Source organism: Methanosarcina sp. MSH10X1 (assembly GCF_004099695.1).
Taxonomy (GTDB): Archaea; Halobacteriota; Methanosarcinia; order Methanosarcinales; family Methanosarcinaceae; genus Methanosarcina.
Genome location: NZ_SCHL01000010.1, coordinates 57,672 through 115,342, shown reverse-complemented (window position 1 = coordinate 115,342; position 57,671 = coordinate 57,672). Strand labels below are relative to the sequence as shown.

The 57,671-nt window shown below is 42.0% G+C and carries 56 protein-coding genes (2 of these 56 cut by a window edge); 34 read left to right on the top strand and 22 right to left on the bottom strand.

Features of this window, described 5'->3' with window-relative positions; translation table 11 throughout:
- Window positions 1–195 carry the beginning of a DUF1699 family protein gene (locus EQO05_RS09840; protein ID WP_128506051.1) on the bottom strand. It extends 213 nt beyond the left edge of the window, so only the first 195 of its 408 coding nucleotides appear in the window; it begins with the start codon at window positions 193–195; its stop codon lies beyond the left edge, outside the window.
- A gap of 884 nt (window positions 196–1,079) precedes the next feature.
- On the opposite strand from EQO05_RS09840, the gene EQO05_RS09835 reads away from it, so the two are divergent.
- Entirely contained in the window at window positions 1,080–2,900 is a 1,821-nt protein-coding gene (locus EQO05_RS09835) for a hypothetical protein (RefSeq protein ID WP_128506049.1), read from the top strand.
- Window positions 2,901–2,935: 35 nt separating this feature from the next.
- Here EQO05_RS09835 and EQO05_RS09830 read toward each other — a convergent pair whose 3' ends face one another.
- On the bottom strand, window positions 2,936–4,513 hold the full coding sequence (locus tag EQO05_RS09830) for a lipopolysaccharide biosynthesis protein (RefSeq protein ID WP_128506047.1): 1,578 nt from the start codon (window positions 4,511–4,513) through the stop codon (window positions 2,936–2,938).
- A gap of 334 nt (window positions 4,514–4,847) precedes the next feature.
- Window positions 4,848–5,072, bottom strand: a complete 225-nt coding sequence (locus EQO05_RS09825; RefSeq protein ID WP_128506045.1) for a hypothetical protein — start codon at window positions 5,070–5,072, stop codon at window positions 4,848–4,850.
- Between the two features lie 555 nt (window positions 5,073–5,627).
- Here EQO05_RS09825 and EQO05_RS09820 point away from each other — a divergent pair.
- The 4 genes from EQO05_RS09820 (at window position 5,628) to EQO05_RS09805 (ending at window position 11,315) form a co-directional block, all read left to right on the top strand.
- Window positions 5,628–6,416 carry a DUF1638 domain-containing protein gene (locus tag EQO05_RS09820; RefSeq protein ID WP_128506043.1) on the top strand — a complete coding sequence of 263 codons (789 nt, stop codon included), beginning with the start codon at window positions 5,628–5,630 and terminating at the stop codon, window positions 6,414–6,416.
- Window positions 6,417–6,669: 253 nt separating this feature from the next.
- Complete coding sequence (locus EQO05_RS09815; RefSeq protein ID WP_128506042.1) at window positions 6,670–8,460, top strand: glycosyltransferase; 1,791 nt, start codon at window positions 6,670–6,672, stop codon at window positions 8,458–8,460.
- 261 nt (window positions 8,461–8,721) lie between these two features.
- On the top strand, window positions 8,722–9,747 hold the full coding sequence (locus EQO05_RS09810) for a DUF4921 family protein (protein ID WP_128506040.1): 1,026 nt from the start codon (window positions 8,722–8,724) through the stop codon (window positions 9,745–9,747).
- Between the two features lie 368 nt (window positions 9,748–10,115).
- A complete protein-coding gene (locus EQO05_RS09805; protein WP_128506038.1) occupies window positions 10,116–11,315 on the top strand; it encodes a glycosyltransferase family 4 protein in 1,200 nt (399 codons plus the stop codon).
- 400 nt (window positions 11,316–11,715) lie between these two features.
- Here the strand turns inward: EQO05_RS09805 and EQO05_RS09800 are convergent, their stop codons facing one another.
- From EQO05_RS09800 to EQO05_RS09790, 3 genes are all read right to left on the bottom strand, one after another.
- A complete protein-coding gene (locus EQO05_RS09800; RefSeq protein WP_128506036.1) occupies window positions 11,716–12,351 on the bottom strand; it encodes a DUF2150 family protein in 636 nt (211 codons plus the stop codon).
- 73 nt (window positions 12,352–12,424) lie between these two features.
- Entirely contained in the window at window positions 12,425–12,874 is a 450-nt protein-coding gene (locus tag EQO05_RS09795; protein WP_128506034.1) for a UPF0179 family protein, read from the bottom strand.
- Window positions 12,875–13,208: 334 nt separating this feature from the next.
- Entirely contained in the window at window positions 13,209–14,273 is a 1,065-nt protein-coding gene (locus tag EQO05_RS09790; RefSeq protein WP_205793767.1) for an NAD(P)-dependent glycerol-1-phosphate dehydrogenase, read from the bottom strand.
- 603 nt (window positions 14,274–14,876) lie between these two features.
- Between EQO05_RS09790 and EQO05_RS09785 the strand changes: the two genes are divergently transcribed.
- The 14 genes from EQO05_RS09785 to EQO05_RS09725 all read left to right on the top strand — a co-directional run bounded on the left by EQO05_RS09785 (window position 14,877) and on the right by EQO05_RS09725 (window position 28,060).
- Window positions 14,877–15,734 carry a DUF63 family protein gene (locus EQO05_RS09785; protein WP_128506032.1) on the top strand — a complete coding sequence of 286 codons (858 nt, stop codon included), beginning with the start codon at window positions 14,877–14,879 and terminating at the stop codon, window positions 15,732–15,734.
- Window positions 15,735–15,736: 2 nt separating this feature from the next.
- Window positions 15,737–16,567 (top strand): stage II sporulation protein M, encoded by an 831-nt coding sequence (locus EQO05_RS09780; RefSeq protein ID WP_240664547.1) that lies wholly within the window; start codon window positions 15,737–15,739, stop codon window positions 16,565–16,567.
- Between the two features lie 338 nt (window positions 16,568–16,905).
- On the top strand, window positions 16,906–18,069 hold the full coding sequence (locus EQO05_RS09775) for a formate--phosphoribosylaminoimidazolecarboxamide ligase family protein (RefSeq protein WP_128506030.1): 1,164 nt from the start codon (window positions 16,906–16,908) through the stop codon (window positions 18,067–18,069).
- A 345-nt stretch (window positions 18,070–18,414) separates the two neighbouring features.
- Window positions 18,415–19,641, top strand: a complete 1,227-nt coding sequence (locus EQO05_RS09770; protein WP_128506069.1) for a translation initiation factor IF-2 subunit gamma — start codon at window positions 18,415–18,417, stop codon at window positions 19,639–19,641.
- On the top strand, window positions 19,638–20,006 hold the full coding sequence (locus EQO05_RS09765) for a PIN domain-containing protein (RefSeq protein WP_128506028.1): 369 nt from the start codon (window positions 19,638–19,640) through the stop codon (window positions 20,004–20,006). Before EQO05_RS09770 ends, EQO05_RS09765 begins: the two co-directional genes overlap by 4 nt.
- Window positions 20,007–20,065: 59 nt before the next feature.
- Window positions 20,066–20,650 (top strand): DNA-directed RNA polymerase, encoded by a 585-nt coding sequence (locus EQO05_RS09760; RefSeq protein ID WP_128506027.1) that lies wholly within the window; start codon window positions 20,066–20,068, stop codon window positions 20,648–20,650.
- 17 nt (window positions 20,651–20,667) lie between these two features.
- Complete coding sequence (gene spt4, locus EQO05_RS09755) at window positions 20,668–20,853, top strand: transcription elongation factor subunit Spt4 (protein ID WP_128506025.1); 186 nt, start codon at window positions 20,668–20,670, stop codon at window positions 20,851–20,853.
- A 1-nt stretch (window position 20,854) separates the two neighbouring features.
- Window positions 20,855–21,442 (top strand): GTP-dependent dephospho-CoA kinase family protein, encoded by a 588-nt coding sequence (locus EQO05_RS09750; protein WP_128506023.1) that lies wholly within the window; start codon window positions 20,855–20,857, stop codon window positions 21,440–21,442.
- The gene (locus tag EQO05_RS09745) at window positions 21,423–21,728 is read left to right on the top strand and encodes a 30S ribosomal protein S24e (protein WP_128506021.1); all 306 of its coding nucleotides are present in this window, start codon (window positions 21,423–21,425) and stop codon (window positions 21,726–21,728) included. The genes EQO05_RS09750 and EQO05_RS09745 overlap by 20 nt, the downstream gene beginning before the upstream one ends.
- Before the next feature lie 15 nt (window positions 21,729–21,743).
- The gene (locus EQO05_RS09740) at window positions 21,744–21,893 is read left to right on the top strand and encodes a 30S ribosomal protein S27ae (RefSeq protein ID WP_128506019.1); all 150 of its coding nucleotides are present in this window, start codon (window positions 21,744–21,746) and stop codon (window positions 21,891–21,893) included.
- Between the two features lie 373 nt (window positions 21,894–22,266).
- On the top strand, window positions 22,267–22,431 hold the full coding sequence (locus EQO05_RS15565) for a hypothetical protein (RefSeq protein WP_164888526.1): 165 nt from the start codon (window positions 22,267–22,269) through the stop codon (window positions 22,429–22,431).
- Window positions 22,432–22,692: 261 nt separating this feature from the next.
- On the top strand, window positions 22,693–25,731 hold the full coding sequence (locus EQO05_RS09735; RefSeq protein WP_128506017.1) for a tetratricopeptide repeat protein: 3,039 nt from the start codon (window positions 22,693–22,695) through the stop codon (window positions 25,729–25,731).
- A gap of 123 nt (window positions 25,732–25,854) precedes the next feature.
- Window positions 25,855–27,492: a bifunctional N(6)-L-threonylcarbamoyladenine synthase/serine/threonine protein kinase gene (locus EQO05_RS09730; protein WP_128506015.1), complete on the top strand. Its 1,638-nt coding sequence runs from the start codon at window positions 25,855–25,857 to the stop codon at window positions 27,490–27,492.
- The gene (locus EQO05_RS09725; protein WP_128506013.1) at window positions 27,485–28,060 is read left to right on the top strand and encodes an XTP/dITP diphosphatase; all 576 of its coding nucleotides are present in this window, start codon (window positions 27,485–27,487) and stop codon (window positions 28,058–28,060) included. Before EQO05_RS09730 ends, EQO05_RS09725 begins: the two co-directional genes overlap by 8 nt.
- A gap of 143 nt (window positions 28,061–28,203) precedes the next feature.
- Here EQO05_RS09725 and EQO05_RS09720 read toward each other — a convergent pair whose 3' ends face one another.
- The gene (locus EQO05_RS09720) at window positions 28,204–28,677 is read right to left on the bottom strand and encodes a hypothetical protein (protein WP_240664544.1); all 474 of its coding nucleotides are present in this window, start codon (window positions 28,675–28,677) and stop codon (window positions 28,204–28,206) included.
- A 261-nt stretch (window positions 28,678–28,938) separates the two neighbouring features.
- On the opposite strand from EQO05_RS09720, the gene EQO05_RS09715 reads away from it, so the two are divergent.
- Window positions 28,939–29,538, top strand: coding sequence for a hypothetical protein (locus EQO05_RS09715; RefSeq protein WP_128506011.1), 600 nt, complete (start codon window positions 28,939–28,941; stop codon window positions 29,536–29,538).
- A 37-nt stretch (window positions 29,539–29,575) separates the two neighbouring features.
- Here EQO05_RS09715 and EQO05_RS09710 read toward each other — a convergent pair whose 3' ends face one another.
- The gene (locus tag EQO05_RS09710) at window positions 29,576–30,361 is read right to left on the bottom strand and encodes a cyclase family protein (protein ID WP_240664542.1); all 786 of its coding nucleotides are present in this window, start codon (window positions 30,359–30,361) and stop codon (window positions 29,576–29,578) included.
- 9 nt (window positions 30,362–30,370) lie between these two features.
- Window positions 30,371–30,559 (bottom strand): DUF362 domain-containing protein, encoded by a 189-nt coding sequence (locus tag EQO05_RS09705; protein WP_240664540.1) that lies wholly within the window; start codon window positions 30,557–30,559, stop codon window positions 30,371–30,373.
- A gap of 131 nt (window positions 30,560–30,690) precedes the next feature.
- Between EQO05_RS09705 and EQO05_RS09700 the strand changes: the two genes are divergently transcribed.
- Window positions 30,691–31,752 carry a radical SAM protein gene (locus EQO05_RS09700; RefSeq protein WP_128506009.1) on the top strand — a complete coding sequence of 354 codons (1,062 nt, stop codon included), beginning with the start codon at window positions 30,691–30,693 and terminating at the stop codon, window positions 31,750–31,752.
- Between the two features lie 227 nt (window positions 31,753–31,979).
- Window positions 31,980–32,564, top strand: a complete 585-nt coding sequence (locus EQO05_RS09695; protein WP_128506008.1) for a metal-dependent hydrolase — start codon at window positions 31,980–31,982, stop codon at window positions 32,562–32,564.
- Between the two features lie 80 nt (window positions 32,565–32,644).
- Here the strand turns inward: EQO05_RS09695 and EQO05_RS09690 are convergent, their stop codons facing one another.
- From EQO05_RS09690 to EQO05_RS09660, 7 genes are all read right to left on the bottom strand, one after another.
- On the bottom strand, window positions 32,645–33,193 hold the full coding sequence (locus EQO05_RS09690) for an acyltransferase (protein ID WP_128506006.1): 549 nt from the start codon (window positions 33,191–33,193) through the stop codon (window positions 32,645–32,647).
- Window positions 33,194–33,348: 155 nt separating this feature from the next.
- Window positions 33,349–34,482 carry a DUF362 domain-containing protein gene (locus EQO05_RS09685; RefSeq protein ID WP_128506004.1) on the bottom strand — a complete coding sequence of 378 codons (1,134 nt, stop codon included), beginning with the start codon at window positions 34,480–34,482 and terminating at the stop codon, window positions 33,349–33,351.
- Window positions 34,483–34,648: 166 nt separating this feature from the next.
- Window positions 34,649–35,641 (bottom strand): NAD(+) synthase, encoded by a 993-nt coding sequence (gene nadE, locus EQO05_RS09680; protein WP_128506002.1) that lies wholly within the window; start codon window positions 35,639–35,641, stop codon window positions 34,649–34,651.
- A 34-nt stretch (window positions 35,642–35,675) separates the two neighbouring features.
- Window positions 35,676–36,713, bottom strand: a complete 1,038-nt coding sequence (locus EQO05_RS09675) for a hypothetical protein (protein WP_128506000.1) — start codon at window positions 36,711–36,713, stop codon at window positions 35,676–35,678.
- Window positions 36,694–38,172, bottom strand: coding sequence for a class I adenylate-forming enzyme family protein (locus tag EQO05_RS09670; protein WP_128505998.1), 1,479 nt, complete (start codon window positions 38,170–38,172; stop codon window positions 36,694–36,696). The genes EQO05_RS09675 and EQO05_RS09670 overlap by 20 nt, the downstream gene beginning before the upstream one ends.
- 6 nt (window positions 38,173–38,178) lie before the next feature.
- The gene (locus tag EQO05_RS09665) at window positions 38,179–38,424 is read right to left on the bottom strand and encodes an acyl carrier protein (RefSeq protein WP_128505996.1); all 246 of its coding nucleotides are present in this window, start codon (window positions 38,422–38,424) and stop codon (window positions 38,179–38,181) included.
- Window positions 38,425–38,764: 340 nt separating this feature from the next.
- Entirely contained in the window at window positions 38,765–39,430 is a 666-nt protein-coding gene (locus EQO05_RS09660; protein ID WP_240664538.1) for a hypothetical protein, read from the bottom strand.
- Between the two features lie 598 nt (window positions 39,431–40,028).
- Between EQO05_RS09660 and EQO05_RS09655 the strand changes: the two genes are divergently transcribed.
- Entirely contained in the window at window positions 40,029–40,298 is a 270-nt protein-coding gene (locus EQO05_RS09655) for a DUF2551 domain-containing protein (RefSeq protein WP_048109002.1), read from the top strand.
- Between the two features lie 315 nt (window positions 40,299–40,613).
- On the opposite strand, the gene EQO05_RS15560 is transcribed toward EQO05_RS09655, so the two are convergent.
- Complete coding sequence (locus EQO05_RS15560) at window positions 40,614–41,510, bottom strand: hypothetical protein (protein WP_164888525.1); 897 nt, start codon at window positions 41,508–41,510, stop codon at window positions 40,614–40,616.
- A 564-nt stretch (window positions 41,511–42,074) separates the two neighbouring features.
- Here EQO05_RS15560 and uppS point away from each other — a divergent pair.
- The 5 genes from uppS (at window position 42,075) to EQO05_RS09625 (ending at window position 46,990) form a co-directional block, all read left to right on the top strand.
- The gene (gene uppS / locus EQO05_RS09645; RefSeq protein ID WP_205793765.1) at window positions 42,075–42,971 is read left to right on the top strand and encodes a polyprenyl diphosphate synthase; all 897 of its coding nucleotides are present in this window, start codon (window positions 42,075–42,077) and stop codon (window positions 42,969–42,971) included.
- 383 nt (window positions 42,972–43,354) lie between these two features.
- A complete protein-coding gene (locus EQO05_RS09640) occupies window positions 43,355–43,633 on the top strand; it encodes a hypothetical protein (protein ID WP_128505992.1) in 279 nt (92 codons plus the stop codon).
- Window positions 43,634–43,654: 21 nt separating this feature from the next.
- Window positions 43,655–45,748 carry a thioredoxin domain-containing protein gene (locus EQO05_RS09635; protein ID WP_128505990.1) on the top strand — a complete coding sequence of 698 codons (2,094 nt, stop codon included), beginning with the start codon at window positions 43,655–43,657 and terminating at the stop codon, window positions 45,746–45,748.
- Window positions 45,749–45,810: 62 nt separating this feature from the next.
- Window positions 45,811–46,041, top strand: a complete 231-nt coding sequence (locus tag EQO05_RS09630; protein ID WP_128505988.1) for a cytochrome b5 domain-containing protein — start codon at window positions 45,811–45,813, stop codon at window positions 46,039–46,041.
- Between the two features lie 400 nt (window positions 46,042–46,441).
- Window positions 46,442–46,990: an adenylate kinase family protein gene (locus tag EQO05_RS09625; RefSeq protein ID WP_128505986.1), complete on the top strand. Its 549-nt coding sequence runs from the start codon at window positions 46,442–46,444 to the stop codon at window positions 46,988–46,990.
- 173 nt (window positions 46,991–47,163) lie between these two features.
- Here EQO05_RS09625 and EQO05_RS09620 read toward each other — a convergent pair whose 3' ends face one another.
- On the bottom strand, window positions 47,164–47,619 hold the full coding sequence (locus EQO05_RS09620) for an Ig-like domain-containing protein (protein ID WP_205793763.1): 456 nt from the start codon (window positions 47,617–47,619) through the stop codon (window positions 47,164–47,166).
- A gap of 509 nt (window positions 47,620–48,128) precedes the next feature.
- On the opposite strand from EQO05_RS09620, the gene EQO05_RS15555 reads away from it, so the two are divergent.
- Entirely contained in the window at window positions 48,129–48,299 is a 171-nt protein-coding gene (locus EQO05_RS15555; protein ID WP_164888524.1) for a hypothetical protein, read from the top strand.
- 59 nt (window positions 48,300–48,358) lie between these two features.
- On the opposite strand, the gene EQO05_RS09615 is transcribed toward EQO05_RS15555, so the two are convergent.
- From EQO05_RS09615 to EQO05_RS09600, 4 genes are all read right to left on the bottom strand, one after another.
- Window positions 48,359–48,880: a nicotinamide-nucleotide adenylyltransferase gene (locus tag EQO05_RS09615; protein WP_128505984.1), complete on the bottom strand. Its 522-nt coding sequence runs from the start codon at window positions 48,878–48,880 to the stop codon at window positions 48,359–48,361.
- 54 nt (window positions 48,881–48,934) lie between these two features.
- Entirely contained in the window at window positions 48,935–49,975 is a 1,041-nt protein-coding gene (gene fpoF / locus EQO05_RS09610) for a F420H2 dehydrogenase subunit FpoF (protein WP_128505982.1), read from the bottom strand.
- Between the two features lie 105 nt (window positions 49,976–50,080).
- On the bottom strand, window positions 50,081–51,067 hold the full coding sequence (gene mer, locus EQO05_RS09605; RefSeq protein WP_128505980.1) for a 5,10-methylenetetrahydromethanopterin reductase: 987 nt from the start codon (window positions 51,065–51,067) through the stop codon (window positions 50,081–50,083).
- A 647-nt stretch (window positions 51,068–51,714) separates the two neighbouring features.
- Entirely contained in the window at window positions 51,715–52,623 is a 909-nt protein-coding gene (locus EQO05_RS09600) for a TolB family protein (protein WP_164888523.1), read from the bottom strand.
- Between the two features lie 1,669 nt (window positions 52,624–54,292).
- Between EQO05_RS09600 and EQO05_RS09595 the strand changes: the two genes are divergently transcribed.
- The 5 genes from EQO05_RS09595 to afpA form a co-directional block, all read left to right on the top strand.
- On the top strand, window positions 54,293–55,198 hold the full coding sequence (locus tag EQO05_RS09595; RefSeq protein ID WP_128505976.1) for a right-handed parallel beta-helix repeat-containing protein: 906 nt from the start codon (window positions 54,293–54,295) through the stop codon (window positions 55,196–55,198).
- Between the two features lie 870 nt (window positions 55,199–56,068).
- Complete coding sequence (locus tag EQO05_RS09590; RefSeq protein ID WP_128505974.1) at window positions 56,069–56,299, top strand: DUF2180 family protein; 231 nt, start codon at window positions 56,069–56,071, stop codon at window positions 56,297–56,299.
- 9 nt (window positions 56,300–56,308) lie between these two features.
- Entirely contained in the window at window positions 56,309–56,530 is a 222-nt protein-coding gene (locus tag EQO05_RS09585) for a DUF2180 family protein (RefSeq protein WP_128505972.1), read from the top strand.
- 349 nt (window positions 56,531–56,879) lie between these two features.
- Window positions 56,880–57,539: a flavodoxin family protein gene (locus EQO05_RS09580; RefSeq protein ID WP_128505971.1), complete on the top strand. Its 660-nt coding sequence runs from the start codon at window positions 56,880–56,882 to the stop codon at window positions 57,537–57,539.
- A 128-nt stretch (window positions 57,540–57,667) separates the two neighbouring features.
- Window positions 57,668–57,671 carry the 5' portion of an archaeoflavoprotein AfpA gene (afpA, locus tag EQO05_RS09575; protein ID WP_128505969.1) on the top strand. The gene runs 632 nt beyond the window's last position, so only the first 4 of its 636 coding nucleotides appear in the window; the start codon lies at window positions 57,668–57,670; its stop codon lies beyond the right edge, outside the window.

Below are 57,671 nucleotides of genomic sequence, written 5' to 3'. Positions count from 1 at the left end.
CTCAAGAAACATTTCTATAGACTTTGAAATTGTGCCCATGTAAGACTTAGGTAATTGAATCACTTCAATCTTTGGACAGGTCTCAACCAGTCCAAAAATATCCTTGTTTGAAGGCCTGAATGCCAGATGGACAATACGTTCATTAGGATTTAACGCAAAGATCTCTTTTCTTGAACTAATAACTCGAATTCTCATATTCTTCCCCACCATGATCTTCCTTTAATTTTTTGTTGACATAATCTAAGTACACTGATTATAAATAATTATTTCATTGTTCTAACATAATTTAGATAGTATTTTGACATGTGGTTAATTTCATGCCTTTTAGCTAGATTTTAAAAAGCTAAAAACGGAATAAAAATCAATTTTAGCGGTTTATTTTTCTATATTTTTCTTCATTTGTGCCACCTTCATAATATGATTTTTTGCATATTCAGGCTAATTATTTTTATCTGCAGTCACTTTAAGTTCGTGAGAGTTAATTATGATTAACCGCAGGAACTGTAGCTTCCCGCTTGCCTCTGGGTTCTCAAATTTAAAGATTGTAGAAATGCAACTCTGTGAATAATTGGATTAATATTCAGAGGTTTTTATGGCTGAGCACGCACATCGTAAATAAATTTATATATCCCTCTGTCCAATGTAAAGTAGTGCTTTTGAAGTAACAGATAAGACATTCTAGTATCAACTGCTAAATTAAGACAAAAAACAGACAACCCGGTAACATTCTATACGACATTTTAAAGCTAAGTTTGTAGAAAACGTTTAAATAAACTTTAGAGGCCCAGAATAAATAAGAAAAGATATACCAGGTAATTCAAACTAATGGAAAAACTCTCTAGTTCAGATGATTGTGAAGCCGTTTTTACAGAATTTCAGTGCTTTGCAAAAGATGTGCTAATAAAAAATAGATGTTTATTTTAATCTTGCATAGCTTTGATGCCAGTTGCTTTGACTAGTGATATTGTTGTAGATTCTGATAACACTTCTAAAAACTCCAAAATTCTTGCAGCAATGCGAGGGCCAGAAGATTATATCCAGTATTAGTAACCGGCTCTTAATAGAACCGGAGGTACTACATGCCGAAAGAGTCTAATGTGAATAAATATAGCAAAATTAATTTGGAACTGGGTAACATCATTAGATTTTTTGAGTCCAAATTACAGAGTCGAATGTGTTCTATATATAAATTTCAGCTATTATCTACAGCAATATCTTTTATACTTATCTCGTACTCTCTTTTGATAATTGCAAGAAAGCCAGCTATGGGCTATGAAATTTGCATATATTCCTCTACGCCTTTAATTTTCTGGATATCTCTACTATTTGGTTTAATAAATGGAATGTTTCTCTTGTGGTCTTCTATTCCCACTAGAAGCAGCAAGCAGTTTAATTTAGGGTTTTTTCAGATTATCTTTTGTAATATATTATTAGTTTTGCTTCCTAAATTAAAAAACTACATGCTAATCATGGGTAGAGGGGATAATGCAGACTATATAGGGTATGCAATGGATGTAAGCATTTATGATAATATCCCTAATTATAATTTTTATCCATATACCTCAGTACTTATTTCTCAGATCAGCCAAGTTTTAGACATTTCTGCTTTAGAGGTATCAAAATACGTTCCAACTTTGTTTGTTATAATTTATATGCTATCTATTTATTGCTGGGCGAAATCATTTAAACAAAATCAGAATTTTATTGTATACTCAGTTATAGCTTCAATACCTCTATTTTTTGCTTGGTTTTTTCCAACAATATATTATATGCTCATCTCAACTTTAATTTTACCGCTTTTATTTTACGCCCTTAATAAAAACAATGATTACCGCTATAGAATTCTTGTTGTTTTAATCTGTTTAGTACTGCCATTTACTCATCCCATTGTATCTTTAATTTTTCTATTATATCTCTTATGTATGTATATTGAAGAAACGTTGTCAGAGAGCAAATCTCATAAAGTATCTTTACGTTTAATTATGATTTTTTTGATAACCTCGTCTATCTGGTATCTAGCTCAGTATGCTTTAACAAAAAACGCTATTGAAATTATTGAACAAATAGAGAATTCTCTCCTCATGAGAAGTTCAGGTGCTACAACGTTGACTTTAGCAACGGGATATGCCAATAAGCTGGGTTTTTTAACGGCAATAAGGTCATTGTTAATTATGACCTTTGATGAATTTACGTACTATATCTTCTCTTTACTTTCAATCTTATTTATATTTAAAAATTCAGAAAAAAGCTTGAAATCTGTTTCTTTGTGTTTTGTTTTTGGTAGCATCTTTTATATTTTTCTTTTTATTTCCTCTCAGGCTCATACTCCATATAGATTTATTAACTTAAATGTTAACATGATATTTACACCATTGTTGCTAGGATATCTTATGGTTTCTTTGCGTAAACAGTACAGAATAGTTCTAAATCTTCTCATAATCCTATCTGTAATCACTACAGTTGCCTCACTGTACCAATCTCCTATTATCACATATCCAAGCGATCAATTTACTAGTTATGACATTTATGGAGGAAAATGGTTAGTGGATTCTAAAAACGAGAATATACCTACAATTGGGTTACTTAGTCCTTTGAACAGGTACTCTTCTCTTATCTATGGTTCAAAATATTCTTCAATTCATATGTCCTCAGTTAGACCCTGGATCAGTTTTCCAACAAATTTAAGTTCATCTGAGACAGAGATCTTTCCATCTAATTTTACCCAGTATTTTTTGATAACAGAATATGAGAGACAGGCGTATTCTACAGTGTGGAAAGATGTTGGACAAGTTAATGAAAGTGATCTGGCTTATGTTAACTCATGTATGAACGTGTATCACATATATGATAATAAAGAATTTTCAGCTTATCTTGCAAAATCCTGTAAAGAAAAAGGATAATTGGAAATTATTAATAGAAACTGTATTGAGAATCTTTATTTTGTACTGTTTTTAATCTCCAGCTTAAATTTATATCTTATAGCAGAAGGAATCATAGACAGTATTATCTGACGTTCGGCATTTTCTTTAGTAAAAATCCACACACCACATATATATGCTATTGTTATAACGATACCAGATATTATTAAGGTTCCAAGTCCGGAAACAGGCACAAGAAAGCTAATAAGCCTGCAAAGTCCTGTTACTATAAACACTGCTAAAGCTCCGGGAATCATGGAACTCATAAAAGTGGTTTTTGGGATCCCAAGTACCTTAGTCGCATACCAGGGGATAAAAAAGGCATTTTTAAGCGTCAGTACAATTGCTCCTGCAACTGCAACCCCATAATATCCCCAGCCAGTGATAAACGGAAGTATTATTTCCAACAGAAAATTGCCTACTCCCATCCAAAATGTGACAATTCCTGGAGTTCGCACCTTATTGTATGCAACATTGATGTCGAAGAGAAGCATTACTGGAAGGTTAATCACAAGATGAGACAGCATTATTAACATTAATGGTGAGAGTTTTACAAACTCGGGGCCTATCCAGAGTAAAAGAAGTTGTGGAGCAAAACCGCAGATAAAGCCAACTGGAAGAGCCAGTGCAAAGCCTGTAAGTTTTATGGCACTTTTTGAAAGGTTTATAAGTTCTTCGATCCTGCCCTTTATATAGTAAGTTAAAATCACTGGTGTAAGGATACTTATAAGCACACCTGCAATAGTGCGTAGCACTGAACTCCACATGAAAGCTATCGAGTATTCTCCACCCGCAAGAGTGCCAAATAATTTGTTTACAACTATAAGGTCTATCTGGAGAAAGAGGAGGGAGCCAATCTGAGTAATAATAACCCAGCCCCCCATCCCCATAATCTCGTTAGCCTTTATTCTGCAGAAGTCCTTTATATTTATTGTAAGTTGAGGGCTTATTTTATGTGAGAAAAACAAAGTAAGAACAAAGGCAACTATGGCAGCGATCAGGTAAGCTAATCCTATGTAAGCAAGGTTTGGGGAATCCAGCTTAAAAAATAATATGATCAGGCCCACCTGAACAAGGATATTTATTGCACTTATTATGTTCAGAAGGTCAAGTCTGTTATAGGCAAAAATAGAAACTCCGAGGTTACTGCTCCAGGCTCGTAATAAGAATGCAATTATAACCCCAAGAAAAAGAATTCTCGTAGAGTTTTCCTGGTTTGATGGAACGTCAAAAAACGAAGGAGAATAATAGGAAAGTAGTACTACTATAGGAAGCATTAGTAAGATAATCCCAAGTGTTCCAAACAGAGCCGTATTAAAGGTCACATTTGCTTTTTTAAACTCTCCTCTTTGTAATTCAATAGTCATAGGCCTTGAGACTGATGTGTTAAGGGATACCATAATTAAATTTACATAAGCTGTAAAAGAGGTCGCCAGTGGAATCATTGCATAGCTCGCCACGCCAAGTGAATCAATAAAATATGGTACCAGAAACAGTCCACTTGCGAGATTGACTATAAAATATAGCACGTTGGTTATGAGATTCTTAGGCACCTGCTTGCTGAAATCGTCCTGGGGTTCAGTTGAGTTTAACATTTTTCACCTTCCGGATTTTCACCCGGTGAGAATATTTATGAGTCCTTCCAGCTCTGATTAGTATCGCTTATCTGACAGTTCTCGACTTATCTTTAGTGCTTGCTTTCTCAATGCTATTTAGGTCAGTAACCGGGTTGTAAATACTGGAGAATTTGTCTAATTTAGAGTTAATTTGGATTATATTTTACATTAGTATACTACGAAATTCTACCACAGTCCTAAAATCTTATCTCTGATATACGTTTCTTATGTTTTAATTCTTCGCTACTTTTTTAAGAATATTACTTCTAAAATTTAAATGGCTAACTGAAAAAATAGGTTCAAAGATCCAGAATTAGATAAATTGTATAATTTTGAAGATTACCATTTCAATAAAACTGAAAATTAAAGGAATGATCGCAATATTAAAAGAACAGTTAATATCTCTGTTCCATTTTTGAGTTGCAGCTAGGACTTCCATAAGAGATAGAAGTATCAAAAGCCCGACAATAACAATGTTCCAGTACTCGGGAAGACCAGCAGTTGCGGAAATGGTAGGTGAGATAACACTTGTTAGCATAAAGATTCCTGTGAGCAATGACAAAGGTTGCTTGAATATTGCAAGTAAACTGGTGATCCATTATTACTCTAATAACAGATCATTAATGTAAGATATAATAAATTATAAAAACTTTTCTCTTAATAGTCAAGTCTTATTATAATTAGAATGATTATGTAGCTATATTAAGTAACTAGCCCATTATCGATAATGGTCAATTATTTAATCTCAGTAATGGCTGCACTAATGTTCCTGTGCTGTTTTGTCATTGCAGTAAAACCAGGAAAAACGTGATATGGTACACTTCAAAAAATGTGGTTGAACAATACCTGTACAGTCATGGAGTGAGATATTGAGCTTTAATCTGAAGAACAGTATTTTGAATTAAAACCAGAAAATTACCAAAACAGGAAAATATTAACCCATTATTGAGTAATATAAAATATTGTAGAATAACATAAAGTATTGAAGAATACATAGAATATTGCAGAACAATAGAGAAGATATACAGAATGATGCAACGCTCTTATAAGAGCCCGCTTTTCAGCTTCAAGGGAAAAAAAGGAGGAACTGTGAATGCCAGTGATCAGTATAATCGGGTGCAGGATGTTTGAAGATGAAATAATGCACCTGCTTGAGAATGACCCTGAGATTGAGAAAATAATCGTAGTAGAAAACGATGATTCTGGTGGAATCAGGAAAAAAATGCTGGAAACCGAGATTCCGCATACGGCGCTTCCTTTTGAAAAGCTCCCGGAAAAACAGGAAGAGAAAGGCTTAACCCTGAATATATACATGCTTGAGCTTGCCCTGCACGCAATTCCTGAAAATCTTAAAAAGACAGTATATTCAAGAGTGGAGGCAATAGCTCCCCATTCGGATGGAATCCTGCTCTTTTACGGGCTCTGCGGCAATGTGCTTGGAAAAATTGAAGACGACTTCAGGACCCTGGGCTGCAAGGTCAGTATCCTGAAAGAAGAAAACGGGGAAATCGTTGACGACTGCATAGGTGCCGTGCTCGGAGGCAGGGGACGTTATCTTGATGCCCTGAAAAGCTGCAAAGGTGTAGGCACCTTTTTCCTCACCCCTATGTGGGCTGCAAACTGGAGAGAGATGATCAGGACCGCAGGCTTGAGCCAGAATCCGGATGATATTTCCATGTCGAAATTTTTCTTTGATTATGCCGGATACAAAAGAGTTGCAAGGATAAATACAGGCCTTATTTATGAGAAGGATTTCGAAGCTTACGTGAGGGAATTCTCCACACTCTTCGATTTTGAGATTACCGAACTCGAAGGCACCATGAAACTTGTGGAAAGCTGTTACGCGAAAACAAAGGCCTCGATACTTGATGCCAGCGCCTGAAAAACTCCTTTTCCTTTGCTTATGCACCGGAGTCATGTCTTCTTCGGTGTTCTCGAAAGGTCCGGCGGCTTTAATGCTTTCTCTCCTTTTCCTGTTACCAGCAACAATCGGGCGCAGGCACAGGATTTCAACCGTTTCATCACGGAGCCGCACCCCTTGCAAGTTTATTTTTCGATTGATAGATTTTAATATTTACAGGAGAATTAAAATATAAATAAGGAACGGAATGGCAAGAGGCCCTGGGGGTCAGGATTTGGAAAAGCATTTTGTCATAATTGCCGGAGAGGAAGCAGGCCCTAAATCAAACAAGATGGGTGGGATCTGGAACGTTATAAATGAGGAAGCACAAACCCTTGCCGCACTTTTCGATTCCGGCAGACTGAATACAAAGGAAGGGAAGGAGATACTTATTGCCGGACCTTATTACGGGTACAGGGGTGCGGATTGGAATAGGGGATTGAACCGGATTACAGTTATGGAGGAACTTGACCCTCTCAATCCTGGCGAGGAACTCCGTAAAAGCCTCGAATCCCTTGAAAACTCAGGCATCAAGGCTTTTACAGGAAGCAAACTTGTAGGAGATACCAGGATCGGCTATTTGCAATTTAAAACCTCGGACTTCGGAAAAATACGCACCGTGTATATGGGAAATGAGATGACCCTTGAAAGCAAGGTCAAAGCTGAAGCCTACGAACATCTCGGGCTTGATTCCCTGAAATATGAGAATATGTCAAACGGGCCTGAATATACTCATTACCTTTGCCTTTCCTATGCGATTTCCGAGCTTGTCCGGCTTCTTGTAAGCAAATCCTCAGAAAATGTCGAAACTCCCGATACAACCTCAAGTAAGGGTTTTATTCCCTGTCCGGGAGTTTCCTTGCACTGCCACGAATTCGGAGTGTTTTATGCACCAGCCAGGCTGAAAAGACTCGGGGTCCCGGTAAACACGGTTGCGACCCTGCATGCAACTCTGCCCGGAAGGGCTGCTGGATATAATTCCATCCAGAAAAGAAGGAACAATGACAGCACCTGGCCTCCGGGTGTACCTGAAAACCTGACTGCCCTCGAAGCCCTTGCATCCCATGCCGATACGGTTACTGCAGTCGGAGAATCGACCCGGCAGGAAATCAGGCTCTTTTACGGGATTAAAGGGATTGTAATCCGAAACGGAATAACCATAGAATCCGATAAGATAGACTGGAGCCTGAAAGAAAGCTTCCTCGAACGGATAAGGAAATTCCTTTCCGAAAATCTGTATAAGTATCACGGGGGAGAAAGGATAGAACCCGAAAAGATAATCCCGATCTTCACAATCTCCCGCCTGGAAGTCGAAAATAAGGGGTATCCCGACCTTCTCGATTCCCTTGTTGCTCTTGAACATATAATAAAGAACAGTATTCTCGAAGGGCATATGCAGGAGGGGGTCAGGGTAATCTGTTTCCTTGTTACGGCGGAAGGGTCCAAAACAAATCTCCCTTCAGGATTTCCTGTTAACCTGCCAAAAGAAGTGCTTGTAGGCAACGAGTTAAGAATTCAGCAGATGATCGAGGAAAAGGGACTGGATTTTTCGAAAATGGTAAGAGGAAAACGCTCGGTTGCAGCACTTCTCTATCCCCAGATTCTTTCAAGCTCGGACGGAGGGCTGGGCATGGAGGTTGGGGAATTTATGGCAGGCTGCTGCGCAGGCATCTTTCCTTCGCGTTACGACCCCTTCCTGCTCACAGGGCTTGAAGCCGGAAAAGAAGGGACCCCAAGCGTGGTCAGCCGGGTTTGCGGCTTCAGTGACGCTATAAAGACAATCGAGTCCCTTGAAGAAGTGCTTGGAGGGGTGATAGTGGTAGACAACATCGATCTCCCCTATTACGAAGCAGTCCTTGATTATGCCCTGGCAGTCAGCTACTTTACGCGGAATTTCATAGATGATAGGGTTAAGTATAAACTCCTCTGCAGGGAAGCTTTCCTCCTTGCAAAAGATATGGACTGGAGAACTCCTACAGAACAATATTATGAACTCATAAGCGGCGCTCGCTTCTGCAAGGAGTAAAATGCTGCAGGCAAGAGATAAAAGAAAGAGAATTAAGAGTGATAAATAGAAATAAGGGTAAAAGTGTAAAAAACTGGAGAAAAGGAAAATAACAAAAGGAAAAGGAAAATAACAAAGGGAAAAGAAAAAAACAAAAGGAAAGAAAAAACAAAAGACAATAAAAGAAGGAGAAGGTAATGGAAAAAAGGGGAAGCAGTCAAAAGGAAGGAAAGGTACTGAAAAGAAAGGGAGAAGTAGAAGACATAACGGGGTTTTTCTGAAATGTCAGAAATCAGAAAGCATTACTTTCTTTCCGAGTACTGTATAATTGCCGAAGAAAGGGCTAAAAAACCTTCGGATTTTACAGGTGCAGATGAGGATACCGGAAAAGAGAGCTCTGAAAACTGTCTTTTTTGCGGGGGAGCTGAGGAGAATACTCCACTTGCTACTGCAGTATATAAAAACGGGAAAATTTATTCCGATACTCCTGAAAAAAGGGTACGCAACTGGGATTTTCGCTGCTTTCCGAATCTTTATCCTGCTCTCTCGCCTGCTCAGGACATCCAGGAACCTGGAGAAAGCAGCCTGCAGGCAGAACCCGGTTATGGTTTTCATGAAGTTATCATAGAATCACCTTTACATGGGAGAAGGCTTGAGGGCTTTTCTGACTCTGAAATTTCAGGACTAATGCAGGTCTACAGGGACCGTACATGCAGTTACACAACCCGTGAAAAAATACATTATGTTTCCCTGTTCAAGAATTTCGGGAAAAAAGCCGGAGCTTCGATTAACCACCTTCACAGCCAGCTCATTGCCCTGCCGTTTTGCCCTCCTCCTCTGGCAAGGGAATTAAAGGCTATCAGGAACAAAGAAAGTTGTCCTTATTGTGCCATATTTGATATAGAGAAAGCATCTCCCCGTACCATACTTGAGAATAGCGAGTGGATAGCATTTACCCCTTACTTCTCAATGGGGCCATTTGAGGTGTGGGTTCTTCCCAGAGAACACGTCAGCTACCTTGGAGATTGCAGTGACGGAATGCTTTTTGCTCTCGGGGAGATTCTAAGGGAGATTCTAAAAAGCTATGTAAGAATTCTTGGAAACCCGCCTTTTAACTATATGTTTTACCAGCTTGCCGAAGCCCCTGAATATCACCTGAATCTCCGGCTGCTGCCGAGGCTTTCTATTAATGCGGGATTTGAACTGGATACGGGGACCTATATCAATACGATGTCTCCGGAAAGGGCAGCCTCTTATTTGAAGGGTGATTTACGCCCGGAGGATAAGAACCGCAAAATAGAGCTGTAAATCAGACTGAAAGAAAAGAATCTGAAAAAGACTCTCATTATTTTCAGACAAAGTTGTAATAAAAATTCACAGATATGTTTATCTACCATTAAAAAGGAATAAACTTAAGAAAGTAAAGAAGAAGTAATCTTAATGCGGAAACCGCCTTTGTATTACGTAAATCAAGATCATACCCTTTTACCTGTATATAGTAAATTAAAGGCTTAAGGGTACAGAGTTATAGAAACTGTGGAGAACTGAGTTCAGTGAACTTGAGATTAATAGAACTGAATTCAGCAAACTGAAGAATGTATTAAAAAGGCAAGGGGAAGCCTGCATTCTCCGTTACTCCTTAACTCCCGTTTTGACAAAAAGGGATAAGTGAGCCTATGAAAAAGCTTCGAATAGGAATGTTTACCTGGGAAAGTTTGTATTCGATACGTGTAGGAGGAATCTCACCCCATGTATCCGAACTCTCGGATGCGCTTGCGGCAGAGGGACATGAGGTCCACCTGTTTACACGAGATCGTGAAGATAAAGACGAATTAATCAATGGGGTATATTATCACAAGATTGCCTGTGACCAGAGCGGAGGAATCGTAGAACAGATGAACCGGATGTGTGATGGTATGTACTGCCGGTTCCTTGAAGTGAGCGAAAGTACAGGAGAATTTGATGTGCTTCATGGTCACGACTGGCATCCTGTAAATGTTCTGTGCAGGATAAAAGCCCAGTTCGGACTGCCTTTTGTACTTACCTTCCATAGTACGGAATGGGGGCGCAACGGAAACCGCCACGGGGACTGGTGGGAAGCAAAGGAAATCTCACACAGGGAGTGGCTCGGAGGTTATGAATCTTCGGATATTATCGCAACCTCGACTGTACTGAAGGAAGAAGTTAAACACATATACAAGATTCCCGATTACAAGCTATGGGAAATTCCTAACGGCATAAATGTAGGAAAGATAAAAAGACAGATTGACCCCGGAGATGTGAAAAGGCACTATGGCATCCATCCATGTCTTCCGGTTGTGCTTTTTACGGGACGGATGTCTTATCAGAAAGGACCTGACCTGCTGGTGGAAGCGGCAGCTAAAGTCCTGAAAAAGAGGAATGCCCAGTTTGTGCTTATAGGCGAAGGGGACATGCGCTCCCAATGCGAGAATCAAGCCCACAGGCTTGGAATCGGAAACTCGTGCAATTTCCTCGGGTATGCCCCGGATAATACCGTAATAGACTGGTTTAACGCCTGCGACCTTGTTTGTGTGCCAAGCCGGAACGAGCCTTTCGGAATCGTGGTGCTTGAAGCCTGGGATGCTAAAAAACCTGTAGTTGCAAGCGATGCTGTCGCCCTTGTGGAGAATTTCAGGACAGGTGTTGTCGCCCACAAAGAACCTTCTTCTATCGCCTGGGGTCTCAATTACGTCCTTGAAGGGCTTGGTCACAACCGGATGGGAGAAAAAGGTTACGACCTCCTCAAAAAACGATACAACTGGAAAACAATAGCTGAAAAGACTCTCGAGGTATACGAAAAAGTGATTGAAAAGCATACATCTGGAGCAGGAAAGTTAGTTGAAGCTGCAAAGTAGAGAGGAAGTAATCCTATAAGAGCTCGGACCACTTAGTAAAAACATGAAATGCCTGGTTAAAGCCCGGACTCGGGATGACCAGGATAGAAGTCTGTTCAATATCCAGGCTTTTATTAATATTTATTTTTTAATAGGATTTACGCGGTTGAACTGATAAATCGATATGATTTTAACCATCAGCATTTTAGAAAATACATAAAAACGCAATGTCTAATGTGCTTGATTGTGTACTTCAAATGCGTAAGTCATATTTAATTGATTTTTCGATATATTTAGTTTTTCAACTGTTGTTTGAGTTAATATTCGGCTTTCTAACCGAATTTTATTTTTATAAATTTCCAAAGGACTTCCGCATTCCTGAAAAATTGGAAAGGGAATCCTTTGTTTGCAGAGGAACCTTTTAGGCGATATCCTCTTCGTCCTCTTCGTCAAATTCCTTGTAACTGTCGCTTCCTACCATTGCAGCTGAGATGGAATCGATTCCGTCAAGCCATTCTGCGACAATGCCATAGGGAAGTTCGGCCATAACCTCTTCAGGCAGGCTTTTTCCTTTTAGCACGAGCGCACCGCACAATGCTGTATAGTCAAGGGCAAGTTCAAGGTTGTCCGAAGCTTCAGCCTCGATGGCTGACTTTGCAAGCTCTTCAATATTGGCTCCCTCGTCATAGTCACCCATAACATAGGATTCGAAGGCGACAAGAGCCCCCATAAGGGAGGTCTGGACCGACTCGATCATAAGGTCGATGTCTTCGGAAATTGGCTCGACATCGGCAAGTACGATATCCCGGACTTCAGCCAGGATTTCCAGAGCTTTTTCTCTGGAGAGCATACCCTTATCAAAGCGTGCAGTCACTTTCAGGCAGGCAAGGATAACATCATCAACCATATTTACGAATATGGCACTTTCCTTTCCGGCTTCTTCTTCCGACTCCTTTATCTGGAAACCGCTCTCTTTTGCCCGTCCTAGCCAGTTTTCCCAGCGCTTTTGGGTATAAAATTCATAGGGGGGGACCTGGTTCATTTCCTGTTCAGGCACTTATAACACCGCTTTAACCTTTTTTATTTATTGATAATCAATCTTACTATTACTAAAATGTGTTTGTTTACATTCACCAGGACAACTTTACCTTTTTCAGAGAATAGTTGGCTTCGCACCTGGAGTCAAGACTTTCGAGAACCTCTACGATTTTGCATTTGTCGCCCTTTGAGAGCCCTTCAGGGTGGCAGACCTCATATACCCCGCATTCTCTCTTCCCGCACTTTGGAGACTCATACATAATTTTTGCCCCGTCGATTGCCTTTCTTGATTCCACCGTAGTCAGGATTGGAGCCCTGCTCACATCTACGGCAAGTACCCCGCTGTCGTGCAGGAAGCATTCATGGATGTCGTTGCTTCTGATTCTCTCGATCCTGTACCTGCGTCCGGGTTCAAGGTTAAGGCAGGTATTCTTCAGCCGACATTTCTTGCACTCGGGCATCTCACCTTTAAATATGAATTCCAGCCCTTCTCTTGCAAGCCGTGATCCGATGAGCGTTATTTTGGTATCGCTTTCTGTCATAATAACTCTTCCATCTGGTTATATTCGGGTTTTACCCCTGTTTCTCAGGGACGCCTTGAGCTTATCCCGGGATAATTTGAAATTCAACATCGGGATCTATTGAAATGATAATTTAATTGGGAGTTAGTTAATTACTTTAATTGGATTTCAAGTGATTATTTTAATTAGATTTAAGTGACTATTGATCGGAAATTATGCGGCTCCGAACTAATCGTTCCTTTTAACCGCTTTCCTTTTAACGGAGTTTGAGCAGTCGGACACCAGAATTGAATCCTGATACCGGTACTTTGAACGGATACTGATTCTCGGCTTTAGCCTGAATAAGAATAACTTTTCAATTTATGACCTTTGTGATTTTTGCGACTTTCTCAGCAGCCGAAAGGGTAAGGCCACTCCCGAGAATTGTATAACGTTCAGGGCGAATACTATGTGCATGTAACAGGGCTTCGATTATATATTTATCTTCTATACCCAGCTCTTCGGCAGTTACAGGGGCCCCTATTATTTTTAAGGCGTCCCTGATCTCCTGCCAGTTTCCGCCATGAAGGTACATCATCATAATTGTGCCAACTCCACATTGTTCTCCGTGAAGTGCGGGTTTTGGAGCTATCCTGTCAAGAGCATGGCTGAACATATGCTCCGAGCCTGAAGCAGGTCTGGAAGAGCCTGCAATACTCATCGCAATCCCGTTCGATACAAGAGCCTTTACCACAAGCCTTGCCGAAGTCTCGTGCTCGGGCTTGATTGAATCTGCATAATCTATAACGACCCGGGCAGCCATACGGGAGATCGCTGCCGCATATTCCCCAAAATATTCATTCCTGATCCTGCTTGCAAGCTCCCAATCCAGTACTGCCGTGTAATTGGAAATTATGTCTCCGCAGCCAGCTGCAAGAAGGCGGAAGGGAGCTGCAGAGATAATCTCGGTATCTGCAATAACGGCAATCGGAGCCTGAGCCTGTGCAGACTTGCTCCTCCCGTTATCCACAATTGAGGCACGAGAAGATGCAATGCCATCATGGGAAGCTGCAGTCGGCACGCTGATAAAAGGAAGCTCAAGCCGGGTCGAAGCAAGTTTCGCAAGGTCGATTGATCTGCCGCTTCCGACCCCGAGGAGAAAATTCGCCTCTACCTCAAGGGCTTTCTCCATAACCTTCTCAACTTCTTCAATAGTAGCTTTGCACGTTAGAACCGTCTCAGCGCTACTGCCTGCGCAATCAAGAAGGTTACAGACCCTCTTGCCTGCAATATCCCCTGTAGTATTTCCGGTTACTATCAGCGCATTCCCTTTCAATTTCAGGTCCCTGCAGACATATCCAACTTCTTCAAGCACACCATGCCCTACAAGTACATCTCTGGGAAGCTGCATCCATTTTGCGCTGTTTTTATCGATGGTCATTTCATACCTGCATCAATATTCGATCACTATAGAAGGTAAATGGTCCTATAAGCCCGGTACATATATGGAGACACAGATTTTCGATTATCGGCAGACTACAATATACGGGGCACATAATTTAATATGTTAACTTAATTCATTAACTTAATTCTTATTAATTCCAGTATTGCATGTACTTCAGAACTGATTTATTCAAGCGTTAATTTTGTCCAGGGGCTGACTTTGTTCTAGCGTTGATTCTGTTCCAGGACTTGTTTATTACAATTCTTTTATTCAGAACTTATTTAAGGGCATTTCGATGTTTATATCATTATAATTTATATGTTTACACTACTATAATTCCAATCTACATCACATATTATGTATGATTATAACATCAGGAGTATATATAATTATAAAAATGAAGTAATATATTAAGCTTAATCTCATAGTATATTAACCCTTACCGGGGTAAATTCTTCCGGAAAGAAATATCTGTCATTAGAACGAACATCGCGCACTGGAAAGGAATATTAAGTTCTTGATTAAGGAAGTAAGTTCGCCCTATACACAACAGTAAGTATTAATCGTATTAGGATATTGCCATTTTGAATGAGTGATAAGATGAGTTTTTTAACAGAGAAGATATCACAGTTTATTAATACCTATTATCTTGACCCCATAAGAGGTGATGAAGGGTATAATATAGTAAATACTTTTACCTGGGCAGTAGTACTGGGCATTTGTATATTCGGGATTTACAGGTTGCTTGAAAAGCTTGATGTGAAAATAACCCCGCGATTTATTGCATCTATCATCCCCTTCGTACTTGCAGGTTCTTCCCTGCGCGTAATTGAGGATTCCCCTGCAGGTATTTTCCACCCGCCATTTAGCTACCTTCTAATTACTCCCAATATTTACTTCCTGGTTTTCGCGATAACAGTAGGCTGCCTCTGGATTTCCATCCGGCTGCAGAAAGCAGGGATGATAAAGGACTTTCATCCAGCTTTCGCAGGCTTCGGACTCGCGTGGTTTTTCGTAAATCTTGCTGCTCTCCTGTATTTTGAGAATGTAGTAGCCTCGTATGTTCCCCTATTTGTGCTAGGTGCAGGAATAGGGCTGACCTTTATCTTCTACCTGATTGCTTACCACTTCAAATCCTCGATATTCACCGATCCCCTGAACCTTTCAATCCTGATGGTTCATATGATGGATGCTTCCTCAACCTACGTAGGGGTAGACAATCTCGGATACTTTGAAAAGCACGTCGTGCCGGCGTATCTTATTGATCTGACCGGCACCGCATTGGTTATGTATCCATTGAAGCTTATTATCTTTATAGGGGTTCTTTATGTACTTGACACTCAGTTTGAGGATGACGAACGTTCTTTGAACCTTAAAGTGTTAATCAAACTGGTCATCTTGATCCTTGGGCTTTCTCCTGCAACCCGGAACACGGTACGGATGATGCTGGGAATCTGAGAATGCCAGTAGCCGAGATAAAAACGATCAGGAAAGAGGCTTATGCACATGAATCAGGATCAAGCAGGGTGAAAACTACTGTGGGGATAGGTATGGAAAAAGAGAGAGACTATAATTTAGGAGAAAAAAGAGCAGGAGTACAGGCAGAAACTCCTGAAAGAGCGATAGAAAGCAGTGAATACGCTGTAGAAGATAAAAACTTTCTTCCCGGGAGTATTGCGGCAGAGCCCTCGCTCAATAACCAAAAAGATCCAAAAAAAGGGTTTACCGGATACTTACGCGTTATCTGGCCTTATACGGTAATCATGGCCTTTATATTTCTCGGGGCTCTGGTTACAGGCTATATCTCAGCGGAAAATTTCCCTTCAATGGCTGATGCCCTCAGGGAAAGTTTCAGTTCCCGTTTCGAGTCGCTCCTGACAATGGACCCTCTTTCCATAATGCTTGCTATCTTTCTTAACAATGCCTTTGTAAGCCTGCTTTTCCTGGTACTCGGGCTGGCTCTGGGAGTTCTTCCAGTTGTGTTTATTGCTTTCAATGGGTATCTTGTGGGAGTAATCGCTTACCTGGTAGCTCAGGAAAGGGGCATGCTCTTCATTCTGCTCGCCCTCCTCCCACATGGAATACTGGAACTGCCTATGGTTTTCCTGGCTGCGGGCATAGGGCTCCGGCTCGGACACCAGGTATTTTCCGCCCTTATAGGCAAGCCTACACAAATTAAAAAGGAGTTTAAAGACGGGCTGGTATTTTACTTCCGCTGGATCCTGCCTCTTCTCTTCGTTGCAGCCGCAATTGAGACCTTTATCACGCCTCTTATCCTGAGTTTCATATAAGAAAGCATCAAAGCCTGAGGAGAAGAAGCGGAACCTGAAACCACCGTAGAAAGTTAAGATATCTCTTTCGGGCTACCTTTTTCTGTTTTTAGAACTTTTCTAATCCATTCTCTTGCGACCTGTCTTTCATTATATAAATGATTACTTATATTAGAAAGGGTTTTAATAGGTAAAGCCGTTAATGGGGAAAACCTATCAGAATCTCTATTTCATAACACCTGGCAAATAGTAGTCAGGCCTGCACTTCAAAGAATCTCCACGCGAGTAGCAGGTTTGAAAAGCCATACCTATCACCATTTATTGAGAGGAATTATTTCCAAAGCCAAGGAACATCAGATATGATTGACAGGAAAGAAATTAAGGAAATCGTTGAAGGCTATTATGCTCACGCTGATAAAATAAAGGTAGGAACAATAGCTTCCCATTCAGGTCTTGACATTTGTGATGGCGCAGTTGAAGAGGAATTCAGGACTCTTGCTGTCTGCCAGGATGGCAGGGAGAAAACATACAGCGAATACTTCAGAGCACAGAGAGACCCTTACGGGAAAGTAAGAAGGGGGATTGTTGACGAGACCCTTGTCTTCAAAAAGTATAATGAGATCCTTCTACCCGAAAACCAGCAGAAACTCGTTGATGAGAATGTACTTTTCATCCCCAATCGTTCTTTTACCTCCTACTGCAGTATAGATGAGATAGAAGAGAATTTTAGAGTGCCTCTTGTAGGAAGCCGGAATCTGCTTAGGAGTGAAGAACGCAGTGAGCAGCAGAGTTATTACTGGATTCTGGAAAAAGCAGGTCTTCCTTTCCCGGAAAAAATCGAGTCTCCAAAAGATATTAATGAACTTGTAATGGTCAAGCTTCCGCATGCAGTAAAAAAACTCGAAAGAGGATTTTTTACCGCCTCAAGTTACAGGGAATACCTGGAGAAATCCGAAGCCCTCATAAAACAGGGAGTTATCACACCGGAAGCTCTTGAAAGCGCAAGAATAGAGCGTTATATTATAGGTCCTGTATTCAATCTTGATATGTTTTACTCTCCAATCGAGCCGAAGATGAGTAAGCTGGAACTTCTTGGCATTGACTGGCGCTTTGAGACCAGCCTTGATGGGCACGTAAGGCTTCCTGCTCCGCAGCAAATGGCTCTTGCCGAACATCAGCTAACTCCCGAATACACGGTGTGTGGTCATAACTCAGCAACCCTGAGGGAGTCCCTGCTTGAAAAAGTATTCGAAATGGGAGAAAAATATATAAAAGCTACCCAGGAACATTATGCACCCGGAATAATAGGACCTTTCTGCCTGCAGACCTGCGTGGATAAGGATCTTAACTTCTATATATATGATGTTGCCCCAAGAGTAGGCGGCGGGACCAATGTACATATGTCAGTAGGCCATTCTTACGGCAACTCGCTCTGGAGAAGACCGATGAGCACAGGAAGAAGGCTGGCCTTTGAGATCAGGCGCGCCCTGGAGCTGGAGAAGCTTGACGCAATCGTCACATAAATTTATTAAGGCTTTCCGGCATTAGTAGATATGAATTATGCAGGATACCGTAAACTTTAAAAGTATCGCCTGAATCTGCAAGCTTTAAACTGCGAGAGAAAATTTAGTGACAGCCCTTCGTGGGTATCCTTTCGGAGATTCGGGATACGGATTGGGCCGGGGAAAGATTCCGGCTTGAAATTCCGCTTTAAATTGAAACTTATATTTAAAATTATAGGTCAGGTGAGTTCAGGGTTGGAAGCTTCGGACTCACTTGAAAAAGTAATTCAAATTATTATGGTACAGGTTTCGGATAAAGACCTGTTTTATATCGGATCACTTCACTTTACTGGAGGAAACTACAACTTGAGTCAGCCTTGTGTTAATATCGGCATGGTAGGACATGTCGACCATGGAAAAACTACACTTGTTAGAGCCCTATCAGGCGTCTGGACAGATACACATAGTGAGGAAGTAAAAAGAGGGATTTCTATCAGACTGGGGTATGCAGACTCCCCATTCATGAAATGCCCAAAATGCCCTTCCCCCCAATGTTACACTGTGGAAAAAACCTGCCCCACCTGTGGGGAAAAGACTGAAGAGCACAGGACTGTGTCCTTTGTAGACGCCCCGGGGCACGAAACCCTGATGGCTACCATGCTTTCAGGCGCCGCAATTATGGACGGGGCAGTGCTGGTAATTGCCGCAAACGAAGACTGCCCGCAGCCCCAGACAAAAGAACACCTTATGGCCCTGGATATAATAGGGATCAAGAATATTGTAATAGTACAGAATAAGATCGACCTTGTATCCAGAGAGCGCATTATCGAGAACTATCACCAGATAAAAGAATTTGTAAAGGGCACGGTCGCAGAAAATGCACCTGTAATCCCGATTTCGGCGCAGCAGAATATTAATATCGATATTCTTATCGATGCTCTGGAAACCGAAATTCCTGCCCCGGTCCATAAAGTTGACAGGCCTGCCAGCATGCTGATTGCGCGTTCTTTTGATATTAACAAGCCAGGGGCTTCAATCGACGAGATCCGCGGAGGAGTTATCGGGGGCACTCTCACTGAAGGCGTTCTTCACCCCGGAGACGAGCTGGAAATAAGGCCCGGAATTAAGGTTACCACAGAAGGTGCTACAAGATGGGTCCCGATTCTGACAACGGTTTCGTCAATCTTTGCAGGCCCGACAATGGTAGAAGAAGCAACTCCCGGAGGCCTTCTGGCTGTCGGAACTCATCTTGACCCTACCCTTACAAAGGGCGACTCTTTAACAGGACAGATCGCAGGTACACCAGGTACCCTTCCTGACACCAGGCACCAGTTCGTCATGGAATTACACCTGCTTGAGAGGGTAGTGGGAGTTACGAGGGAAGAAAAAATCAACGAGATCAAGACCAGTGAACCCCTTATGCTCAACATAGGAACTGCAACTACAGTAGGAGTGGTTACAAGTGCCCGGAAAAACGAAGCACAGGTAGCCCTCAAGCGCCCGATAAGCGCAGCCATCGGGTCAAGGGTTGCAATCAGCAGGAGAATTGACTCCCGCTGGAGGCTAATTGGAGTAGGGGTAATTAAGAGTTGAAAGTTATAATCGATACTAACGGGTTCATGATCCCGGTCCAGTTCGGAGTCGATATTTTCGAAGAACTGAAAAGACTGGGGCTTGACGAATTTTTTGTGCCTGAGGCTGTAGTATTCGAGATAGAAAAACTCATAAAACGGGAAAAAGGTTCGAACAGAACAGCTGCAAAGGTTGCCAGGTCCATGATGGACAGGTGCGAGCGTATAACTGCTGCTACAGGACCTGCGGATGATGTAATTCTCAGGCTGGCAAAAGAAATGGGAGCAGCTGTTCTGACAAATGACATCGGGTTGAAGCGCAGGCTTGCCGAAGAAGGGATCCAGACCATCTCCCTGCGCCAGAAAAACAAACTGGATTTTGTCTGAAAGACTATATTATTTTACCGGGCAGCATTGAATTGATTGTATTTACGGGTGATTAGCAGATGTATAAAATGATGAAACTCGTTGATACGGTTCGCATCCCTCCTACCTTTTTGGGAGCAGAGGTAATGCCTACTGTAAAAAACGCGTTAAGAGAAAAACTCGAGGGGCAGGTTGACAAAAAGCTTGGGTCTCTCGTTGCGGTTTGCAAGATCGTCGAGATAGGGGAAGGGCACATCCTCGTAGGAGACGGGGCAGTATATTATGATGTGACATTCGAAGCAATAATGTTTGTGCCTGAGCTCCAGGAAATTATTGAGGGTGAAGTTGTTGAGGCAGTCGGTTTCGGAGTTTTCATAGGAATGGGACCAATGGATGGACTGCTTCACGTCAGCCAGATTACGGATGATTTTATTTCATACGACGCTAAGAACGCAAGACTCGTGGCAAAGAACGGAGGCAAAGCCATTTCCGAAGGTGACCACGTAAGAGCCAGAGTTGTTGCGGTAAGTATTAACGAGAGAGAGCCAAAAGAAAGCAAGATCGGGCTTACAATGCGTCAAACTGCTCTTGGAAAACTTCAATGGCTCGAAGAAGCCCGTAAAAAGAAGCAGCCCCATGAAGCTACTCCTGAAGGAACTGCCTGAAAAGGGAGAGGATTTGTATGGCAGAAAAAGTGTGTAGACACTGCATGAGAGTCCTGGAAGGGCAAACCTGCGTAATCTGCGGGACTTCGGATCTGGCAGAGGAATGGAGTGGGCTTGTAATTATCCTGGACGCTGAACGCTCGGAAATAGCAAAGAAACTTGGGGTTGACATTCCGGATAAATTTGCTCTGAAGGTGCGCTGATTTGAGTGTTCATATTGAGCTTCCGAGAGAACTCCGTCCACTTATGAAGAAACCTCTGGGCACGCTTTACAGGGGTAAAGGCAGGGATACAATAGAGAAACTTGCAGGAGAGCTTGGAAGCCCCACAAAACTTATATCCGTAGGGGATGTTACTACATTCCACCTGCTTGAGGCCGGGATTATTCCGGATATCTGTATTGTGGACAACCGCACAAAAAGGAAGCCTGTCTCCAGTGATATGTCGGCCCGGAACATGGACAAGGTTTACAACGAAGTGTCTGTGGACAACCCCGCGGGAATTATTACCGATGAGTTGATTAAAACCCTTTGTGAAGCCTTTGCTTCCGAAAAACCTCTAAGGATCTTTGTAAGGGGGGAAGAGGACCTGGCAACCCTTCCTGTAATCCTTCTGGCTCCTCTGGGTGCTGTGGTCCTGTACGGACAGCCCGATGAAGGTGTGGTCTTTGTAAAGGTTACTGAGGAGAAAAAAGGGGAGATAAGAGCTCTCTTTGAGAAACTCATCAGCAAAAATCAGAATTACGAATTGGATAAAATACGGAGAATTTTAGATGGACATAAGAATACTTAAAGATAAGAAAAATGCACTTTTAAACCGAAGGGAACTGGATTTCATTGTGAAATATGAAGGTTCGACTCCTTCCAGAAGTGACATTAAGAATAAACTCGCTGCAATGCTGAACGCCCCTCTTGAACTGCTGGTAATCCAGAGAGTCAAAACCGAATACGGTATGCAGGAAGGCAAGGGCTATGCCAAGCTTTATGAAGACGCCGACCGCATGAAACAGGTAGAACTGAATTACGTTCTGAAGAGAAACGCTATCCCAGGTACGGAAACTGAGGGAGAAGAGGCTTAAGCGAGGTGTATATAGATGACAGTAAAAGATTATTATAAAGTCCAGGGCGACTCCGTAACCAGACTCAAACAGTTCTGCCCCAGATGCGGACCAGGTACATTCCTCGCCGATCATAAAAACCGCCTCGCCTGCGGGAAGTGCGGCTACACCGAATTCAAGAAGTAACCTGCTTAATGAATTAATCTGACTCTTTTCAACCCGAACCGCAGGAAATTTCCTGTGGTTCATTTCACTCACCCGACTCCTGGCTCAGGAGAACAGCCCGAGTTATGCCAGTAGCTGCATCCATGCGGTACATTGCCTTTTTTTCATTATGTTTCTCACTCCAAGGTCTCATGAACATTTTAAGTATAGCGATTGAGAAAAACCGGAAAGACAATAGTTTAGTTTTCAAAATCGGGCCAGCGAATAGAAAACCGTTTATTTCCAGAATATTATATTTATGGCAAGTTACGTTACTTTCTCCACAAGCTCAGGCGAGAATATAGATAATTGGAAAAGCTAAGGAAACATTTTCTGGCAAGAAAAGGAGAAAAACATGCCGCACGAAGAAAACGAGAGAATAATAACTATCAAAATAAAGGAAGGAAGCATACAAAACCTGGAAATCGAAGGAATAAAGCAAAAGCCCCTTATCATGCGGAATGTGACCCTGAAAAACGTCAGGTTAATTATAAGGCTGCCGCCGCAAAAAAAGAATTGACGAAATTGGGAGCAGTATTAATTGTATCTTTCTCTATTTATTTTCTTACTCCAGCCTTCTACCTATTCTCAAATTATATTTTTTTCCTGTTTTCCCTATGAGTGTTTTCATTATAAATTGTCCAGGTTTGAGTTTAGGTGAACTGGGAAATGAGGGAGATTTAAATCAGTAACTATCTTCTGTGCCCGTATTTATAATAGGCATCATATATAATTAAATGAATTTTATTAACCAAATTTTACTCAAAGATTCCGAGGGCATATGAATTCTCTTTATGCCAGAGCCTGGTACAGTAAAGCCCTTGCTCTTTTGAACCTGAAAAACCAGATCGGGTCAGAGAAAAATTTTGAAAGGGCGCTTGAAGCTTTCGATGCCGTACTTGAGGTGAGCCCTGACGATAGTATTGCCTGGCAATACAGGGGAAATATACTTCGCTACCTGGACCGACCGGAGGAAGCTCTGCAGGCTTTTGACCGGGCTCTTAATTTTGATCCGGATAATGTGCCTGCCCGTTACCTCAAAGGACTAACCTTCGGATACCTTAACCTGCCTGAGCAGGCACTTGATGCTTTTGAATGCGTGCTTGCAAGAGATAAGCAGCATGCAGGTGCGCTGTACTACAGCGGGCTTGCTTTAAAACAACTCTCACGAAACGAAGAAGCCCTGGAGGCTTTTACAAGAGCCGTCGAGCTTAATCCCGAAAATCTGAAAGCATGGTATTACAGAGGAACAGCCCTCTCAGCACTTGGGAGAAATGAGGAGTCACTTGAGGCTTATGGGAAAACCCTGATGCTGGAACCTTCGCATTCGGGAGCATGGGAAGGTGAAGCAAAAGCATACCTTGCCCTGGGCAGAAGGAGAGAAGCTTTGAGAGCCTGTGAAAAGTCTCTGGAACTCCAACCTGCATCTGCTGCTGCCTGGGAAACCCAGGGCAGAATTCTCAGCGGCATGGGAAGAAAGGAAGAGGCTCTTTCAGCCTTCGAAAAAAGCCTTATTATTGAGCCCGGTAACGCAAAAAACAGGCTCGAAAAAGGCAGGCTTCTCGGAAGACTTGGCAGGTGCAGGGAAGCACTTGAGGCATTTGAAGGTGCACTTGAGCTGGACAGCTCCCTACTGGAAGCGGAAATTGGCAAAGGAAAAGCCCTGCTGGCTCTTGGAAGATATCAGGAATCCCTTAACGCTTTCAGGAAGACCCTTGAAGCCGACCCTTCGAGTCCGGAGGGATGGGGAGGAACAGGCGGCTGTTTCCTAGCTCTGGACAGACTTCACGGAGCTCTGCAGGCTTATGAAAAAGCCCTTTTGTCAGGGGCTGAAAATAGCGGCATTCTTAGCGGGCTTGGAGAAGTATATTATAAGCTTGAAGAATATTCCAGAGCTCTCACGAATTTCGAGAAAGCTCTCAGGCTTGACCCCGAAAATCTTTTTGCATGGAACGGAAAAGGAAACGCGCTTTGCAAGCTTGGAAAATACAGGGAGGCTTTGCAAGCCTATGAAACGCTCCTGGAGCTTGACTATGAAAGCCTGCCTGCCCGCTATAACCGGGGAGTTGCCCTTTCCCGGCTCAAACATCAGGAAAAGGACTTCAAAGAGATTCTCGAAACCCAGCTCCAGACAGCTTTTAAAAAATACCTGGAATTGTCAGGAGAACTTCCGGAGGGAGAAAACGGGGAGAACTGGAAATACCGGGGTTTTGCTTTTGCCGAGCTTGGAGAATATAATGAGGCTTTCAAAGCTTTTAGCAATGCCACGAAAAAGGATCTCGAAAGTTATTCTCCGTTGATGTGGAAAGGAATTACTCTCATTTGCTTGAAAAGATATGAGGAAGCTCTGGAAATTCTGGAGGAAGCAGAAAGAACTTTTTATGCAACAGAAGAAGCAAAGGTGCCCATGAAAAATGAGGAGGGTAAAGAACCTGGAATATTCAATCCTGCTGGAAAAAAATCCAGGCTGGGAATTCTCATGAGTGCTAAAGGGCTTGCTCTGGATGCTCTTGGCAGATATAAGGATGCTTTAGATGCTTTTGAGAGCGCAAGAAAGTTTTCCGAAGACAAAAGAGTTGGATGTTCAGAAGAAGGTCTTGTTTTTGCACACTGCGGAGAATGGGAAAAAGCCCTGAAAGCATTTGATAAAATCCTGACCCTTGATCCTCAAAATACCAGGGCTTCCGTTATGAAAGCCTTTGCTCTCATAAGGCTGCAGGAGTTTGAGAAAGCGGTTGCAGTTTTAGAAAAGCTGGCAGCAGATGATGTAAACTCGGATTTGCCTGCCTGCCTGCTGGGCTTTGCCTGCTTCAGGCTGGAAGATTTTGAAAGGGCTCTCGAAGCATACAGGAAAGCAATCAGCGCAAACCCGAAAGATTTCCACTCCAGGAACGGGCTTGCAGAGCTTTACTTCAGGGTGGGAAACTGCAGGGGCGCACTAAAAGAACTTGAAGCCTCGATTTCGGAAGCTCCTGAGAATGCATTCTCAAGAAACCTGAAAGGGAGAGTGGAACTTGAGGAACAGGCATGCGAGGAAGCGCTTGAGTCTTTCAGGCGTGCTCTTTCTCTGAATACCGAAGACCGGAGATTTCTGCTCTGGGAAGCTTACGCAAGGTATATGTATGCGGAAGCCTCTCTTGAAGAAAATAGCACACATTTCAGGCACATGCTCCTTGCAGCCGCGGGAAAGCTTGAAAAAGCAGCTATCTGGCAGAAACCCCAGGATAATGAGCTGAAAGCTTATGCCCTTTATTTTCAGGGTCTTTTTTACTGCCGGGCCCGTTATTTCCAGAAAGCTGCCGAAAGGCTTGAGGAATGCCTTAAACCGGAAACCCCGGACAGAGTAAAAAGGCCTGCAGCCCTGCTCCTTAAAAATATTCGTACCGGCCCTCTGAGACCTCCCTGGTGGGAATGGTGGCTGAATTCGAGGAAAAACAGCCTGCTTAAAAAGACGAGTTTCGGGCTCATCGTTCTATTTATATTCAGCCTTCTGCTGTCACATCCGGCAGCCTTATCCCTTCCAGTTATCGCCTGGCCAGCCTCGTATGTAAATTACGTTTTTTCGCTCACAGGTTATATCTCCTGGCCGGTTTACGGCACAGAGTACGTAATATTTATCCTGTTTCTGTTTTCTATCCTGCTCCTGCCCGGACTGAGGCAAGGCAGAGCAGAAGAACCTGAACTTGAGACTCTTACTCCTCCCCCTCCGGATCTTGATATCCCTTTATCCATACTTGAGGAGTTTTGTGAAAGGCTTGAAAGGAACCTGTTTTCTCCCGAACCTATGGAAGAAAACGTGCGAAAACTCGGAATTATTTGAAGCCCTGGCAAAAGAAGAGCTTGGGAACTCCGGAAAGCACTCAGGAAAGCAAATGTATATAAGCTCTCTACTGTATTATCGGAGGCAGTGACAGCAAAAAGGACTGGAAGGAGACCGTAAGCCTTGAAAAACACGTTAATCCTTGGAATCGAGGGCACTGCCTGGAATCTGAGTGCCGCAATCGTGACCGAGACCGAAATTATTGCCGAAGTCACAGAGACCTACAAACCCGAGACCGGAGGAATTCACCCCAGGGAAGCCGCCCAGCACCACGCCAAATACGCAGCCAGCGTTATAAAAAGGCTGCTTGCGGAGGCAAAAGAAAAGGGAGTCCAGCCTTCCGAGATTGACGGTATAGCTTTTTCCCAGGGACCCGGACTTGGGCCATGCCTTAGAACGGTTGCAACGGCAGCGAGAATGCTTTCCATATCCCTGGGTGTTCCCCTGATAGGGGTTAATCACTGCATTGCCCATATCGAAATTGGAATCTGGAGAACACCCGCAAAGGACCCTGTTGTTCTATACGTAAGCGGAGCCAATTCCCAGGTTATTTCCTATATGGGAAGGCGGTACAGAGTATTCGGGGAAACCCTGGATATAGGGCTTGGAAACGCCCTTGATAAATTTGCAAGGGGAGCTGGCCTCCCGCATCCGGGCGGGCCGAAAATCGAGGCATATGCAAAGAACGCAAACCGGTATATCCCACTCCCTTATGTCATAAAAGGCATGGACCTTTCCTTTTCCGGACTTTCTACGGCAGCCAGCGAAGCCCTGAAAAAAGCGTCTCTTGAGGATGTCTGCTATTCTTACCAGGAAACGGCTTTTGCAATGATTGTTGAGGTTGCAGAGCGAGCTCTTGCCCATACAGGGAAAAAGGAAGTTTTGCTGGCAGGAGGAGTCGGGGCAAATACCAGGCTTCGGGAAATGCTAAACGATATGTGCGAAGCCAGAAGCGCGAAATTCTATGTGCCCGAGAAACGTTTCATGGGGGACAACGGAACAATGATCGCATATACCGGGCTTCTGATGTATAAATCGGGAAATACACTGTCCCTTGAAGAATCCCGCGTAAACCCGAGTTTCCGGACTGACGATGTGAAAGTGACCTGGATCAGGGAAGAAGAGATGAAGAAGGTTCCTGAGATTTCCCCTGAAACTTCGCTCAGGATCGGGGAAATGCTAGATAACGGGGCCGAAGCTGTTGTTTATCTGGAAAAAGGATATGAGGGGAAGCAAGTACTTGTTAAGGAAAGAGTCCCGAAGGCTTACAGGCATAAAGAGATTGACGAGAGGATCAGGACCGAAAGGAACCGGACAGAAGCCCGCCTGATGTCTGAAGCCAGGCGCAATGGAGTTTCTACGCCGATTATCTATGACGTGGAAGATTTCAAGCTCAAGATGCAGTACATTGACGGGGTTCCCATAAAATACCTGATTACTCCTGAGCTTTCCGAAAAGGTGGGAGAGCTTGTAGGAAAACTCCATACCGCGGGTATAGTACATGGGGACCTGACAACTTCAAATCTCCTGCTTGCGGGCGAACGGCTTTATCTACTTGACTTCGGGCTTGCATATTTTGATAAAGGCCTTGAGTCGAGAGGTGTGGATGTCCATGTGCTTTTCCAGACGTTTGAAAGTACCCACCGCAACCACCAGGCCCTTATCGAAGCTTTCAAAAAAGGATACCAGAGAACTTTTATAGATTCAGAAGATGTACTCAAGCGCGTTGAAGAGATAAAAAAGAGGGCTCGTTATGCATAAGGTTGTATTTGTTACAGGAAATAAAGGCAAGTTTGCCGAGGTAAGGGATATCCTCAAGACTTTCGGGATTGAAGTAATTCAGGATAAAAACGGTTACCCTGAACTTCAGGAAGACGAACTTGAGCCCATTGCAGCCTACGGCGCGCAGCACGTTGCAAACAGACTGAACATGCCTGTAATGGTGGACGACTCCGGGATTTTCATAAAAGCTTTAAATGGCTTTCCAGGCCCTTACTCTCGTTTTGTGGAGGATAGGCTCGGAAATCCGAAAGTGCTCAAGCTCATGGAAAGGGAAACCGACAGGACAGCCTATTTTAAAACCGTAATAGGATATTGCGAACCCGGAAAAGAGCCTCTGGTCTTCCCGGGTGTAGTTGAAGGAAAAATCGCATATGAAGAGAGAGGTACAGGCGGTTTTGGCTACGACCCTATTTTCGAGTACCGGGGAACAACCTTCGGGGAACTCGGAGATGCCGAAAAAAATAAGGTCTCTCACCGGCGCAGGGCTATTGACAGCTTTCTGGAATGGTTTAAGGGTAAATTTGAAAATCCTGAAAATAAGGTTTGATAACAAGTTTTGAGATTGAAACCTGACAGCAAAACCGGAAAGTAAGGACTGCAAGTAACCTTAGTAAGCTTCAACCTCATAAAATTTAGAGGAAAGAGTGACCGAAAGAATTTTTATATAATCCTTCCTTTTTCCCACCTTTCTTATTCTTTCAGTTTACTTTTAAGTAAACCAAGGGCTACACTGAGCTGGTTCAGGCCCAGTTTCAGGGCGATAGTGATGACTCTGTTATTCGAGATATTGCCGAACTCGCGTTTGATTGCAAATAAATCCATAATACACTGCTGATCCAGAATAAGTGGTCCATCAAGCAGATCTTTTGAGGTCGAGCCTGGTTTTTGACCTTTAATCTCAACTTTCCTTGGTTCTATTTTTGCCCCATTTCCAGATTGTGCAGTGCCTCCTAGGCTCTCAGGCACTTCTTGTTTCTGCCCGTAAAGGCACTCCATCTGCTGGAGGCAATGAGTCAGGCAAACGCTCCTTATAAAGTCTTCAACTTCCATGCCGCTCATGCCTGCATATTTCTTTATTTCGGCAAGCTGCTCTTCCGAAAAAGGTATACAGAGCAGGTTTTCATCACATTCTTTTGTTATCCTGAACCCTCCATGTGTTTCCATTGTTTACTGGTCTTCTGCTTTCTTATTTTAATCCGACTTTTATTTGCCTTTCTTCAACTTGATTTCTTATTTTATTTTTGAGTAATTTTTCACTTTTCCTTCGATCGTCTACTCTTTATATCTTCTATTGTTTATGTTTTAATCTGTTCTTTATCCTTCAAGTTTTCCTTTTAGCCGTGCTTTCAGAGATAGTCCGTTAATCAAATCTATCCTCTGGAGTCTGGAGTAAAATTTTTATTATGTGCAGCATGTTAATATTATATGAGAAGTCTCGCTTCCGACACCGCGGCTGCAGATACTATCCCTATGAAACTGGTCGTATATCTCGGACTGCTCGCAGCAGTGCTAATGCTTCTGAACCAGGCATGGAATACAGCAAATCCTACCATGGAAGATGCACAAATTAAAGCCCAGGTTGAGGCCGCTTCCCTGTCAATCCGCTCAATTCAGGAGGGATACGCCCGGGATTCTGATGAGAGCTACAGTCCTGAAGGAACAATGTGTACTCTCGAATTTACCCTTCCGGCTTCAGTCAGGTACCTCAGCTTCGGAGTTGACCCTGATCCCGAATGTAACGGAAAGTTGAAGGACTCGGAATGGACTTATGAGAACAATACCATTATCTACCAGTACAAAAACGGGGTTAAAAAGAGATTATTTCTCGAAGGAAAGCCGGTGCATTTTATAAAAGGCAAACAAAACTCAGGAGGTGCATGGATGCCTTCCGAAAGCCAGGAAAACACCCTGACACTGCTACCTCCTGAGAAATCAGGAGTAGTAATCGAGTATCCGGTGTCAGGAGAGTTTGTTTTCGAACTGGTCGCGCAGAAAGGGATAAGATATACCATGTCTCATTTTTGAGGGGAGCCCGGAAACACGAAATACCGAAAATGAGAACTCAAGAGTAAGAGATTAATAAAGCTCTTGCAGGTGCGCCGTCACAGTTCTCAATTTTCAGGGGGAGGCACAGGAAGAAGTAAGTGCCGGTTGTTACGGAGTCGAGCTCAAGGCATTCTACTATGTTCACGTTACCTGAAAGAAGGATGTGATGGGCAGGTAGAGTTTCGGAATAAAGATCATCCACGGAAAAGCCATCAATTCCTACCGTCCTGAATCCTTTTTCCACAATCAAGGCTGCACTGCTCTCGTCAAGGTATGTAGAGCCAGGTTCCTCGTTCCCTGATTTCATACTCTGAGAACCTGATTCTGGACCGGAAGGGATAACTTCACCTGTCCCGCTCCCTTTTCGGGAAAGTGCTCCTGTTTTCAAAAGGAGAATCGGAGTATTTTCAGCGGTTACTGTATTCCTGAAGGCAGTTTCAAGAATATCCGCAGTAAGTGTACCTGACAGCAAAGAGAAGTCGAGAACAATGGCTTTGCCCATGAGGTTTTTGAGTTCCAGTTTGTCAATGGTCACGCCATTTTTCAGGATATGAGAAGGAGCATCGACATGGGTCCCGGTATGGCTTCCAAAGTTTAACCTTGATACGGCACAGCCTTCATTCTCAAGCGTACAGACCCTCTCAATTTCAGGCATAGGGTCTCCGGGGAAGATCTGTGTAAAAGGGGAAATCGGGGATGTGATGTCTATAATTTTTCCATTAACCGGGAATTCTCCCATATCAATCTGAGTTTTTTCCACGCTAACAGGAATTTTTTCCACATCTACCGGGATCTTTTCCATACTGACACCTTATTCCATATAGATGATGGACCTGTTAGTGCATTCATCTATGCATTTCATACAGAGGGTGCATTTTTTGAAGTCGATTTTCGCAAGTTCGTTTTCCTCATAAATTGCGCCCACAGGACACACATCCTTGCATTTTCCGCATCTTTTACAGCCGAAAACCACGACGTATCCGGTTTTTTCTGACATCATTGAACCTTTGGCGCCTTATGGATATATCAGTTTCTAAGGAAAAGCCAGCTTTGGAAAGTTGTATTCATATTGAAAGTATAGAGACCCAAAAACAAGCCTTATATATAAAAAAAGGATATGCAGGTTCAGGTATGGAAAAGATCATTGAAGACGAGACCGGCTCTTTTTACAGTTATCTTTCACAAGGGTGCAGGCTCTGCCAGAAAGGCGCCAAAATGGTACTATTCGTGACAGGGCTTTGCCCTAAGAGTTGTTTTTATTGCCCGCTTTCTGATGAAAGGCGAGGGAAAGACCTTATTTTTGCAAACGAGAGGGCTGTAAAAAACGATGAGGATTTACTTAAAGAAGCTGAGCTTATGGATGCTTTAGGAACAGGGATTACAGGCGGGGAGCCCTTGCTGAAAACCGAAAGAGTTCTGCACTATATCCGGATGCTGAAAGCTTCATTTGGAGAAGAGCATCACATCCATCTATATACTTCCCTGGCTCCAGGAAGACAGATTCTTGAAAAACTCACAGAAGCAGGTCTTGACGAGATCCGTTTTCATCCGCCGCAGGAATGCTGGGAATATCTTAAAAACAGCCCTTATGCAGCGGCCCTGCAGAATGCAAAAGAACTTGGAATCGAAGCCGGAATCGAGATTCCTTCCCTTGAAGGAGTGGAGAAGGTCGCTGATTTTGCAGAAGAAATGGGGGTTTTCCTTAACCTGAACGAACTGGAATTCTCAGATAATAATTCCGTAGCCCTCCTGAAAAAAGGCTTTTGCCTTGAGTCCGACACGTCCAACGCGGCTACAGGGTCCTGCAAATCTGCAGGGAAGGCAACGTCTATTTGTAGAAAAACCCATTTTTGTTCCTCAACCTATAAGGATGCAGTCCAGCTTCGCAACAGGTTTAAGCGGATTGCAAAGAATACTGCAAGAGGTTTTGACGAAATCACAGAAGACGGCACCCTGGTATATGGAGTAATCGAAGGGGGAGATCAGGACCTTGCAGAGGAGACCCTTCAGAGTATGGAAATCCCGGCAGAATTGTTTGAAATAAAAGACGGAAAAATCGAAGTAGCCTGGTGGGTACTTGAGGAGTTAAAAGAGGGGATTAAAGAAGAACTTGAGCCTTCAGGATCCAGGCTTCTAATTATTGAAAGATATCCTTTCGAAGACGGACTGCTTGTCGAGTTAATTCCTCTTTAAGTCAGCCTCCGGGAAAATAAACTGATAGGAAAGAGTTTTCCTGCCAGTTTATTACAGACTTTAAATTCTGCCGACCTTCAACATAACTTTTACTTAAAGGTATCTTCTTTTATCAGTGTATGTAAAAAATATTAAATAGTTTGGAAACAATTTTATTTCTGAAATCCGCAAGATTCTTTACTTTTAGGGAAATAATTTTACACTCAGAAAATAATAAGTGTTTTCTTATGCCTTACCCGGTCGTACATGTTTTATTCTTCGTACTCTGTATCAGTGCAGTAGCAGTCTACGCTACTGTCAGATCATATTTTCAAGGGGAACTTTCTCTCAAAGGTTCAAGGCATTTACTGCCGCTACTGTTCGTAGGCAGTATATGCTCATTATTCCCGGACATTATGATTGTTCACAGCTTTCTTGTAAACGGTACTATGGAACATTGTTGGGCTGGCCCTATCCCGACACATTCGCTTCTGTTCAGTCTTCCTGCAGTCCTGTTCGGGATAGTTACAGGATACGTTATATACAGGAAGCCTGGAAAGGCAATGTATCTTGGTCTCTTTGCAGAAGCTGCCTTTGCTTCACATCTGTTGCTGGACGACATCAGTGAAGGCGGCTGTGAGTACCTTTATCCGTTATACGAAAAAAATATCAGTGTATTCTCAATGATGGACATAAGTTTTAAGGGAACCGGGCTCCTTGACTACCTGATGACATCTTTTGTATCGGTCTTTTTAATTTGCTCCGTAATAATGATGGCACTGTTTGCCCTCAGCGAATACGGTTTTGAGCTAAAGTACAGAGCAGAGAAATAAAAAACAAAGAAGTAAAGATGTCAATAATAAAAGGTGAATGAGTAAAAAAGTGAAGAAATAAAAAAACGAATGAATTAAAATCAGGTTTTAAGTTCACCTACACCTTCAAGCTTTTTAACTACCCTGGCAGGATAGCCCAGAGCAAGACTATTTGGAGAGATATCGCGGTTAACTACTGATCCGATACCTATTATTGAATTATCCCCTATTTCGACACCCTGTGTAATTATACACCCCGGATTGACACAAACTCCACGTCCGATTTTTATAGGAGACATAGTTCTCGGATACGCCTGCCTTGTAGTCAAACTTCCTCTCGTATGAGCAGATAATATACACCGGTCGCCGATTTCGGAATAATCCCCTACCGTTATTAACTCAGGATGAATCCTATCAAAAACCACGTTATAGCCTACATATACATTCTGCCCGAGATTTACACCCCGCATCCTGTGCAATTGTGCCCTCCAGGAGGGCACAGGAATGATTGAGGCAAGTTGTTCCAGAATCCAGTTTTTAAAATATTTGATTCCGAACAGAAGTTTATTACTGTGGTAATGGTCCGCAATTTCGCCAAAAGCTACCTGATCTCTATTAGATACTACAGCAGTTATACTAGTACCCCCCAATTTTCTGTCAAATTATTTTAAGTTATTCTTCCATTGCAAGTTAACGGATAAATATATTCGTATAGTTTATGCTTAATTAATCCTTATACCGTGAATCTATTGAATGAGCCAGTTTCCAGTGTACCGAAGACACCAGCTTCCGGAGAATTCCTCTGTTAACTCTTAATTCGGGTCACAAGTTTCAGAAGCGGTGATTTTTTTATTTCTACCGCATCGTTAGGGCAGAGTTCGCGGCAGCAGTAACACTGAATGCATTTTTCATCGTTAATTTTGAATGCCTTGCCTGTTTCTTCAATGGCATTTGCCGAACAGTTCGAAATACAGGCTCTGCAAAGTGCACAGTTTGAGGCGTTAATAAAGGGTTTAACAGCCAGCTGCTTTCGAAGGATTCTCATAAGAAAAGAAGGTATGTAAGCAGTGATTCCTCCTTCCGGTCTTTTGAACCCAACTTTTACCTTTTCCAGAAGCGCCCCAGCAATCTCCGGATGCTCGGTTCCGAATCCTCTTGCGAGTGCAGCTTTATTTGTAGGGACTTTAAGGGGATCGATTCCTATAAGTTCAGATGCGACTATATCCAGAGTTGCACAATCATAACTTGCCAGAATTACGCCTGCAAAGACAGGCGTACCATTTGCCGGGCCGTTTCCTTCCATTCCGACCACACCGTCCATAACTGCAAGCTGGGGTTTGACGACAGAATATATATCGACAACCGCTTCCCCGAAACGGCGGCGATCTTCCAGAAAGTGAGCCTGTTTTCGAGTTTTCTGAGGCACGGTGCCGAAGAAATTTTTAACTGCCCCGGTGTACAGTGTAAGTTCATGAGTCTTGAGCTTTGGAAGCGAAATTATTACATCAGCTTCAAGTACAGCCTTTGAGATATGCAGGCGTGAAAACTCCCTGGCATCCGGAACGTCAACTTCAACAAAACCTGAAGTCTCAAAATTGATAAGTTCCACCCCTTGACTTAAAGCAACCCCTTCAATACCGGATTTTTTAAGCGCCTGTGAAGTCGTGGTAGATCCGGGTTTTACAATGCCTGAGCCGTCGCCTATAACTGGAATACCACCCACTTCCGAGACAAGTTCGCACATTGCGGTTACTACTGCCGGATGAGTTGTAACGGCATCCTCTGGAGGTCTGATAGCAAGTACATTGGGTTTGAGGAGTACACGGCTGCCAGGCGCTATAATCTTTTCAAGCCCTCCTATCAGGTTCAGCGCCTCTTTGATTGCTTCTTTCACATTCGAGTAATCCTGGCATCGGGCAATTGAAACCTTTGGATTCATAATTACACTTTTGGGTTAGTAATTAACTTTATTATTACAATGCTACTAACATGACAGCAGCCTGCCAGAACGCTTCTGGAAGCTTATAATCAGAGCTTCACTGGAGGCAAAGCCCTGAAACACCGGTTTTTACCTGGTTTAACTTTGTCTTCGGCATTGACGCGGTTTACCTGTTAATATAGCAAACCGGTGGCGTGGCTCGCACATATTCCGTGCTATCTCTGATTCTATTGATATGCCTCCAGGCCTTTTCTATCGTATCTGCGGACAGTCCTGTATTCTTTTCAATCACCTTCAAGGGCAGCTGGTGCTCCTGAGCGTACAACAGCTGGTCCATAATCTGAATCGGCATACGCCAGTAGAATTCCTCATCAGTTGTATAATGGCTCCATGTGTCAGCACTTGGGGGGCGTTTTATAATCTCCTCATTGACATTGAGCAGTTTCCCCATAGCATATACCTGGACTTTGTAGCAGTCTGCCAGAGGCTCAAGATCTACTCCCCCGTCTCCGTATTTCACAAACTGACCAAGAGCCAGTTCTGTCTTGTTGGTTGTACCGCAAACTGCATAGTTCAACTTTTCAGCATACATATACTGGACTATCATTCTGGATCTTTGCTTGACATTTTGCAGCCCTATCAGTTCCAGATAGTCATTTGCTCTCAACCTGTGTCTGGCAGCGGTTTCGCCGTCTTTTATCAGCCGAATGTAAGGGACATTTAACAGCCCCTGGTTAAGGAAATCAGGCAGCACCAGTGACGTCTTATGTATGTCGGGATCGTACTCAGGACAGGTTCTTTTTATGATCTGCTCTTTCTGATCATAGATATTAAGAGATCTCAGGATAGGAGAGATAGGCACCTCTTCATATGACACGTCCAGGCTCTCACAGACTTCTGCTCCCAGAGTCTTGCTGGAAGGGGCGGATTCTTCTTCAGGAAGGAGAAGGCCATACACATTTTCCTTTCCAAGCTCCTGTACACAAAGGGTAAGTGCTACTGCGGAATCGATTCCACCCGATACCCCTATAATCACTCCTTTTTTCTTAAAACCTGTAACCTGATCTCTGATAAAACCCCTGAGCTTTAAAGCTATACTATCAATATCCCCTTTGAGCGCTTCTATTATATTCACACTCGTTTCTTCCATGACCTGCATTATATTACCCCCTGGAATAATCAGGCTGTATAGCTTAAACTTTAACAGATAATTTTTGTGGATTCTTTATATTCAGTTTAAGCCTGCTTGCAGCCTCTTCTATTAATGGCTGTGACAGTTCCTGGTTAATTTTTTCAAATCCTTCTTCCCGCGGCATTTCTCCGCTTCGCACAAGCCCTGCTACATCAAAGGCATAAGGATGGAATCCGTATTTTTCCATGTGGTTGTAACAGGCAAAGGAATTTAATGTACAGTTGGTTGAGTTGCTGTCGTTGATTCCCGGAGGTTCCCACCCGATCTCCAGCAGGGTCTCAAGTACTTTATTTTCACTATAATCCCACAGGCATAGAGGATGCAGGATACTCGGAGCATTCTCACCTATGTTTTCAAGAACCTCTTTTTTCAGAAGGAACAATTCGTCCTTATCGTCAATACCTATTTTTTGAAGCTGCTTGTCAAATAAGTTTCTGGACCATTGAATAAAATTAACTGATAGGTTGATTATGGGATTAGGAGACTGTCCGGCTGTAAAGGCAAATACAATAAAAGGTGCTTTTTGAAGAATTGCCTGCTCTATCAGCTTCTGTTTAATAATAGTGATACAAACGTTGCATATATCACTGGCTCGATATTTGGCGAACTTCGGGAATGCATCGTATGACTCTGCAGCTTTTCGGAACGTGTCCAGCAGAATTTCTTCCTTCATTGTCAACTGGAAATAATCGCATCCCGTGATCATGCACATTTTTTTGGCATTCATTATTGCGTTTTCGGAAGTAAATCCATTATCGAACTGCACAGCCAGTATCTTAAGGAAAGGATAATCTTTTTTGAGCTTGTAAAGCGTATACGATGAATCTTTCCCACCAGAAAGTGCATAAATCACATCGTAGTTTCCCTTCCCCCCATACTGTTCAAAAAGTTTTTCAATTTTTGCCAGATACTCATTCTTTTCCTGCTGAGTAAGGGGAGTATATGTCTCACAAAAGTGGCAAAGACCGTTTTCCTCATTAATCTGTATACCTGGAATATCGGAATCCAGAATACATTTTTTACATACTAGCTTTGACATGTTGATATTCCTCTATAATGGATCGATTGGATATTTTCCCATTCTCGCTCAAAGGGAGATGATCAATGAATAGTATTTCTCTCGGGCACAGGTAGCCTGGCAGGCTTTTTCGGCAGAACGCAAACAGCTTTTCTATTTCTGTTCCTTCTGCAGGTATGACCATGAGACTGATCGCAGTCCCCATAAGCTCATGGTGCACGGGTACGACAAAAACCCTGGAAACTTCATTATTTTCTTCTATATTTCTCTCGATTTCTCTCGGGTTAACGCGATGATCGCCGATTTTTATGAGGTCATCTTTGCGCCCGAGGAGTCTGATGTACCCATTGGGCAGTTTCTGTGCGAGATCGCCGGTATGCAACCATCCATTTATAATTCTCTTTTCAGTAGCGATTTCATCGTCCAGATAACCCAGCATAATGTTATCTCCCGTGGCAACCAGTTCACCCGTTATATTGAAGCCTGCTGACCGGTAGTTGGAGTCAAAGACATCCAGTGTAACCCCCGGAATTGCTTTTCCTATAGTACCAACGAACTCATCCACATCTTCTGCTGGCAGGTAGGCAAGCCTTGCTGTAGCTTCAGTCTGCCCGTACATTGGTAAAATTTCCAGATCAGGAGCTAACTCTTTTATATCTGTCACAATAGCCCGGTCCATTCCCCCGCCTGCCGATGCAGCGATTCTAACGTTTGCAAAAGCTCTTTTAAATCTATCCGGATACTTGAGAAGTATGCGGTAAGTACTGGGCACTCCATAGAATATGGACACGCCTGACCCAATAAGGTTGAAAACAGGGTCCATAAAATTCATATTCCCAACCCTGATGGAGCCGCCAGCTGTCAGATGGGAGTTAATTATGGAATTCCCAAAAGCGTGATGGGGAGAGATCACCAGTGCTCCCTTATCTCTGGAAGTTATCCGAAGTACCTTTATTATTGACTCTGCATTTGCCGCCAGGTTTCTGTCACTTAACATGACTCCTTTTGGGGTACCTGTTGTGCCTGAAGTGTAAAGAACCAGCCGCAGTTCGGGATTGTTCTTTTCGGTCTCAATCTTTTTACGCAGAATCACTCCGGAAGTATCACTGGAAATAACTATTACCGTTCCGAAACGCTCAAAAAATTCCTTTCCAAATCTTGAATACTGTGCATCGGTTGCTATGATATTATTGACATGCGCAGCATCAAGGATTTTCTCAAGACTGAACTTAGGTAATTCTATTGGCAGAGGAATTGCGATATTAGCTGATCGATATACTGCCATGAGCACCTTTATGTATTGTGTGCCTGACTCTGCCAGTATTGCAAACCGACAGTGGCCAAAATCCATCAAATGTGAAGCAGTGGCATTTATATCATTGTCAAGGCAGCTATAGGAGATTGAACTTTTGCCCTCTTCCAGAGCAATATTTTGAGGGGTTTTTCTGGCGTACTCAGTGATATACGCATCAATCTGCATATTTTTTCACTTCGCCAGCCTGGTTATCATATTGGTAATTCCCTGTAACGAATCAAAATTTTCCGGTGTAAGCATATCTTCAGGGATCTCAATAGAATATTTCTCACAGATATAGTCCATAAGTTCAAGCAAACCGATAGAATCTATAATGCCGTTTTGAGTGAGAGAATCATTATCTGTCAAGCTGCTGCTGTTGTCCATAAAAGAATTAGCCTTCAAGTAATCAACTATATCATTCTTAATCTGTTCCATGTTCTGTTATCCCCTTTGTTTTCGTTTAGCGGACGGCTGATTGTGAATAACACAATTATGTCCACAATAACGTGAATCCCCACAGGTAATTAGGCAATACAACTATATAAATAATTTGAGCCACTTATTGATGACCAAAAAGCACTTACATAAGCTAAGAATCTAAGTAAAAACAGTTTAGTGTACGCGGATGCATACGGTTTATAGAAATTAATTACTTCACAAAAATAGAATAATCGGCTCATCCACCAGTATAACCCTGTTATTCAGATGAATAATATAAGACCGCAAAAAGATAGTACAGATGCAAAATTTAAGTTCTGCATTTTATAGAAAATACTCAGTCCCAGTAACAGTTGATTTTACAAAGGCGGTTTATATCGATATTCGAGTCCGAATGGGTTATAACAGAGAATATGTATTTGTTGTCTAAAACAGAAGTCCAATAGTTGACACTGCTGAGATCCAGTTCCTTATTAAAAATGAGATGCATGTTTTTGTTTGAGAACTTGGAATAGGCTTCTTTCAAAGTCCATATTTTTAAAAGCTCGGTTTCGCTTAAGGGCTCATCCGTGGAGATAAATTTCTTACTCAGGTTTCTCAAGTTACTTTTAAGAGACAGTTTTTTCACAAGTTCGATATCAATGCCTATCTCGACTTTTGAGATCGCAAGGGCTGCCATACTTCCGGTATAAGATACACAGATATACAGCTCATTGTGATTAAGGATGCAGATCCTTCCATGCCTATCATTATATGTGGATATGCCCGAAGCGGACCGTTCACCGACAATACTGCATACAATGTGTTTTAAAGCCGTTCTCGAAACAATATACCTTTTCTTAAAATAACCGGTCCGTAACCTTTCAAGAGATTCAAGTTCCATCCTGTTGAGGTAAGCTGTATTGAATGTGTCGTAGTCGTCCAGGTCAACAAGGAAGATAAGAACATCATTATGTCGCCACAGGAAAGAGATAGATTCGAGAGAAATGAGGAATGGCAGCATTAAATTCTCATTGAGCACATAACTCACCGGTATCCATTTATCGTAGTATATAAACTCCGTGTTCTTTATTATTTGAAATTGAATGACAGGGGCATGAGAGGAAGGGTAAGAAAACTCCTGCCTTACCTCATAATTGGATAGGGAAAAAATAATCCCGGAATGCTTGAGCCCGTTCAGTTACGAGTTCCCTCGTTCAGTGTAATATGCCTCTGCCGCTATGCTCAAGTTTATGAACCTAAGTTTCGTATAGATAGTTCTTACTTCTTCAACATACTTTACAATTCTCACCCTTTCTTAAGTATTGAAGTAGGAAAATTTTAGTTAGCAAAAAGCATGGATCATTCACCGTCACCGGTTGCACTCTGAAATTCTTATGTTGGTATTAAAGTTATACTTTATATAAATAATTCAAAAAGGCAATCCTAAAATATATAAACGATAAGGATATAGGGTATTCGTTTCTTAGCGCCCCTATTAGGAGGTCGCACATTTTTATAAGTAGAAAAATAGTGAGTAATATAATGTTAAATCAATATAATTCAATCATTAACTGAGGTGTCCGAAACTGCAAACTGCGGAAGAAAGGGTAAGAGCGAGATTGATAAAGTATCTCGGCAGGGATGAAAACGGGATACGCAAGGTTGTGCTCAATCTCTTCCTGACCGGAGACAAGTTCACCACCGGTGAAGTTTACGATTACCTGGATAAAGGGAATTTTGAGGTAAGCTACCGGGGAGTGTCGGCTATGGTCGGGCTCATGAATACAAGGCTCGGGATCCTGAGCATAAATGTTACCGGGGATCACAACGTCTATTCCCTGAAAGAAAGCTATAAAAACATTGTCGGCTCCGTGCTTGAAAACTACTGAGCCACTTTTATTGCTATCTGTTTTTAGGTGAGAATTTTCAAATTGCCTGCCTGTTCTGCTGAAACAGCGAAAATATATGGACTGACTGCAGGTTTTTGATCTTGCTTCGGTATTCTGTTTAATCTGAAGTAAAAACTAAGAGATTAGAAATCTGGAGGCTTCGAGAATTTATTCCAGCGTGATCAGTTGTACCACACTAAAATCACTCCAGATGATACGGATATAACTATTACGCTAGTCCTGTCTCTATCAGATACTCAGGAACAGATTAAATATGAAATAGTGTCTGCTGTTCCGGAATATACTTGTTAAAACTCAGATCCTTTTAACTCCTAAGTATGTCCTGGCATATCCGCTATCATATATTGCATGATAATTGTTATCGAGGGCGTGTTTAAAAGAAGGACCAAGTAACAGTTTAGGAACATATTGAACTCTGATAGGCCGATCTAAACTAATTTTTCTCCAGATTAACATTCTGTTTGCCGTACGCTCCCAATCTAAGGTTCCCTCAGGAGTAACTGCATACTCTCCGATTCTGTCTCTGGATAAGTATATTTGAAATATATTACTGACTGTCTGGGCATCTGTCAGGATTATATCGTCATAAGAATTGTTAAGTTTTACACACATCCCGAGCTCAGATTCAGTCCAGATCAGTTTTTGATTGAAACTTTTTCCATAGATGGGAGAATCCATATTTGCCATAGAATTAGTTATCATAAAGAATGAAAATATTATAAGTAGGATAGAGATAAAAGCAGCTTTACGAAATCTACCGTTAATAGTGCTGGTTGTTTTGATGATTCCGATCCCAAAAAACAATACAAAAGTTGTATATATGAACGCCGGCCATCTGAAAGGTACGATATTTCGGACTCCCATTACAGGAAAAGTAAAGAAGATTCCGAATAATACCACAATCATTAAGACAAGGGATACCTTAGTTCTGGTTTGATACTCTTTTGATAAGCTATGAAAACTTCCAATTACCCCGAAAAAAATAAAGATGAGAAAACCGAAAATATCAAGAATAGAGGAGAAAGAATCTCCTGAATTCGAAATCGCACTCCTTCCCAAGAACTTTGCCTCAGTTGATAATGAGTTTCCCAGCCCATTTACTATTGTCTCACTGAAAGGATATCTTGGGTCCGTCCAGTGGTAGATTAATATCAATACAGAAAGTATACAGAGAAAGATATCTGTTCTCATTCTGGCGGAGTCGCGTTTAGTTGCGTACATACGCTCATAGAGATAAGATCCGATGCATAGCGAAAATATTGATACCATATAAATAAACGTTGAGATTGTATGAGTCCATGTGATGACAAATATAGTTAATATCAGCAACACTCCGAAAAGTATAAATTTCCCGGTCAAAGTTCATTCGGTTAGTCATTTTAGAGAATTCCCAGGAGAGAATTCGTGGGGAAATCCATTAAAACTTGAATCAGTTATCTAAGACTGCATACAAGACTGTATATAAGCCTGTATATAGTTGCACATAATACACAGGTCTGCTGCTATCTTTTCAGTGTAAAATGTAACAAGAGAGGATGTGCAAATAGACAGGATAAAGTCAGTAATCTTTTGCGACAAAGAGATTTCTTAAGCAAAAGAAATATTAATATCTTGAGTAAGAAAAGGTAATTAGGTTCCATTGGAGAGAATTTACGCGGGTACTTCTCATATCAGGATATCTCAGGAGGAGAGTGTATAAATAATCTTAAAGAAATCCCCTGGAACAGGGGAATCTTCCGAGCGGGGCTTCGTTTTTTGAAAAACCGCATATTCAGTATGTTTTATCGTGAGTATGAGCGAAGACTCGAGATAGATATTCTGAATTCAGAGATTCCACATCACGTAGCTGTAATTATGGACGGGAACCGCAGGTATGCGGGGCAGCTGGGAAGAGCCCGGAGCTTCGGGCATGCTATGGGAGCAGAAGTTACCGAAAAGGTTATTGAGTGGTGCTATGAGATAGGGATAAAGCAGCTTACTCTTTACGCTTTTTCTACGGAAAATTTCCAGCGCTCGGAAGAGGAAGTTGACGGCCTTTTTAATCTTATCAACGAAAAATTCCTGAAGATCTATTCTGATCCGAGGACTCATGAAAAAGAGATGCAGGTTCGCGTTATAGGAGATAGGTCAAAACTGCCTGCTTTTCTCAATGAGTCGATCGAAAGAATAGAAAAAGCTACGGAAAATTACAGGAAATTTCATCTTAACGTCGCCATTGCCTATGGAGGCAGGCAGGACATAATTCAGGCAGTCCGTGATATTGCAGACTGTATTTCCAGTGGAAAACTTTCCCTTGAGGAAGTAGATGAGAGCCTTATTTCGAAACACCTCTACCCCGCCCCGGGAGTTTCTGTTCCGAATGTTGATCTTATTATCCGAACTGGCGGTGATGAAAGGGTTTCGAATTTCCTTCCCTGGCAGGCTAACGGAAGCGAGTGTGCAACCTATTTCTGTGTTCCTTTCTGGCCAGAATTCCGGAAAATCGATCTCCTTCGCTCTATCAGGGTATATCAGGCCAGAAAAGCCGAAAAAAAACAGGAACAATCATACAGAGTTTCGAAAGTTGTAAATTTCCTGGAACTGGGAAAGCACGGAGAAAAACACGAAGAGATTGGACAGCTTCAGCCAGTAAAAAAACAGGGGATTTCCTAAAGTATTCTGCAAAACACAATTGTATTAAAAGCAGCCTGAGACAGTACTACTTCAGTTATAAATTGCTTTTTAAGATAGAGTCCAGAAAACCAAAATAGGAAGGATATAGATATTCAGGAAGCCTTCTTCATATATCACCTTTAAGAGACCTGCCGGACTTTCCAGTATATTATAAAAACAATCTCCCGAAATACCGATATATTGATATTCAGGGGACGAATATTTAAAGTGGGGAAATTTGGCTGTACCTAATTTTTCAGTTTACAGGCTAAGAGGAGCTTGAGGAAGATTATCGTTATATTGGGGTTAAACCAATTCGCTCCAGAGCTGGCTATTCATTTAGAATGGGGTATCTGGAAATCGGTTGGACCAGGGGAGTTAGAATGGACGCTATTATCGAGTTAAATCCGCATCCCTGCAGGGCTTGTTTTAAGGGGGACGGGAAACCGGAAGGTATCATACCTGTAATTATGATTCAGGATAATTTTCAGTATAGTTTGAAGTTACTGGAAATCGAACGAGTCGGAGACCGAGAAATTGCGGCTGTATGCCCTTCAGGCGTGCAGGCAATGTTAGCTGACAGGATACGGGCCAGGGAAAGTATAGAGAAAGCTATAAACCCTGAAGACAGCATGCACACCTGGCAAGAGAAAGAAGCCTGAACAAAAGCCGGAGGGATCTTATTGGGAAAAGAATACGGTAAACCGAACCGCCTGATAAATGAAAAGAGTCCGTATCTCCTCCAGCACGCCTATAATCCTGTGGACTGGTATCCCTGGGGAGAAGAAGCTTTTGACAAAGCCAGGAAGGAAAATAAACCTATCTTTCTATCAATTGGTTACTCCACTTGCCACTGGTGCCATGTGATGGCGCATGAGTCTTTTGAGGACGAAGAGGTAGCAAGGCTCATGAACAGGGCTTTTGTTTGCATAAAGGTAGACCGGGAAGAACGGCCGGATATTGACAATATATATATGACGGTCTGCCAGATTATCCTTGGAAGAGGTGGCTGGCCGCTTAATATTATTATGACTCCGAGAATGAAGCCTTTTTTTGCAGGAACCTATATTCCCAAAAAATCCCGTTTTAGCCAGACAGGGATGCTCGAACTTGTACCCAGAATAGAAGAAATCTGGAACAAACAGCATGAAGAAGTGCTTGATTCAGCTGAAAAAATCACATCTACTATCCAGAATATGATCTCCGAATCAGCAGGAGAGGGCATAGGAGAGTCAATAATAGAGGAGGCTTATGAAGAACTATTGAGCTCTTTTGATAACGAATACGGAGGTTTTGAAAGAGCCCCAAAATTCCCTACACCGCACAAGCTCTTTTTTTTACTCCGTTACTGGAGACGCAGCGGGAATCCTGAAGCTCTCCATATGGTCGAATACACTCTGGAGAATATGTACAGGGGAGGAATCCATGACCCCCTGGGTTCGGGTTTCCACCGTTACTCTACGGATAATATGTGGATTGTCCCCCATTTCGAAAAGATGTTGTACGACCAGGCTCTTATTGCAACCGCATATACGGAAGCTTACCAGGTTACAGGAAAGAGCCTCTATAGAGAAGCAGCAGAGGGAGTTCTTGATTACGTATTAAGAGATCTGACATCTCCGCAAGGTGGGTTTTACTGTGGGGAAGATGCCGATGTTGAAGGGGAGGAGGGAAGATATTATCTCTGGACTTTAGAAGAGATCAAGAGTGTGCTCAGCCCTGAAGATGCCGAACTGATTATAAAGGCGTTTAATCTCAAGGAAGGAGGTAACTTTGAAGAGGAAATAAGAGGCAGAAAGACCGGAACCAATATTCTTTATTTGCCCCGCTCCCTGGAAGCCGTTGCTGCCGAGCTGGGAATTCCCGCTGATGAAGTTAAGAGCCAGATGAAACTGGCTAAAGAAAAACTTCTGGCAGCCCGGAACGAACGTAAAAGGCCTGCAAAAGATGACAAGATCCTGACCGATTGGACCGGACTTATGATTACAGCTTTTGCAAAAGGTTTCCAGATCTTTGGGGAGGAGAAATATCTGAGGGCTGCTTCGAATGCTGCGGATTTCATTCTAAAGACTCTTTACAGTTCCGAGAAACGACTGCTTCACCGATACAGAGAAGGGGAAGCCGGAATCTCCGGGACTGCCGACGATTACGCTTTTCTGGTTAACGGACTTCTGGACCTTTACGAGGCCGGCTTCGAAATACGCTATCTTAAAGCAGCCCTTTGCCTCAATAAGGAATTTCTTGAGCACTTCTGGGACCCCATTCAGGGCGGGCTGTTCTTTACTGCTGACGACAGCGAATCGCTTATTTTCAGGAAAAAAGAGTTTGCGGACGCGGCCATACCATCTGGAAACTCTGTTGAGATGCTGAATCTTCTTCGGCTTGCCAGAGTGACTGCGGATCCAGAACTGGAAGACAGAGCTCAGGGGTTGGAGCGTGCTTTCTCAAAGCTCATCAGGAAGATACCATCAGGATATGCTCAGTTTTTGTCAGCGCTTGACTTTGGTCTGGGCCCGACATATCAGGTGGTAATTGTCGGAAAGCATGAGTCGCCGGACACAGTACATATGCTCGAAGAACTCCGGGCTTATTTCATTCCCAATAAAGTGCTTATTTTCAGACCTGAAGGAAAAGATCCTGAGATTACAGATCTGGCAGCATATACGAAAGAGCAGACCCCTATAGAAGGGAAGGCTACTGCATACGTTTGTCAGAACTATGAATGTCAGCTTCCTACTACTGAGGTCAATGAAATGTTAAAAATGTTAAATGTGTGACTTTAGCTGAATTAGAGGCAGCTAGCAAGCTAGTTTTAAAGATTAGAATGGAGGTATAGGAAATGAAGGAATACACAATTGAAGAACTTGCAGAGTACAATGGCCAAAACGGCAAGATGTATATTGCCTACCAGGGCCAGGTCTATGATGTTTCGGACAGTTATCTATGGGACGGTGGCACTCACCAGGGACTTCATGACTCAGGGAAGGACCTTACCGAGGAGATGGACGAGGCACCTCATGGGCCTGAAATATTTAAGGATTTTCCTGTTATCGGAACTTTGAAAAAATAAAATGGTTCTAAAGGGTTCGCCTGCATAATGAAATAAGGATAGAAAAAAGCTATCGTAGATTTGCCAATACTATTCAGACTGGCGTGTTATGAGATTTCGGCTGAGGTTTTTCTAGCCTCTTCTCATTTTAGGAAAAATTAATTCGCTTCCGGGCAGATTCTCACAGTAAGCTATTCTGAAATCTGTCAGAAAGCTATCCTAAAAACGCTTCTTTTTTATTTTATACCAGCTCAGGAAGCCGTGGAAAAAATAAAGGTTAGACTTCAGGGCTGATAAAAAACAGTTGCATGCCTGAATATAGGTGTCAATACTTTTCACAAATAATCTTCCCAGCAATATTTTATCAAATGCTTTTTCAGGATGCATTAAGTATAATTGATATAAATCCATTCTTTTCTCCATGTTAATAGGACTCACCGGTACACCGGGTACTGGAAAAACCTCAGTGAGCAAGCTTCTGGAAGGCAAAAGACACTGGAAAGTAATCCATCTTAACGACCTGATCAAAGAGGAACACCTTTACACTGAGATTGATGAGGAAAGAGATGCTGTCATTGCAGATATGGAATTTGTCAGACAGCGCGTTGAAGAGATTATTTGTGGAAGGGAAAATGAGGTAATAATTCTTGAGAGCCATCTTGCTCATTACATTGCGGATACCGTAATTATACTCAGGACACGCCCGCCGGAATTAAAAATAAGGCTGAAAGCAAGGGGTTATTCGGAAGAGAAGATAAAAGAAAATCTTGAGGCTGAGGCTCTTGATGTGATTCTGGTTGAAGCCTTTGAATGGTGTGAGAAGGTTTTTGAAATCGATACAACAGGAAAAAGCCTTGAAGAAACAGGTCAGGATATAGAGACAATCATAAATCATGTTTTAAGTGGCAGTGAAGAAGAATTACTGATGTATAAACCCGGATCCATTGACTGGATTGACCTCGTTCCTTGATTTTTTAAATTGCCATTTTAATAAAACGTTCTCCTAAAAAGTTTTTGACAAAATTCTCTTCAAAAAATCTTTTGATAAAACTTTATATAAAAAGTTTTGTTTTAAAGAAAAGTAGTAAGGGATAAGGGGATTAGACCCCGGAAGATTAACACTTCCTTTTCCCTTAAATGTGCTTAGCACTTGCAAGTTTTGCATGCTGAGCTGGTAGGACTCTTTGCACAGATGGAGGTGCACTTTGAGCAGCTGTTGCATTTGACATTAATCTTAACGGTTGCACAGTCGGTTTTTCCATCAGTGCTTTTTACACAGTATTTGAAACTGTCAGTAAAAGATTTACTGCATTTTGCTGGCTTTGTATAGCAGAATTTACCGTTGCTCTGCATACAGACCTTGCCACCCATTTTGGTTGTGATACATTTTGTAGGAGATGTAACTTTAAGGCTGCATCCCTTGTCATTCTTCAGCACATTATAGCAACAGGATTTAGAGTTACATGTAAATGTATCGTCTCTAGCGTCTGTCTTCGTCTTACACTTGCTGCATGAAGAACACGCGGCTGCTCCAGTCATAGACATGACAAAGAAAACCAGCGTGAAAACGCAGATTGCCTTAAACATAGTTCTTCTCATAATATATCCTCCATAGTATACACTCAACCATAAAAATTTCAAAGATATTGATCTTTAAATCCGATTCTCACTGGCAATGAAAATATACTCTTCCGGATTAAACCCCCCGATTTATCAGGGAGATATATTTTCAATGATTGAGTGATATTTCTTATCTATTACTTAACAAACGGTTAAAGATTTAACCGATTTTTATGAAGTTTATGCACCTCAAACTTTCTCAAGAAATAAAGGGATTTATCAATGTGCATTATTGTAATATCGATTGCAGCAATTAACCTGATACATCAAATCAAGTTTAAAAGTTGAAATAGATTATCGCAAAACACATAGAAAATGACCCCATATTCGTATCAAAAAGTTTTAAGAGTACACAAATAGAAATAGTGTTTCCTTTTATAAGAAATTATCTCTTAATTTTATGTTAGACTGTTTAGTTTTCCCACTTTTTTAAAAAATGTATAGAGATTGTTTTGACACGTACACAGAAAAATAATTACACGTAGATTGTGATTAGATATGAAGCATTATTAATAGCAGACGCCTCTGCAAATACCAATAAAGAACAACAGAGAATCGAGAAAAAAATAAGAAAGCAAGGAAAAAATAAGAAAATAAATGTGAAGAAAGCCAGGGGTCAAGAGAAGCCAGATTGGGGTGAAGAAAAAAGACTGCAATGATGTCAAAAAATACGCAGTGAAGAATTAAGTTGTTAAAATTAAGTAACGAGGGAGTACTCTTATAAAGAAGAGTTAGAATCACTGGCGGAAACATTCCTCAGGCGAGTTACTCCATCGATTTCTCTGATGACCTCCACGATAGGTTTTGGAACAAGATGTTCCCATTTTTCCCCTGCAACCATTCGCCTTCGGATCTCCGTACCTGAGTATCTTTCCCTGACATAAAGGGGAGATTCCTTTACGCAAAACCCGGCTTCCCGAAAGAGCTGGATAACCAGCGGATTGTTTGAGTACACCACTTCAAAATTAGGCGTTCGGGATGCCACATGATGAACCCATATAGAATTGTACCTTACATCTTCAATGGGCAGGACATAATGCCGGATAGGGAGATTTTCAAGCGCGTTGTACAGCATCAGCACTCTTTCCCCTGCCGTAAACGGGTCAGTGGATTCATGACTTTTCTGGGCACTTCCTATGCCTACAACCAGTTCGTCAACTTCTTCCGCAATCTGCTTAATTATGGCATGGTGCCCGAAATGATACGGTTGAAAACGTCCAATATAAAAAGCTCGCATCATCCCGGATTCCAACCTCCAACTCTGCCCTGGTTATTATCTCGATATATTTTGATTTCAAACCGTTTCGTTACGGATTCCTGTTTCAAAACTGAACTCTTTACAGACTTCTCTAAAATGTTCAGCATTGTTTTTGCGCTTCATATCAATAAGCTTTCCGACAAGTTCGAGGCCTGGTTTGGGGTCTTCCATAATTTCCATCTCATCGCGGACCATATCGAAGTATTTCTCTCCGACCTCTGTCCTTATAAAGACTGAATTCCACCCATCCGGGGCTCCGACAGAGCCTACTGAAATGTCGGCAAAGACCGAAGTGTAGTCACAGCAGTGATGGCAGGGGTTCCGGGCATATCTGGCTACATCCTTAATAGGCACAGAGTGAACCTCGCCATCACTGGTGTAGACCCAGAACTTACCCTTGGTAAACTCCATCTTCGTGACATCCTCAATCTTTACTTTCATGATCTCAGGAATTATCTTCCCAAGCATTACATCTTGATGAAAACTTTCCATACAGAGTAATCCAATAATAAGCACTATTTTCTCGCTTACATTATCACGGATCAGCTTTGCAGAGTGAGCCTGGCAAGGAACCCCGACAACTGCAATCCTGTCGTATTTTTCGAACGCTTCCCTGAGAGCTGCAACAACCGGATCAGAGGTATACTTGGTCCCCCTTGTCCTCTCGACATCTTCAGCACTTGTTAATAGAACTACTTCAGGTTCCCAGTTCTCATTTCTAGTAATTCCAACGGCACAATCGATTTTACCCTGATTGAAAAGAGTCTTCAGGATGCCGCTGGTTACCCCTCCATCCTGGCTGCCGGCACTATCCCTGGACTTTGCGGCAAAGAACTTGCGCACATTTGCAAGTTCATTCTCGATGAAGCCGTCTACTACCGGACAGATTCTGCTGCAGGTTAAACACCCCTCACAAACCAGATACCCAGCTCCCTTCTCATAAAGACTCAGATCATTCGGATCACGAATTTCTGCCGCCTTCTTTACAGTTACAGCCCCTATGGGACATACGGCTTCGCATGCCCCGCAGGCTGCGCATATGTCATGTTCGATGACTTCTGCAATCTTTGGTGGCAATTAGTTACCTCCAGTGCCTTGATTTACCTGCCTTACAGACAAGACGTTTTTTAAAAATATTATAATAAGAAAAAATTAAAAAATATTATGAAAGATGTAACAGAATTACATCTTTGCAATGATTTCTTTACCTATAAGCTTTATTGCTTTTTCTTTGTCAGGACCGATCGGAGATCCGGCAACAATCTGGGTAACTCCGATTGCCTCAAGGTCCCTGATTCTCTTCATGCAGTCTTCAGGAGTTCCGCAAATAGAAAAGGCTTCGATCATCTGAGGAGTCACAAGTCCGCCCATGAGAGCTCCGAAGTCTCCCTTGGCAATGGCTGCACCTATCTGGCTCTTGGCTTCGACAGGGATTCCGTGGCGCTCGAGAACAAGGTCAGGGGAACCTGCAACAATGAATGCGACTACGACCTTTGCGGCATTGACTGCCTTTACAGGGTCTTTATCGATTGAGAAGCAGGCATATGCTGTAACATCGACTTCCTTCGGGTTACGGCCAGCTTTTTCGGCTCCTTTCCTGATCTGCTCGACAGCAACTTCAAAGTCCTTAGGGTGGGAAGCATTGATAAGAACACCGTCTGCGACCTCACCGGCGAGTTCGAGCATTTTGGGACCCTGGGCACCCATGTAGATAGGAACATCGCCGGCTTTGAAGGCAAGCTTGGCACCTGCGAATTTGACCATTTCTCCATCCATGGAAACCTTCTGGCCTGAAATGAAGCTCCTTATTGCCTGAATTGCTTCTTTGGTGGTTGCAAGGGGTTTTTCCCATGCAATGCCCATGGCATCGAAAGTTGCTTTGTCTCCGGGTCCGAGACCAAGAACTGCCCTGCCGCCTGAAATTTCGGCAATTGAAGCAATACTGGATGCAGTAATTGCGGGATTTCTCGTATAGGAGTTTGTTACACCGGAACCGATCTTGATACTGTTGGTGTTCAGAGCGAGAACGGTAAGAGTGGAATAGACATCACGATTGTTGTAGTGGTCAGTGATCCATACATAGTCGAATCCCTGCTGTTCTGAGAGCTTTGCGTAATATGCGATCTTTAAGGCGGGATCGCTCGGCACAAATTCAATTCCGAACTTCATATCAGATTACTCCTGAATACTGTATATTAGTTAAATGGGTCCGTTTTTGTCCCCAAAATACTACTTTCGAATAATAATTAATATCCATTACAATAGATATTAATTATGAACCTTAACTGAATTCACATAACAGTATTTAAGAATCTATATATAATTAACTGTATTAAACGAATTGTATATAAACCGCCTTATAAAAAGATTTCTTTATTTATCCTCTCACCGGAGTCTTTTTCAAACATGAACCACTCAAGAAAGATGATCAAACCTTAAAAACCTTTTCTAGAAACTGCATTCGCAGACGCAATTTCAAACCTGCCTGCCTGGATCATCAGAGGGTGGGAGCTTTTCTTGAATAAAAGGATTCCTTTAGGAACTAGCAAAAGATTTATATTAGAAAACGGCATGTGCCGGAATTTCCAGTATTTTCGCTTGACGTCACCTGCAGCTACGAAACAGCCTATGATGAAAATAAAGATTAATGCAAAAATGTAACTATGAAAATAAAGTATGAAAAAGCAGCACGAGTAGATTTGCCGTGAAATTCAGTTTAGTATAAAAAGTTGAAGCAAGGATATAAGAAGAAAAGATAGAGTAGTGATTTTGCTACTCTATTTTACTATGGTATATTTCGCTGTCTGATTTTCCTATCAGTAATCTAACATATAGATACTACCGGAATCGGACCACACTATGACGTTGCCGGATATCACCGGGGTTTGTGCAGTGTAGCTATTGGTCAACTGTTCACTTTTTTCGGTATCCATATCGTATATATATAAATAGCCTGAATTCAGATCCGCAAGCTCATTATGTTTTAAATACAGAATTTTATTGCCGCTTATGTCAGCTGGACCGCCAGTATCATAACCAGTCATGCCGTCACCTGTCGTGACTTCGATCTGTTTTCCGGTAGCAGTATCGTACATGCGGATATTGCCCAGCCTGTTGTAGAAATCCGACCATATGACGTTATCGCCGTAAATGTGTGAAAACATATTATCACCATACTGGCTGACATCTATTGCTGTTCTGGTGTTAATATCGTATATGTAAATTTGCGGAGTATCATCGCCGGAATATGACTCATATGAGATCCTGTTATCGTAAATATCAGGATTGTCTCCAGCTGCGATTTTGATCTGTGTGGAGGTAGATATGTCACGCATGTAAACCGTAGAATCTGCACTCCACACGACCCTATCGCCAGAAATGGCAGGAATGCTGCCGTTATCTACATCTGCTGTGATATAAGATCTTGCCCCATTACTTATATCATATACAGTAAGCCTCGGGACTCCAGTGCTCTTATCACACCACACTAATTTATTGCCTGAAATCGCTGGATGAGAGGCTGAAGAAGATAGAATTTCAGTTTCTTCTTTAGTCGTCAGGTCATAGACGTGAATAGTACCATTATCTACCCACACTATTCTACCAGCATCGACAGCAGGCTCAGACCCACTGCCAATTTTTTCATATTGCCCGGCTGAAGCCGCTGTCGATACGAGAATCAAAAGTATAAGAACTAATGATATCGAAAATAATGTTCGTTTCATTTTTTCCCCACCGGATGCCGTTAGTAAAGCCTTAATCTCCTCAGACATTATCATAACAACACAAGTTAATATAATTGTAATTTATCTTTAATAATTGATTAAATCATTGATTTATAATGTTATTATTATGTTAATAGAATTACTACACAAGATATAATTATAGAAGTAAAATATCTTCTAATCATAATTGCATATCAGTGTTCATTGGCTGAAAACCAGTATGAAGCTGTATCTATCGAATGCTTCAGGTTGCAGCTCAGAATCCGGGAATGTTAATTCAAGAATTTAAAACATTTGCTTCTCGCCTCAGGTCAGGCAGGATATTTATATAAAAAGTCAGGCAGGATATCTGGATAAAAATTCCGGCCTCTGGTCAGCATTAGTATTTATTTTCCTGGTGAAGAAGGTGAAAAAATAGTACCAGCTAACCAGCATCAATAAAAAATCAATATCAAACAAGAGCTAAATGGCTGAGAAACTGGAAAGATAAATTTACTGCGGCTGGTTGTACAATTCAATTCCCCTGACATACTCAAAAATGTTTTCATTATGGAGTGATATCTTTTTAAAACATAACAGGCTTTCTCGGAGATTGAATAATAAAAATATTTAATTTTGCAATTCCTATTTAAAACTTGATAGCTCAAGCAATTAACTGTCTTTCTACTCTATTCCTCAACTGTTTTCATTCGAATTTACAAATAATTTTGTCTCAAAGAACTCTGGATATTTATTTAGAGCTTATCACCTGGTTATGTAAGCGATCAAAGGAAATATTTTGAAAAGCTTTTCTTTGCACTTTTCGAGATATAACCAATTGTATAAGATTGGGCGAACAAGGAACCAGAATTTCAGAGTAATGCCCGGATCTTTTACCCATACGGGCATCAAGTCAATATAATGCGTTTTTAACCGAGATTCAACAATTATAAGTTTGCGTTCTATGTTTAGTCCTGATTTTTATCAGGCAGCTTAATTGCCTTTATTGCGTAAGTTTCTTTTGAATTACAAATCCGTTTTTATGTCGTGATTCGATAGCTAATTAAGTAATTTTTATGAAATTTTATTTGCTTGTATTCTTAAAGATTCAGAAAGTTTCGAAATAAAGACATACTGTTTAAATTTGTTTAATAAAATACCAAAAATATTTTATAATAGGATCGCATAAGCAGGGTTGTCAACTCAGGAATTCAACAATGGTGAATGAAAGCTTTTTAAAAGGAGAGTTGACCTGTGGCAAAAGGCCGTGATTAAGTAAGCAGAAAGTATTGACCAGAAGGATGCTATCCTGGGGTCAATGATAAGTTTTGTGTTTATAGAATTCAAAACTTCCAGTTTCCGGCCACCTCCGACAAATCCCTATAAGTGATTGGAGAGTGGAGACTCTGTGTGCAACGTGTCCGCCCCACTAAAACACAAGAACCGAATTGGATAGGTTCAAAAAATATTACGCAGACGTAATAAGAATCATACCCGTATAGAGCCGACCTGATCAGGGAGTTCTGTTAAAGAATTCGAAAAATCCCTACCTGATTAGATTAGTTCGGAAAAGTAAGTATTACGAGTACGTAATATGGAATTTTGAGAAATACTTGGGAAGAAAGTAGCTTACCGTATAAATTTTGATTTCACTTAAATCCCTATAAAAATCCAACCCAAAGGTGATACGATGCTTAAAAGACAACTAGGAACCCTATTCCTGGTAACATGCCTTATCTTAACAACTGTACCGGCTGCCTTAGGCGCTGCGAGTACACAGAGTTCAAAGGTAGTAACTGTTACAGGAGACGGAAGTGGAGATTATAATGTTGATGGAAAAGCCGATGATGTCGAGATTAATCAGGCGCTCGAATTTGCCGCAAAAAACCCGGGCACAACTGTCCACCTCAAAGGCCCATTCACATATGATATAAGCGATTCTCTGAAGATCGGCAGCAGCACGGTCCTTGAAGGAGATTCCAGTGTAACAATTAAACTCGCCAAAGGATTATCCCTCTGGGGCAGCCGCGAGAGCAGCATTGCAGAAAAGAAAGCCATGATTATGATTAAAGGTGATTCTGCAAGCGATGTTACAATTAAAGGCTTTACTGTTGATGGCAGCCAGTCAGACTATTATCCTAACGTCAGGCTTGGAACTTCCTCCTACAATATGGCAACACTCATAGGCGTTAATGGATTAACAATTCAGAATATGACATTCCAGAACGGATGTAACGACGCCATGCTTATTTCAAAGTCAAGCAACGTCATGATCGACACAGTAACTGTAAACAAGTGTGGTCACGATGGTGTATATGCCTATCACGTAAATGGCATTACAGTTAAAAACTCTAAATTTATTAACCGGACCAATTCATCCGTTCGGTTTGATTCCGTTACCGACGGAGTAATGACAGACAATGATTGTACTACGTCTGGTGGTGGATACGCAGGTTTGGAATTACAGGGAACTCTTAAGAACATAGAAGCCTCTGGCAACTATTTCCATGACTTGCCTTCCCCTGCAGTAGTACGCTTAAACACAAAAGAAACTAATGTAAATATCCACGATAACAGAATTGAAAACTGTGGATAAGCGATTAATTAATTGGAAAACTCTCAGTTATGAAACTGGGAGCCAACTCATTTATTTTCCGAAGGTATATTATGATCAAAATTAAAGGCTGTCTGCCTTGAGTTGCCTCAAGTTTCTATAATTTACACTAACTAATACCTGGCTTTTTTAATATTGATTACAGCTGTCCTGTAATGATTTTCTTTGTCTCGAAGTAAAGAACCTGTTCTTACACCCTGTATTTAAACGAGATGTTCTTATCGCCGTGTTAAATGCACCTTTTGCATGTAATCTTTCCTTGCCTGACCGCTCACATATCTTATCAAATGTGAGTCTATCAAAACTGCCCTGATTTAACCTGCAGGAATCTCATTACGTTAAAGGCGTTTTAACAGTTTTCACAGGGATGTTCTGAGATATTAATAAAGAAACCGAATATTTCTGGAGAATTTTCTTATTGAATTTTGATATCGAATTATAGTATATCGAAGATATTATTATAGTCTATACTGGCATTTTTTATTACTTTTATATTACTTTTGTGATACATCCAGCTAAAGTTTATGTGTTTTTGAGATATAGATAATAAACGTCATTATCCTGTATTGTTGATAAAAAAGCGGTTAAACAGACTGCCAGATAAGATAATTTTGGTAAGAGGAGGTGAACTGGCAGAGGGGTTATCTGATAAGAGGAAAGGTTCCTTTATGAGTCTGTGGCAGCTCAGTTGCCACCGAAAAATCGAAGATTAACTCCTGTTTTTGCTGCGGAGGGGCCATGACTGCTATAATGAGAAAACAGTGAGTTTCCTCTGAGCCAAATACAGGAGTGCCTTACAATGCTTTCAAATCTGACACGGAATAAAAGTATTTTTAATTTAGAGGGAGAACAATGAGATGCTATGAGTGCGCAAAAGAAGGCAAAAATACCGATGCTGTTGCAATCTGTATTGTCTGTGGGAGAGGGGTCTGTAAAGAGCATTTAATTCATGAAGAAACTCCTGCCTGGGAAGGAGAATATCCTGTAGAGCTAAAACCCGACCTTGAACATATTAAACGGATTGTGTGCATTCCCTGCCATCAAGCCCTGAAGGAAAACTGCCTGTTTAACGAGGTCTGTTGAGGTGATTATATGCTTAAATGTTACGATTGCCTTGAAAAGAGTGAAGACCGTGAAGCCGTGGGTGTATGCATTGTTTGCGGGAAAGGTCTGTGCCTGGAGCATATTAAACAGGTCGAGTTTCCCATGAGAGGGGGATACCCGCTGCCCAGACTGAATCTAAGGAAAGGGCTTCCCAGGATGCTGTGCCGTCAGTGTATCGACTCCATTTTTGGGGAAGACATCTGTGTGTGATTCCGCAGGTTTCCACATAGCCTTCAGGCTGAATTAACTTTCCTTAAGGGAGTATCGGGAATTTATATTTCTAAATTTGTAAAAAGCCCCATTTTCAGAAAATGAAAACCTGTTTAACTCCCTTCCGAGTTATGAGTGTGTCGGGAAAAGCTTGAAAGCCAGAAAACAAGCTGGAATCAGGCTATTATTTTTCTTTGCGGATAGCTTTTGCAAAAAGTATTCCCTGCAAAACTAAAATTTAAAAATCAGATGATAACATTATTCAGGCATAAAATTATTTGTCCGAAAGGCATACTAGCATACAGGTATATTCGATTATGTGTAATTTTACATGCAATTCGGAGGGGACATGCAAGAAACCGAAGCCAAACCGGTAAGGATTCTAGGGATATCCGGAAGTCCCAGGAATATGGCGACTGATTTTCTGGTCCGTGAAGCGCTGAAGATTGCAGAGGAGAAATATGGCGCAGAAACCGATTATTTTTCTGCCAAAGGAAAAAAGCTGAACTTTTGCATCCACTGCGACTTCTGTATAAGAACAAAGGAAGGTTGCATTCACAAGGATGACATCTCAGCCGAGCTTTATGATAAGATGATCTGGGCAGACGCCTGGATAATTGGAACTCCGGTCTATCAGGGAACACTGAGTGCTCAAACCAAAACTATAATGGATAGATGCAGAGCCGTGCTTGCCAAAAACCCCAGGGTTTTTTTGAATAAAGTAGGAATGGGCATTGCAGACGGAGGAGATAGGATGGGAGGACAGGAGCCGGCAATCCAGACTATCCTGAACTTTTACGTTATCAACGAGATGATACCTGTAGGAGGGGGCTCTTTCGGAGCTAATCTGGGTGGAACTTTCTGGTCAAAGGACAAAGGGGCGGAGGGAGTAGCCGAGGATTCCGAAGGCATGAGAAGCCTTCGAAAGACCCTGAAAAAGCTTGTCCAGACTACCCAGTTTGTAAGGAGAGCTTCTTCGGAAAAAGAATCCGAATCCCTGCCATCCTAAGTACCAGAAGAAGCAGGAAAATGATGTAAACTTCGGAAGAGCCGGGATTTCAGATATCAGATTAAACAGGATAATCAGGAAATCGAAATAGATCCGTAATAAGACAAACCAGTTAAGGAGGAATTGTTTTGG

Excerpts from the sequence above, each read along its gene's own strand:
- EQO05_RS09835 (WP_128506049.1), top strand. The coding sequence starts at position 1,080 with ATGCCGAAAGAGTCTAATGTGAATAAATATAGCAAAATTAATTTGGAA.
- EQO05_RS09830 (WP_128506047.1), bottom strand. The coding sequence starts at position 4,513 with ATGTTAAACTCAACTGAACCCCAGGACGATTTCAGCAAGCAGGTGCCT.
- EQO05_RS09825 (WP_128506045.1), bottom strand. The coding sequence starts at position 5,072 with ATGCTAACAAGTGTTATCTCACCTACCATTTCCGCAACTGCTGGTCTT.
- EQO05_RS09820 (WP_128506043.1), top strand. The coding sequence starts at position 5,628 with ATGCCAGTGATCAGTATAATCGGGTGCAGGATGTTTGAAGATGAAATA.
- EQO05_RS09810 (WP_128506040.1), top strand. The coding sequence starts at position 8,722 with ATGTCAGAAATCAGAAAGCATTACTTTCTTTCCGAGTACTGTATAATT.
- EQO05_RS09805 (WP_128506038.1), top strand. The coding sequence starts at position 10,116 with ATGAAAAAGCTTCGAATAGGAATGTTTACCTGGGAAAGTTTGTATTCG.
- EQO05_RS09795 (WP_128506034.1), bottom strand. The coding sequence starts at position 12,874 with ATGACAGAAAGCGATACCAAAATAACGCTCATCGGATCACGGCTTGCA.
- EQO05_RS09790 (WP_205793767.1), bottom strand. The coding sequence starts at position 14,273 with ATGACCATCGATAAAAACAGCGCAAAATGGATGCAGCTTCCCAGAGAT.
- EQO05_RS09785 (WP_128506032.1), top strand. The coding sequence starts at position 14,877 with ATGAGTTTTTTAACAGAGAAGATATCACAGTTTATTAATACCTATTAT.
- EQO05_RS09780 (WP_240664547.1), top strand. The coding sequence starts at position 15,737 with ATGCCAGTAGCCGAGATAAAAACGATCAGGAAAGAGGCTTATGCACAT.
- EQO05_RS09775 (WP_128506030.1), top strand. The coding sequence starts at position 16,906 with ATGATTGACAGGAAAGAAATTAAGGAAATCGTTGAAGGCTATTATGCT.
- EQO05_RS09760 (WP_128506027.1), top strand. The coding sequence starts at position 20,066 with ATGTATAAAATGATGAAACTCGTTGATACGGTTCGCATCCCTCCTACC.
- spt4 (WP_128506025.1), top strand. The coding sequence starts at position 20,668 with ATGGCAGAAAAAGTGTGTAGACACTGCATGAGAGTCCTGGAAGGGCAA.
- EQO05_RS09745 (WP_128506021.1), top strand. The coding sequence starts at position 21,423 with ATGGACATAAGAATACTTAAAGATAAGAAAAATGCACTTTTAAACCGA.
- EQO05_RS09740 (WP_128506019.1), top strand. The coding sequence starts at position 21,744 with ATGACAGTAAAAGATTATTATAAAGTCCAGGGCGACTCCGTAACCAGA.
- EQO05_RS15565 (WP_164888526.1), top strand. The coding sequence starts at position 22,267 with ATGCCGCACGAAGAAAACGAGAGAATAATAACTATCAAAATAAAGGAA.
- EQO05_RS09735 (WP_128506017.1), top strand. The coding sequence starts at position 22,693 with ATGAATTCTCTTTATGCCAGAGCCTGGTACAGTAAAGCCCTTGCTCTT.
- EQO05_RS09725 (WP_128506013.1), top strand. The coding sequence starts at position 27,485 with ATGCATAAGGTTGTATTTGTTACAGGAAATAAAGGCAAGTTTGCCGAG.
- EQO05_RS09720 (WP_240664544.1), bottom strand. The coding sequence starts at position 28,677 with ATGGAAACACATGGAGGGTTCAGGATAACAAAAGAATGTGATGAAAAC.
- EQO05_RS09715 (WP_128506011.1), top strand. The coding sequence starts at position 28,939 with ATGAGAAGTCTCGCTTCCGACACCGCGGCTGCAGATACTATCCCTATG.
- EQO05_RS09710 (WP_240664542.1), bottom strand. The coding sequence starts at position 30,361 with ATGGAAAAGATCCCGGTAGATGTGGAAAAAATTCCTGTTAGCGTGGAA.
- EQO05_RS09705 (WP_240664540.1), bottom strand. The coding sequence starts at position 30,559 with ATGATGTCAGAAAAAACCGGATACGTCGTGGTTTTCGGCTGTAAAAGA.
- EQO05_RS09700 (WP_128506009.1), top strand. The coding sequence starts at position 30,691 with ATGGAAAAGATCATTGAAGACGAGACCGGCTCTTTTTACAGTTATCTT.
- EQO05_RS09695 (WP_128506008.1), top strand. The coding sequence starts at position 31,980 with ATGCCTTACCCGGTCGTACATGTTTTATTCTTCGTACTCTGTATCAGT.
- EQO05_RS09685 (WP_128506004.1), bottom strand. The coding sequence starts at position 34,482 with ATGAATCCAAAGGTTTCAATTGCCCGATGCCAGGATTACTCGAATGTG.
- nadE (WP_128506002.1), bottom strand. The coding sequence starts at position 35,641 with ATGCAGGTCATGGAAGAAACGAGTGTGAATATAATAGAAGCGCTCAAA.
- EQO05_RS09675 (WP_128506000.1), bottom strand. The coding sequence starts at position 36,713 with ATGTCAAAGCTAGTATGTAAAAAATGTATTCTGGATTCCGATATTCCA.
- EQO05_RS09670 (WP_128505998.1), bottom strand. The coding sequence starts at position 38,172 with ATGCAGATTGATGCGTATATCACTGAGTACGCCAGAAAAACCCCTCAA.
- EQO05_RS09665 (WP_128505996.1), bottom strand. The coding sequence starts at position 38,424 with ATGGAACAGATTAAGAATGATATAGTTGATTACTTGAAGGCTAATTCT.
- EQO05_RS09660 (WP_240664538.1), bottom strand. The coding sequence starts at position 39,430 with ATGCTGCCATTCCTCATTTCTCTCGAATCTATCTCTTTCCTGTGGCGA.
- EQO05_RS15560 (WP_164888525.1), bottom strand. The coding sequence starts at position 41,510 with ATGAGAACAGATATCTTTCTCTGTATACTTTCTGTATTGATATTAATC.
- EQO05_RS09640 (WP_128505992.1), top strand. The coding sequence starts at position 43,355 with ATGGACGCTATTATCGAGTTAAATCCGCATCCCTGCAGGGCTTGTTTT.
- EQO05_RS09630 (WP_128505988.1), top strand. The coding sequence starts at position 45,811 with ATGAAGGAATACACAATTGAAGAACTTGCAGAGTACAATGGCCAAAAC.
- EQO05_RS09625 (WP_128505986.1), top strand. The coding sequence starts at position 46,442 with ATGTTAATAGGACTCACCGGTACACCGGGTACTGGAAAAACCTCAGTG.
- EQO05_RS09620 (WP_205793763.1), bottom strand. The coding sequence starts at position 47,619 with ATGAGAAGAACTATGTTTAAGGCAATCTGCGTTTTCACGCTGGTTTTC.
- EQO05_RS09615 (WP_128505984.1), bottom strand. The coding sequence starts at position 48,880 with ATGATGCGAGCTTTTTATATTGGACGTTTTCAACCGTATCATTTCGGG.
- mer (WP_128505980.1), bottom strand. The coding sequence starts at position 51,067 with ATGAAGTTCGGAATTGAATTTGTGCCGAGCGATCCCGCCTTAAAGATC.
- EQO05_RS09600 (WP_164888523.1), bottom strand. The coding sequence starts at position 52,623 with ATGAAACGAACATTATTTTCGATATCATTAGTTCTTATACTTTTGATT.
- EQO05_RS09595 (WP_128505976.1), top strand. The coding sequence starts at position 54,293 with ATGCTTAAAAGACAACTAGGAACCCTATTCCTGGTAACATGCCTTATC.
- EQO05_RS09590 (WP_128505974.1), top strand. The coding sequence starts at position 56,069 with ATGAGATGCTATGAGTGCGCAAAAGAAGGCAAAAATACCGATGCTGTT.
- EQO05_RS09585 (WP_128505972.1), top strand. The coding sequence starts at position 56,309 with ATGCTTAAATGTTACGATTGCCTTGAAAAGAGTGAAGACCGTGAAGCC.
- EQO05_RS09580 (WP_128505971.1), top strand. The coding sequence starts at position 56,880 with ATGCAAGAAACCGAAGCCAAACCGGTAAGGATTCTAGGGATATCCGGA.